Annotated in this window: 55 protein-coding genes, 2 tRNA genes, 3 pseudogenes and 1 riboswitch (2 of these 61 running past the window's edge); of the genes and pseudogenes, 18 read left to right on the top strand and 42 right to left on the bottom strand. The window is 65.5% G+C overall.

The window, feature by feature from the left end; genetic code table 11:
- The 7 genes from QM707_RS07475 to QM707_RS07445 all read right to left on the bottom strand — a co-directional run.
- Window positions 1-245, bottom strand: the start of a protein-coding gene (locus QM707_RS07475) for a tyrosine-type recombinase/integrase (RefSeq protein WP_415001222.1). The gene continues 868 nt to the left of window position 1, outside the view; the window shows 245 of its 1113 coding nt (coding positions 1-245); its start codon is at window positions 243-245; the stop codon falls past the left edge of the window.
- The gene (locus tag QM707_RS07470) at window positions 242-727 is read right to left on the bottom strand and encodes a helix-turn-helix domain-containing protein (RefSeq protein WP_415001221.1); all 486 of its coding nucleotides are present in this window, start codon (window positions 725-727) and stop codon (window positions 242-244) included. Before QM707_RS07470 ends, QM707_RS07475 begins: the two co-directional genes overlap by 4 nt.
- Before the next feature lie 10 nt (window positions 728-737).
- Entirely contained in the window at window positions 738-962 is a 225-nt protein-coding gene (locus QM707_RS07465) for a helix-turn-helix transcriptional regulator (protein WP_415001220.1), read from the bottom strand.
- Between the two features lie 91 nt (window positions 963-1053).
- Window positions 1054-1596, bottom strand: coding sequence for a hypothetical protein (locus QM707_RS07460; protein ID WP_415001219.1), 543 nt, complete (start codon window positions 1594-1596; stop codon window positions 1054-1056).
- Between the two features lie 32 nt (window positions 1597-1628).
- Window positions 1629-2141, bottom strand: coding sequence for a putative molybdenum carrier protein (locus tag QM707_RS07455; protein ID WP_415001218.1), 513 nt, complete (start codon window positions 2139-2141; stop codon window positions 1629-1631).
- A 132-nt stretch (window positions 2142-2273) separates the two neighbouring features.
- Complete coding sequence (locus tag QM707_RS07450) at window positions 2274-3596, bottom strand: tyrosine-type recombinase/integrase (RefSeq protein WP_415001217.1); 1323 nt, start codon at window positions 3594-3596, stop codon at window positions 2274-2276.
- Window positions 3597-3665: 69 nt separating this feature from the next.
- Window positions 3666-3750, bottom strand: a tRNA-Leu gene (locus tag QM707_RS07445).
- A 123-nt stretch (window positions 3751-3873) separates the two neighbouring features.
- Here QM707_RS07445 and rnr point away from each other — a divergent pair.
- The 3 genes from rnr (at window position 3874) to QM707_RS07430 (ending at window position 7356) form a co-directional block, all read left to right on the top strand.
- Window positions 3874-6267 carry a ribonuclease R gene (rnr, locus tag QM707_RS07440; RefSeq protein ID WP_415001216.1) on the top strand — a complete coding sequence of 798 codons (2394 nt, stop codon included), beginning with the start codon at window positions 3874-3876 and terminating at the stop codon, window positions 6265-6267.
- 4 nt (window positions 6268-6271) lie between these two features.
- Window positions 6272-7018: a 23S rRNA (guanosine(2251)-2'-O)-methyltransferase RlmB gene (rlmB, locus tag QM707_RS07435; RefSeq protein WP_415001215.1), complete on the top strand. Its 747-nt coding sequence runs from the start codon at window positions 6272-6274 to the stop codon at window positions 7016-7018.
- A 65-nt stretch (window positions 7019-7083) separates the two neighbouring features.
- Window positions 7084-7356, top strand: a complete 273-nt coding sequence (locus QM707_RS07430; protein ID WP_415001214.1) for a CBU_0592 family membrane protein — start codon at window positions 7084-7086, stop codon at window positions 7354-7356.
- 254 nt (window positions 7357-7610) lie between these two features.
- On the opposite strand, the gene cysK is transcribed toward QM707_RS07430, so the two are convergent.
- From cysK to QM707_RS07355, 15 genes are all read right to left on the bottom strand, one after another.
- Window positions 7611-8567, bottom strand: a complete 957-nt coding sequence (cysK, locus tag QM707_RS07425) for a cysteine synthase A (protein WP_415001213.1) — start codon at window positions 8565-8567, stop codon at window positions 7611-7613.
- A gap of 101 nt (window positions 8568-8668) precedes the next feature.
- Entirely contained in the window at window positions 8669-9265 is a 597-nt protein-coding gene (gene rnt, locus QM707_RS07420; RefSeq protein ID WP_415001212.1) for a ribonuclease T, read from the bottom strand.
- Window positions 9266-9349: 84 nt separating this feature from the next.
- The gene (locus QM707_RS07415; protein WP_415001211.1) at window positions 9350-9997 is read right to left on the bottom strand and encodes a DoxX family protein; all 648 of its coding nucleotides are present in this window, start codon (window positions 9995-9997) and stop codon (window positions 9350-9352) included.
- A 72-nt stretch (window positions 9998-10069) separates the two neighbouring features.
- Complete coding sequence (locus QM707_RS07410) at window positions 10070-10828, bottom strand: DUF2063 domain-containing protein (protein ID WP_415001210.1); 759 nt, start codon at window positions 10826-10828, stop codon at window positions 10070-10072.
- Complete coding sequence (locus QM707_RS07405; RefSeq protein ID WP_415001209.1) at window positions 10815-11672, bottom strand: DUF692 domain-containing protein; 858 nt, start codon at window positions 11670-11672, stop codon at window positions 10815-10817. Before QM707_RS07405 ends, QM707_RS07410 begins: the two co-directional genes overlap by 14 nt.
- Window positions 11673-11679: 7 nt before the next feature.
- Window positions 11680-12165 (bottom strand): hypothetical protein, encoded by a 486-nt coding sequence (locus QM707_RS07400; RefSeq protein ID WP_415001208.1) that lies wholly within the window; start codon window positions 12163-12165, stop codon window positions 11680-11682.
- Window positions 12166-12225: 60 nt separating this feature from the next.
- The gene (locus tag QM707_RS07395; protein ID WP_415001207.1) at window positions 12226-12744 is read right to left on the bottom strand and encodes an RNA polymerase sigma factor; all 519 of its coding nucleotides are present in this window, start codon (window positions 12742-12744) and stop codon (window positions 12226-12228) included.
- A gap of 206 nt (window positions 12745-12950) precedes the next feature.
- Window positions 12951-15839 (bottom strand): aminomethyl-transferring glycine dehydrogenase, encoded by a 2889-nt coding sequence (gene gcvP / locus QM707_RS07390; protein WP_415001206.1) that lies wholly within the window; start codon window positions 15837-15839, stop codon window positions 12951-12953.
- Between the two features lie 42 nt (window positions 15840-15881).
- A riboswitch (glycine riboswitch) is annotated at window positions 15882-15977 on the bottom strand.
- 122 nt (window positions 15978-16099) lie between these two features.
- Entirely contained in the window at window positions 16100-16600 is a 501-nt protein-coding gene (locus tag QM707_RS07385; RefSeq protein ID WP_415001205.1) for a GFA family protein, read from the bottom strand.
- Window positions 16601-16705: 105 nt separating this feature from the next.
- Window positions 16706-17404 carry a phosphate signaling complex protein PhoU gene (gene phoU / locus QM707_RS07380; protein WP_415001204.1) on the bottom strand — a complete coding sequence of 233 codons (699 nt, stop codon included), beginning with the start codon at window positions 17402-17404 and terminating at the stop codon, window positions 16706-16708.
- Between the two features lie 46 nt (window positions 17405-17450).
- Window positions 17451-18272, bottom strand: coding sequence for a phosphate ABC transporter ATP-binding protein PstB (pstB, locus tag QM707_RS07375; protein ID WP_415001203.1), 822 nt, complete (start codon window positions 18270-18272; stop codon window positions 17451-17453).
- Entirely contained in the window at window positions 18265-19131 is an 867-nt protein-coding gene (pstA, locus tag QM707_RS07370; protein WP_415001824.1) for a phosphate ABC transporter permease PstA, read from the bottom strand. The genes pstB and pstA overlap by 8 nt, the downstream gene beginning before the upstream one ends.
- Window positions 19128-20102 carry a phosphate ABC transporter permease subunit PstC gene (gene pstC / locus QM707_RS07365; RefSeq protein WP_415001202.1) on the bottom strand — a complete coding sequence of 325 codons (975 nt, stop codon included), beginning with the start codon at window positions 20100-20102 and terminating at the stop codon, window positions 19128-19130. The genes pstA and pstC overlap by 4 nt, the downstream gene beginning before the upstream one ends.
- Before the next feature lie 123 nt (window positions 20103-20225).
- A complete protein-coding gene (pstS, locus tag QM707_RS07360; RefSeq protein WP_415001823.1) occupies window positions 20226-21236 on the bottom strand; it encodes a phosphate ABC transporter substrate-binding protein PstS in 1011 nt (336 codons plus the stop codon).
- 303 nt (window positions 21237-21539) lie between these two features.
- On the bottom strand, window positions 21540-22709 hold the full coding sequence (locus QM707_RS07355; RefSeq protein WP_415001201.1) for an OprO/OprP family phosphate-selective porin: 1170 nt from the start codon (window positions 22707-22709) through the stop codon (window positions 21540-21542).
- 191 nt (window positions 22710-22900) lie between these two features.
- Between QM707_RS07355 and QM707_RS07350 the strand changes: the two genes are divergently transcribed.
- Window positions 22901-23710 (top strand): glycosyltransferase family 2 protein, encoded by an 810-nt coding sequence (locus QM707_RS07350; protein WP_415001200.1) that lies wholly within the window; start codon window positions 22901-22903, stop codon window positions 23708-23710.
- 16 nt (window positions 23711-23726) lie between these two features.
- On the opposite strand, the gene nth is transcribed toward QM707_RS07350, so the two are convergent.
- The 6 genes from nth to QM707_RS07320 are packed head-to-tail and all read right to left on the bottom strand — an operon-like array spanning window position 23727 to window position 29016.
- Window positions 23727-24395, bottom strand: coding sequence for an endonuclease III (gene nth / locus QM707_RS07345; protein ID WP_415001822.1), 669 nt, complete (start codon window positions 24393-24395; stop codon window positions 23727-23729).
- Complete coding sequence (rsxE, locus tag QM707_RS07340) at window positions 24365-25006, bottom strand: electron transport complex subunit RsxE (RefSeq protein ID WP_415001199.1); 642 nt, start codon at window positions 25004-25006, stop codon at window positions 24365-24367. The genes nth and rsxE overlap by 31 nt, the downstream gene beginning before the upstream one ends.
- Entirely contained in the window at window positions 25003-25692 is a 690-nt protein-coding gene (rsxG, locus tag QM707_RS07335; RefSeq protein ID WP_415001198.1) for an electron transport complex subunit RsxG, read from the bottom strand. The genes rsxE and rsxG overlap by 4 nt, the downstream gene beginning before the upstream one ends.
- Window positions 25689-26735, bottom strand: coding sequence for an RnfABCDGE type electron transport complex subunit D (locus QM707_RS07330; protein ID WP_415001197.1), 1047 nt, complete (start codon window positions 26733-26735; stop codon window positions 25689-25691). The genes rsxG and QM707_RS07330 overlap by 4 nt, the downstream gene beginning before the upstream one ends.
- Window positions 26732-28228 (bottom strand): electron transport complex subunit RsxC, encoded by a 1497-nt coding sequence (rsxC, locus tag QM707_RS07325; RefSeq protein ID WP_415001196.1) that lies wholly within the window; start codon window positions 28226-28228, stop codon window positions 26732-26734. Before rsxC ends, QM707_RS07330 begins: the two co-directional genes overlap by 4 nt.
- Before the next feature lie 5 nt (window positions 28229-28233).
- Window positions 28234-29016, bottom strand: coding sequence for an enoyl-CoA hydratase/isomerase family protein (locus QM707_RS07320; protein WP_415001195.1), 783 nt, complete (start codon window positions 29014-29016; stop codon window positions 28234-28236).
- A 134-nt stretch (window positions 29017-29150) separates the two neighbouring features.
- Here QM707_RS07320 and QM707_RS07315 point away from each other — a divergent pair, with 134 nt between their 5' ends.
- The 3 genes and pseudogenes from QM707_RS07315 (at window position 29151) to QM707_RS07305 (ending at window position 31583) form a co-directional block, all read left to right on the top strand.
- Entirely contained in the window at window positions 29151-29879 is a 729-nt protein-coding gene (locus QM707_RS07315) for an FKBP-type peptidyl-prolyl cis-trans isomerase N-terminal domain-containing protein (protein WP_415001194.1), read from the top strand.
- 50 nt (window positions 29880-29929) lie between these two features.
- Window positions 29930-30735: pseudogene (locus QM707_RS07310) on the top strand (CoA pyrophosphatase).
- A complete protein-coding gene (locus QM707_RS07305; RefSeq protein WP_415001193.1) occupies window positions 30732-31583 on the top strand; it encodes a sulfurtransferase in 852 nt (283 codons plus the stop codon). Before QM707_RS07310 ends, QM707_RS07305 begins: the two are co-directional and overlap by 4 nt.
- Before the next feature lie 6 nt (window positions 31584-31589).
- On the opposite strand, the gene QM707_RS07300 is transcribed toward QM707_RS07305, so the two are convergent.
- From QM707_RS07300 to QM707_RS07290, 3 genes are read right to left on the bottom strand one after another with little or no spacing between them, the layout of a single operon-like run.
- A complete protein-coding gene (locus QM707_RS07300; protein WP_415001192.1) occupies window positions 31590-31961 on the bottom strand; it encodes a hypothetical protein in 372 nt (123 codons plus the stop codon).
- Window positions 31958-32707: an enoyl-CoA hydratase/isomerase family protein gene (locus QM707_RS07295; RefSeq protein ID WP_415001191.1), complete on the bottom strand. Its 750-nt coding sequence runs from the start codon at window positions 32705-32707 to the stop codon at window positions 31958-31960. The genes QM707_RS07300 and QM707_RS07295 overlap by 4 nt, the downstream gene beginning before the upstream one ends.
- A 10-nt stretch (window positions 32708-32717) precedes the next feature.
- Entirely contained in the window at window positions 32718-34202 is a 1485-nt protein-coding gene (locus QM707_RS07290; RefSeq protein WP_415001190.1) for a DUF4139 domain-containing protein, read from the bottom strand.
- A 38-nt stretch (window positions 34203-34240) separates the two neighbouring features.
- Between QM707_RS07290 and QM707_RS07285 the strand changes: the two genes are divergently transcribed.
- Window positions 34241-34690, top strand: coding sequence for a copper chaperone PCu(A)C (locus tag QM707_RS07285; RefSeq protein ID WP_415001189.1), 450 nt, complete (start codon window positions 34241-34243; stop codon window positions 34688-34690).
- A gap of 10 nt (window positions 34691-34700) precedes the next feature.
- On the opposite strand, the gene QM707_RS07280 is transcribed toward QM707_RS07285, so the two are convergent.
- The 4 genes and pseudogenes from QM707_RS07280 to QM707_RS07265 form a co-directional block, all read right to left on the bottom strand.
- Window positions 34701-36359: a hypothetical protein gene (locus tag QM707_RS07280; protein ID WP_415001188.1), complete on the bottom strand. Its 1659-nt coding sequence runs from the start codon at window positions 36357-36359 to the stop codon at window positions 34701-34703.
- Between the two features lie 100 nt (window positions 36360-36459).
- Window positions 36460-36858 carry an acyl-CoA thioesterase gene (locus QM707_RS07275; RefSeq protein WP_415001187.1) on the bottom strand — a complete coding sequence of 133 codons (399 nt, stop codon included), beginning with the start codon at window positions 36856-36858 and terminating at the stop codon, window positions 36460-36462.
- A pseudogene (gene uvrA / locus QM707_RS07270) lies at window positions 36858-39710 on the bottom strand (excinuclease ABC subunit UvrA); the annotation flags it as partial. The gene QM707_RS07275 and the pseudogene uvrA, both read right to left, overlap by 1 nt.
- Before the next feature lie 97 nt (window positions 39711-39807).
- A complete protein-coding gene (locus QM707_RS07265; RefSeq protein ID WP_415001186.1) occupies window positions 39808-40560 on the bottom strand; it encodes a DUF2987 domain-containing protein in 753 nt (250 codons plus the stop codon).
- Window positions 40561-40625: 65 nt separating this feature from the next.
- On the opposite strand from QM707_RS07265, the gene rplU reads away from it, so the two are divergent.
- From rplU to cgtA, 3 genes are all read left to right on the top strand, one after another.
- Window positions 40626-40937, top strand: a complete 312-nt coding sequence (gene rplU / locus QM707_RS07260; RefSeq protein WP_415001185.1) for a 50S ribosomal protein L21 — start codon at window positions 40626-40628, stop codon at window positions 40935-40937.
- An 18-nt stretch (window positions 40938-40955) separates the two neighbouring features.
- Window positions 40956-41216 carry a 50S ribosomal protein L27 gene (rpmA, locus tag QM707_RS07255; RefSeq protein ID WP_415001184.1) on the top strand — a complete coding sequence of 87 codons (261 nt, stop codon included), beginning with the start codon at window positions 40956-40958 and terminating at the stop codon, window positions 41214-41216.
- Between the two features lie 174 nt (window positions 41217-41390).
- A complete protein-coding gene (cgtA, locus tag QM707_RS07250) occupies window positions 41391-42467 on the top strand; it encodes an Obg family GTPase CgtA (protein WP_415001183.1) in 1077 nt (358 codons plus the stop codon).
- Window positions 42468-42525: 58 nt separating this feature from the next.
- Here the strand turns inward: cgtA and rpsT are convergent, their stop codons facing one another.
- Window positions 42526-42795 (bottom strand): 30S ribosomal protein S20, encoded by a 270-nt coding sequence (gene rpsT, locus QM707_RS07245; RefSeq protein WP_415001182.1) that lies wholly within the window; start codon window positions 42793-42795, stop codon window positions 42526-42528.
- 119 nt (window positions 42796-42914) lie between these two features.
- Between rpsT and murJ the strand changes: the two genes are divergently transcribed.
- The 5 genes and pseudogenes from murJ to ispH all read left to right on the top strand — a co-directional run bounded on the left by murJ (window position 42915) and on the right by ispH (window position 49818).
- Entirely contained in the window at window positions 42915-44492 is a 1578-nt protein-coding gene (gene murJ, locus QM707_RS07240; RefSeq protein WP_415001181.1) for a murein biosynthesis integral membrane protein MurJ, read from the top strand.
- Between the two features lie 68 nt (window positions 44493-44560).
- Window positions 44561-45517 carry a bifunctional riboflavin kinase/FAD synthetase gene (locus tag QM707_RS07235; RefSeq protein WP_415001180.1) on the top strand — a complete coding sequence of 319 codons (957 nt, stop codon included), beginning with the start codon at window positions 44561-44563 and terminating at the stop codon, window positions 45515-45517.
- A pseudogene (gene ileS, locus QM707_RS07230) lies at window positions 45514-48365 on the top strand (isoleucine--tRNA ligase). The gene QM707_RS07235 and the pseudogene ileS overlap by 4 nt, the downstream one beginning before the upstream one ends.
- Window positions 48365-48859 carry a signal peptidase II gene (gene lspA / locus QM707_RS07225; RefSeq protein WP_415001179.1) on the top strand — a complete coding sequence of 165 codons (495 nt, stop codon included), beginning with the start codon at window positions 48365-48367 and terminating at the stop codon, window positions 48857-48859. Before ileS ends, lspA begins: the two are co-directional and overlap by 1 nt.
- Before the next feature lie 8 nt (window positions 48860-48867).
- Window positions 48868-49818, top strand: a complete 951-nt coding sequence (ispH, locus tag QM707_RS07220) for a 4-hydroxy-3-methylbut-2-enyl diphosphate reductase (RefSeq protein ID WP_415001821.1) — start codon at window positions 48868-48870, stop codon at window positions 49816-49818.
- A gap of 17 nt (window positions 49819-49835) precedes the next feature.
- Here the strand turns inward: ispH and QM707_RS07215 are convergent, their stop codons facing one another.
- Window positions 49836-51905, bottom strand: coding sequence for a glycosyltransferase (locus QM707_RS07215; RefSeq protein ID WP_415001178.1), 2070 nt, complete (start codon window positions 51903-51905; stop codon window positions 49836-49838).
- Between the two features lie 85 nt (window positions 51906-51990).
- Here QM707_RS07215 and QM707_RS07210 point away from each other — a divergent pair.
- Window positions 51991-52066: transfer RNA gene (locus QM707_RS07210), tRNA-Thr, on the top strand.
- A 91-nt stretch (window positions 52067-52157) separates the two neighbouring features.
- Here the strand turns inward: QM707_RS07210 and QM707_RS07205 are convergent.
- The gene (locus QM707_RS07205) at window positions 52158-53141 is read right to left on the bottom strand and encodes a LysR family transcriptional regulator (RefSeq protein ID WP_415001177.1); all 984 of its coding nucleotides are present in this window, start codon (window positions 53139-53141) and stop codon (window positions 52158-52160) included.
- Between the two features lie 103 nt (window positions 53142-53244).
- Here QM707_RS07205 and QM707_RS07200 point away from each other — a divergent pair, with 103 nt between their 5' ends.
- Complete coding sequence (locus tag QM707_RS07200; RefSeq protein ID WP_415001176.1) at window positions 53245-53790, top strand: YybH family protein; 546 nt, start codon at window positions 53245-53247, stop codon at window positions 53788-53790.
- Between the two features lie 264 nt (window positions 53791-54054).
- On the opposite strand, the gene QM707_RS07195 is transcribed toward QM707_RS07200, so the two are convergent.
- The 4 genes from QM707_RS07195 to QM707_RS07180 form a co-directional block, all read right to left on the bottom strand.
- Window positions 54055-54294, bottom strand: coding sequence for a hypothetical protein (locus tag QM707_RS07195; protein ID WP_415001175.1), 240 nt, complete (start codon window positions 54292-54294; stop codon window positions 54055-54057).
- Window positions 54295-54408: 114 nt separating this feature from the next.
- On the bottom strand, window positions 54409-54597 hold the full coding sequence (locus QM707_RS07190) for a hypothetical protein (protein WP_415001174.1): 189 nt from the start codon (window positions 54595-54597) through the stop codon (window positions 54409-54411).
- Window positions 54598-54710: 113 nt separating this feature from the next.
- On the bottom strand, window positions 54711-54950 hold the full coding sequence (locus tag QM707_RS07185) for a hypothetical protein (RefSeq protein ID WP_415001173.1): 240 nt from the start codon (window positions 54948-54950) through the stop codon (window positions 54711-54713).
- Window positions 54951-54963: 13 nt separating this feature from the next.
- Window positions 54964-55068, bottom strand: partial view of a cupin domain-containing protein gene (locus QM707_RS07180; protein WP_415001172.1) — the 3' end only. Its footprint extends 291 nt past the window's final position; only the last 105 of its 396 coding nucleotides appear in the window; its start codon lies off the right edge, out of view; it ends in the stop codon at window positions 54964-54966.

Raw genomic sequence — 55068 nt, 5'->3', positions numbered from 1 at the left:
TGGACGGTGGCTTTCGTGAGCCGTTTGCCGGTTATCGGGCTGATTTCCTCGGCGAGGTGCTTCTTGAAGGCGATCGCCTGTTGATGGTGGAAGGCCATGAAATCCTTGTGCCGGTTGAAGGCCTCGAATCGGGCAATGGCCATGGCGGCGGCATCCACGGCGGCTTCGCCCTGGCGTCGCGCTTCCTTGAGGTAGACAAAATATTCGCGTTTGATGCGCTGGTTGTTGGCGTTGTGCTGAGTCATGGCGGGTCACCTGGGTTGAAGTCACATTTCACGGAGGGCTGAGCGCGCAGGCTTATGTGCTGCTGCCCCTCCGGAACTGCGATCCGCAAATCGCCCGTCGCCTGACCAAGTTTTTCCAGGGATACCCGCCTGTACAGGCCGATTCCGCAATCCGGACACTCCCCGATGAGGTTTCCCTGGGAATTCGACAGCGGGCGGTATATGACTCGATTGCCGAGTGGAATGCGAGGCAACCGGCAACGAAGGCAGTAGATTTCTCCAGGGTGGCAGGGGCGTTTGTTCTTCGCGCGCCTTGCCTTGAGAAAGTCCACCAGGGCATCTCCCGCGATCAACAGTGGGCGCCTCTGGTCGATGGTGGGCAATCCCTCCGCCAGCCAGTGGCGCACTGTGTTCTTGTGCACGCCGAGCAATAGCGCCACATCACCGACCGAATAGGTGAAGTGGATCTTGACCAGCCGGTGGTTCGGGCGGCGCGCGCTCATGGCCGACCGGCTACGGGGTCGCCTTGCGGCTTTCGGCGATCTGCTGGGCCAGCCAGTCCTCGATCTCGGCTTCAAGCCATCCGACGGCACGACCACCGAGGTTGATCGGCGTCGGGAACGTTTTTTGAGCGACGCGCAGATAAATGGTGCTGCGGGACAACCCGGTACGGGCCTTGACGTCAGGCAGGCGCAGGATCGAGTGGCGGGTCGGAGGCTGCGGGAGGGTGCTGGCCATGTTTGGCGCTCCTTAGGGCGCTTGGGAACATGGCTACTCCATTGTGGGTAGAGAAAATTTCTTAGCAACGCTAGCCGTTTTCTCTACAGTCTCACCAAGGCGACCTTCTAGGCCGTGATGCGGCTAGGCGGTTCTTCCTGCGTATGTTCTCGTAGCGTTCGGCGAGCGGTCGCAAGCGGTCGACTTCTTCGCGGGCGGCTTTCAGCTCTTTCATCAGGTGCTTGTTGAGATCCTCTGCCTCGTCGATTTTCTGGAATGCGTTTTTCAGCTCTTGCTTGCAGCGATCTAGGTCGCCCGGTACAAGCCGCATATCAGCGCTAACGGATATAGCCAGTCGTTCCACGATTCTTATGATTTCAACACGTGGAACATCCGAAAACTCGCTCGGCCATTTGTTTTTTGCCCAAGCCTCGACCTCCGGAACATAGAACGTCAATGACTTTGGTGCGGGATGCAGGGCGCCGATTTTGACGGCATGTGCGATCCGCTTTCGGACCTTGTCGATGGTCTTACGAATGGGCTCGCCAGGTGGCTTTACTCTCTCAGCAATCCACAAAGCTAGTTCCGCCAACGGTTTGATCAGGGTGGTCTCGTCGTGGGGCGTGTCCACACTTTCATCTAGTGGTTCGGTCATTGAAGAGCCTCCAATAGTCGGTTGCCCGTAACCTACACCCCGTCCTGGCTCTGGGCACCGGTTATGAGCCCAGCCAGAAACCTTGTTGCCTGCCCATGGATCCCAGGCCGCTTGCTTTCCTTGGGGCCTGCCATGTTCAGGACCCGGATGTCGTGGAGGCGCAGCCATCCACGGGTCGCCGCGATAGTCTCCTCCCAGGAGGCGGCATCGAGCGCGACCAGACGAACCGGCTTGCTGGCACGCTCGGCAATGCGCAGCGTTTCCAACGTGCCGCCATCAAGGGCGCCCACGTTGAGAATCAGGGTGCCGTCGCTCTCCAGAACATTGCGCTTGGTGCGCTGGCGATACCCGCTCGATTCGGTTTCGGTGAGCTGGTATCGGAGCGGGATAGCTCCATCCTCGGCCTTACGCCCGGCCGGGCACCAGCCGCCATGCTTGCACCCGTGAATGATCGCCACATCAAGAGCAGCGCGGTCGACGCCGGTTTGGCCACCAGAAATCACCGTGTCTACAGATTCGCAAAGGATGGAATGGGTGGTCGGCATGTCTCAAAGAGTCATCAAGTCCGATCTGGATGTCTACGATGCTGCTCTTGCCAACCCTGAAATCATGAAGCTCACGGTTGAGCGGTTGTGCAAGGCGTGGCCGGGTGCCGTAGTCATCCGATCGCGCCGCTTTTACCGGCGCGTGCCGGATTTCTTCTCCCGGAACGGCGCGACAGTGCCAGGTAGCGCGAGTCCATCCAGGTAGTCCGCCCACTTTTGCATCGCCTTGCGGCGCGCGTCGGTGAACGATGTTCGGTCGTAGGCTTTCTGTACTTCGCCCCTCTTGGCGTGGGCGAGCTGGGCTTCCAGTACGTCGGAATCGATACTCAGTCGTTCGCGGCCGGCCGTGCGCAACATGCCTCGGAAGCCGTGCGTCGCATGCTTGCCCTGAAATCCCATTGTGCGCAGCGCCTTGCTCAGAGCATCGCGATGCAGGTGCGGCGATTTCTGTCTGGCCAGGGGCGGGAACACGTATTCACGGCCGGCGGTGTAGGCCTGCATGGCCTCGAGCAAGGCCTGTGCCTGGCGCGGCAGTGGCACGATGTGCGCGTGACGCATCTTCATTTTTGCCGCCGGGATGCGCCACTCGGCGCCACGGATCTCGTCCCATTGCATCGTCGCGACGACGCCGGGGCGCTGCGCTGTGTAGGCGCAGATCAGCAGGGCGGTCCGAGTGACTTCGGTGGGGTAGTCGCGCACGGCTTTGAGGACCGCGGCAATCTCGTCGGGGTGGGTGAGGGCAGGGATATGGCCCTTGTCCGCCTTTGGCAGCGTGTCGCGCAGGTCAAGCAGGCGGTCTTCGTCGCGCAGGCCTTCGTGCACGGCGAAGCGAACGATGCCCTGGGCATACTGGCGCGCTTTCCGGGCGATATCCGGCGCGTGGTCGGCGATCTTCCGCAAGACATCGATGACATCCTTGGAGGACAGGGTATCGATCCTGCGACGTTTCAGCGGCGGCAGCAGGTAGGTGGCGGTGACGTACGTCGCTTTCCTAGTACTCTCAGGCGCCCAGGTCTTGCTCTTCATCGCAAGCCAGTCGGTTGCCACGGCGCCGAACGTGCCGCGCGCTGCGCGCTTCTCCGCTTCCTGATCGAGTCGCCGCTGTTCTGCAGGGTCGATGCCGTCGCGGAGCTGTTCGCGCGCCTTGTCGCGCCGTCTGCGTGCTTCAGCGATCGACACTTCCGGGAACACGCCAAGCGCGAGACGTTTCTCCTTGCCGGCGAAGCGATACTTCCACCGCCAGTAGCGCCCGCCTTCGGTCGTCACTTCGAGATAGAGACCGAGCCCATCCCAGTGCCGACCAGGTTGGGGCCTCTTGAGTGAAACGGCACTGAGCTTGTCCGTGGTCTTGCCCACCGGAAAGGTCCCGTTATGCCCCCGACGGGGTTTGTGCCCCCAATAGTGCCCCCAGCTAGGGCGAGATGCAACGGGACGGCATGGAACGAACTGAAACAAAAAACCCCGCAAATTTGCGGGGTTTTAGGCTGTTTCTGGTACGTCTTTGGACGTCCTGAAACTGTATCGTGGTGCCCAGGAGAGGACTCGAACCTCCACGGTTTTACCCGCTAGTACCTGAAACTAGTGCGTCTACCAATTCCGCCACCTGGGCCAATCTTCCGCCATGGGCGAAAGAGCCGCGTAATCTAAAGATCGGCGCGGCGTTTGTCAATTTCGGTTCGCCGGATGCCGGCCCGAGGCGGGTCCGTTCAGGTCGGCGGTGTACCATGCGCGCATGAAGAAAACCCCGAAGAAAAAGGCCGGCGCCGGTTCCCGGCCGCCCTGGCTACCCGATTCCATCCAGCTCAGCGCCGGCCGCGATGAAAAACCCGCCCGCAAAGGGCCGCGTAAAGACGACAAGCCCGGAGGCAAGCCGGCCGGCCCGCGCGGCAAGCCGGGCAAGTCCAGCAAGCCCGGACCCGCCCGCAAGCCCGGCCATCGCGCCGACCCGCACGCCGCGCGCGAAGCGCAGCGCTACGAGAACCCCATCGTCAGCCGCGAGGCCCTGATCGCGTTCCTGTCCGACGCGCCCGGTCCGTTGGCGGTCGAGGACATCGCACGCGCCTTGAAGCTGACGGCGCCGGACCGGCTGGACGCCCTGTCGCGGCGGCTCAATGCGATGCTGCGCGACGGCCAGTTGATCATGAACCGACGCGGCGGTTTCGCCGTGGCCGAACAGCTCGACCTGATCGCCGGCGTGGTGATCGCCAACCCGGAAGGCTTCGGTTTCCTGAAGCCCGAGAAGGGCGGCGACGACCTGTTCCTGCCGCCGGGCGAGATGCGCAAGGCCCTGCACGGCGACCGCGTGCTGGTCAGCGTGACCGGCGTGGACCATCGCGGCCGGCGCGAAGCCGGGATCGTCGAAGTGCTCGAACGCCGCTTGACGCGTGTGGTCGGCCGTTACGGCGAACGCGCCGGCATCGGTACCGTGGTGCCGGATGATCGCCGCGTGCTGGCCGAATTGCTGATCCCGCCGGATGCGCGCAATGGCGCGCGCGAGGGGCAGCTGGTGGTTTGCGAGATCGTCGAGGCGCCGACCAAGGGCCGGCCGCCGATCGGCAAGGTACTGGTCGTGCTGGGCGACAAGCTCACGCCTTCGCGCGTGGTCGAGATGGCGATCCACGGCCACGATCTGCCGCACGAGTTCCCGAAGGCGGCGCTGGCCGAAGCCGCTGCCGTGCCGGTGGAAGTGCCGGCCGAGGTCGCGCGCGGCCGCGTGGACCTGCGCCAGATGCCGCTGGTGACCATCGATGGCGAAGATGCCAAGGATTTCGACGATGCGGTTTATTGCGAGACCGACAGCAAGGGCTTCCGCCTGATCGTCGCGATCGCCGACGTCTCCCATTACGTGCGGCCCGGCACGGCGCTGGACGACGAGGCGGTCCTGCGCGGTACCTCGGTCTATTTCCCGGGCTTCGTCGTACCGATGTTGCCGGAGACCTTGTCGAACGGCATCTGCTCGCTGAATCCGAAGGTGGACCGGCTCTGCTTCGTCTGCGACATGCACGTCGATTTCGAAGGCCAGGTGACGCGTTCGAAGTTCTACGAGGCGGTGATGCGCTCGCACGCGCGTCTGACCTATACCCAGGTCTGGAAGGCGGTGGGCGAGAACGACGAGGAGGCGCGCACGCAGATCGGTGCGGTGTTGCCGCACGTCGAACGCCTGCACCAGCTCTACCAGGTGCTGGCGAAGGCGCGGACGAAACGCGGTGCGATCGAATTCGAGTCCGGCGAAACACGCTTCGTGCTCGACTCCAAGGGCGAGGTCATCCAGGCCGGCATGCTCGAGCGCAACGATGCGCACAAGCTTATCGAGGAATGCATGATCGCCGCGAACGTGGAAGCGGCCAAGTTCGTGCTGAAGAAGAAGATCCCAGCGCCGTTCCGCGTGCACGACCGTCCGCCGGAATCCAAGTACGCCGACCTGCTCGAATACCTGTCCGAGTTCGGCCTGCGCCTGCCGTCCTACGCGGCGGTGACGCCGAAGGACTTCACCACGTTGTTGAAGAAGATCCGGGCGCGGCCGGATGCCGCGTTGCTGGAAACGGTGTTGCTGCGTTCGCAGAGCCTGGCGGTGTACGCCACCGACAACAAGGGTCACTTCGGTCTGGCGCTGGAAGCCTACGGGCATTTCACTTCGCCGATCCGCCGTTATCCCGATCTGCTGCTGCACCGATCCATCAAACATGCGCTCGCCAGCGGCAGCGAGGATGGTTTTTCCTATTCGGCCGAAGAAATGGCCGGGCTCTGCCTGCAATGTTCGGAAAAGGAGCGCCGCGCCGACGAAGCCGAGCGCGAGGTGGACGAACGCTACCGCAGCGCCTGGATGGAACAGCACGTCGGCAGCGAGTTCGATGGCGTGATCAGCGGCGTGACCTCGTTCGGCCTGTTCGTCGAGCTCAGCGAATCCAAGGTCAACGGCCTCGTGCACGTGACCCAGCTGCCGCACGACTATTATCATTTCGATCCGCTGCGCAAATCGCTGCGCGGCGAACGCAAGGGGCGTGTCTGGCGCCTGGGCGACCCGGTGCGCGTGCTGGTGCTGAAGGCCAGCGTCGAAGACAAGCGCATCGACTTCAAGCTGGTGGAGCCGGAAGCGCCGAAAAAGAAGAAGGCATGGGCGGAGTGAAACGATGAGCAAGCAGGGGCAATGGATCGCCGGCATCAATGCGGTCGCATCGGCGCTGGAGCACGATGTCGAGCACGTGCGCGAGGTATTGATCGAGGCCGGCGGCAAGAACGCGCGCCTGACCGAGATCGAGGAAACCGCGCGCCGTCGCGACGTTTCGGTGCGCCGCGTGAATACGCAGGCGCTGGAGGGTATCGCCGGCGGACTGCGCCACCAGGGCGTCATCGCGCGTTACGAAGCGGCCAAGCAGCTGGCGGAAAGCGAATTGCCGGCCCTGATCGAGGGCGCCGAAGGCAAGGCCTTGCTGCTCGTGCTCGACGGCGTGCAGGATCCGCACAATCTCGGCGCCTGCCTGCGTAGTGCCGCCGCTGCCGCCGTGACGGCGGTGATCATCCCGAAGGACAAGGCCGCGCCGATCAATGCGACGGTTCGCAAGACGTCGGCCGGCGCCGCCGATCGCATTCCGGTCATCAGCGTGACCAATCTGGCGCGCACGCTGCGCGCGATCAAGGAAGCCGGCGTCTGGGTTTACGGACTCGACGGCGAGGCGACGACGGGCATCCACGGCATCGACCTGCGCGGCAATGTCGCGCTGGTGCTCGGCGGCGAAGGCGAGGGCATGCGTCGGTTGACGCGCGAGCATTGCGACGGCCTGGTCCGCATCCCGATGCCGGGCGAGATGGAAAGCCTCAACGTCTCCGTCGCCACCGGCGTGGCCCTGTTCGAGGCCGTGCGGCAGCGATTGGGCTAGTACCTGCAGGCGATGCGCGAATCGCTACCGGTTCGCGCCAGGACAAGGAACTTCGGGGAGCGGCAATGCTGAATCTGCAGTGGTTCGATTTCGTCGGCTTCGTCGGCGTGTTGCTGGTGCTGGGCGCCTACGCCGGGCAGCAGATGCGCAAGATCAGCGGCGACGGCGTGATGTTCCCGTTGATCAACATGCTCGGCGCCGCCGGCATCCTGGTGCCGATCTGGTACGCCGAGCAGATGAACTGGTCGGTGTTGTTCATCGAAACGGCCTGGGTCGCGATCAGCGCCTATGGCATCTGGCAGGCGATGTCGCAGCGTTTCGCCAAGCCGAAGGCCTGAGCAAACAAATACGGTTGGTGGTTCGTCGTTGGTGATAAGTGGTGTTCTTACCACCAACCACTTACCACCAACCACTCACCACCAACCACTCACCACCAACCACTCACCACCAACCACTCACCACCAACCACTCACCACCAACCACTCACCACCAACCACCAACCACCAACCTGTCTTAGTGCGGTTGATGGTTCGTGGTTGGTGATAAGTGGTGTTCTTACCACCAACCACTCACCACCAACCACCAACCTGATTTACAGGCTCGCCAGCCACTCGTCGTCCGAACCCTCGTTGATGCCTTCGAACAGGAAGGTCGAGAGATAACGTTCGCCGGTGTCGGGCAGCATCGCCAGGATCGCATCGCCGGGCTTGGCCAGTTCGCGCGCAACCTGCAGAGCGCAGGCGAAGGTGCCGCCGGCGGAAATGCCGCAGAAAATGCCTTCCTGCTGCGCCAGGGCGCGTGCGGTATCGCGCGCGAGTTCGTCGGTGACGGGCAGGTTGTGGTCGTAAACGCTGCGATCGAGCACCGCCGGCACCAGGTTCGGCGTCCAGCCCTGAATCTTGTGCGGCGTCCAATCCTTGCCGGCAAGCATCGAAGCGCCGGCCGGTTCGGTCGTGACGATCTTCGTTTCGGGACGCGCGGCCTTGATCATCTGGCCGGCGCCGGTCAGCGTGCCGCCCGTGCCCCAGCCGGTGACGTACCAATCGAGTCGGCGACCGGCGAAATCCTGCAGGATCTCGGGGCCCGTCGTGCTGCGATGGAACGCCGGATTGGCCGGGTTCTCGAACTGTCGCGCGAGGAAAGCGCCGTGCTTCGCGGCGAACTCCTCGGCGCGCTTGATCATGCCGGTGGCGCGTTCGGCGGCCGGCGTCAGGATCACCTTGGCGCCGAGCGCGCGCATCAGCTTGCGGCGTTCGATCGAGAAGCTCTCGGCCATGAAGGCGACGAAGGGATAGCCGCGCGCCGCGCAGACCATCGCCAGCGCGATGCCGGTGTTGCCGGAGGTCGCTTCGACCACCATCTGTCCGGGCTTCAGGGCGCCGCTCTGTTCGGCATCGAGGATGATGGCCAGGGCAAGGCGGTCCTTCACCGACGACATCGGATTGAAGAATTCGCATTTGACGAACATGTCCACGCCCTTCGGCGCGAGGCGCTGGATGCGCACGATCGGCGTGCGGCCGATGGTGTCGAGGATGCTGTCGAGAATCATGAGGTCACTCCTTGGGACGGGCGGACGCGGGCAAGCCGCTGCGCCGGGACAGGATCAGATTACGCCAACTGGCCCCGGCACCGGCCACGCCCGGCCGCGGCTCAGGGCTGGACGGCGTCCTGCCAGCGGTTCATGACCTTGCAGAACAATTCGGCCGTACGTTCGACGTCGTAGACGGCCGAATGCGCCTCGTCGCCGTTCCAGGCGATGCCGGCCGCCTGTACCGCGCGGCTGAGCACGGTCTGGCCGTAGGCCAGGCCGCCAAGCGTGACCGTGTCGAAGACGCTGAAGGGGTGGAAGGGGTTGCGCTTGTGTTCGACCCGCGTTACCGCGGCGTTGAGGAAGCCGAGATCGAAATGCGCGTTGTGCCCGACCAGGATCGCTCGCTGGCAGCCGGCCGCGCGCACCGCCGCCCGCACCGGGACGAAGATGCGGTCGAGGGCCTCGCGTTCGGGCACGGCATCGCGGAAAGGGTGGTGCACGTCGATGCCGGTGACCTCGAGCGATTTCGGATCGATCTCCGAACCCTCGAACGGCATCACGTGGCTGCTGGCCATCGCGCCCGGCACGAGCCTGCCGTCCGCATCCATCAGGATGGGCATCGCGGCGATTTCCAGCAGCGCGTGTTTCGCGCAATCGAAGCCGCCGGTTTCCACGTCCACCACCACGGGCAGGAAACCGCGAAAACGCTCGGCCATTCGGGGCGATGCTGCAGGCAAGTCCATGCCTGCAGGATATCAGTTCGACGAAGGATCGGGCCCGACGTCGGGCCGGGTGCGCCCTTACGCGAACAGGAAAACCGATGCCAGGCCGAGCGCGACGCCGGCGATCACGAGCGCGATGCCGAACATCGGCACCAACAACGACAGCGGGATGCCGAGGACCAGCAGGCCCAGCGACCAGGCGCGCGCATCCACGTAGCCATGACGCACGCGCGCGTCGAACGCACGGGCGAACAGGTTGTCCAGGCTGAGCTTGCCGGCGCCGCGGAAGACCAGTGGCAACAGCATTGCGGCGAACAGCAACGGCAGTTTGAAATTGCCGAAGCCGCGGTCGGTGATGACATAGCCCATGGCCAGATCGCGCAGCGACTCCCAACTCATCGGCCAGTGCACCGAAGCGGTCGCGACCATCGTCAGCACCAGCAAGGTAAAGGCGAAGAAACGGGTGCCGAAGCCGAGCAGCAGTGCGATCGCGCCGCCGAGTTCGAACCAGGTCGCCATCGCCCAGCTCAGGTCCGGCGGCGCCAGGTTGAACGGGAAGGGGAATTGGTTCTGGATATCGGCGAACCAGTTTTCGCCGCGATACTTCTCGATGCCCGATTCCCAGAATTCCCAGGCCAGCAGCAGGCGCAGTCCGAGCGGAGCGAGCCAGTCGCCGATGCCATCCAGCCGTTCGGTGACGGCGAGCCAATGTTCCCTGTATTTCATGATCGTGTTCCTCAATCTTCGGTCAAAAGGAGCCCGTGCCGCGGGATGCGGCTTCCGGGCCTATCGGTGCTTTCAAGCCCGCGTGCCGATCAGGACGCGCGCTTGCCGCAGTTGTTCGAGCATGGCCGCGCCCTCGACGACGAAGGCTTGCGGATCGGGTGCGCCGGCCTCCCAGGCCAATGCGAAGAGTTGCTCGCGCCCGCTGATTTCAGGCGCTTCGTCGAGGCGTTGCAACAAACGGAACACCAACGCGGTGATCTGGTTGAAACGCACGCGCCCCTCGTCATCGCGTTGCACCAGCAGGAAGGTCGGTTCGGCCGGCGCGGCCATCGGCCGGTAGTCTTCGCTCAGCCGATGCACCGGCCAGGCGTAGGCGAGCGCCCAGGCAAGCGGAGAGGGTTGCGGTGCGCCTTCCAGCAGGTCGCCGAAAGGATCGCAAGCCAGTGCCAGCGGATCGCCCTCGGAAATGTCCAGGGCCAGCTCCACCCATTCGTAATGCGCCAGTTCGCGCAGCCACGGGGCATCGGGCGGCAGTTCGATGTCGTCGAGGTAGCGGATGAATTCGCGGGCGATCTCGGGGAACAGCGGCGTCTGGCAGCGGTATTCGCGATAGAAATCGCGGACCAGCAAGGACCATCGCTCTTCGCCGAACAAGCGCCTTATCACCGGGAAATTACCCGACAACAGATCGCGGATGCTGTTGAAGAACAGCTCGCGATAGACCGCCAGGCGACGTTCCTCGATCGCGGGCGGTGCCGGGTTCAGAACGGGGTCACGCAGGTGCGCCGCCAGTTCGAACTGCTGCGCGCGCAGGGCATCAGGCGCGTGCATGGAGCGGCTCCTTCGGCGTCGCTTCCGATACGACGCGGCGAATCGTCGCGACTTCCGCCAGCAACTCGTCGAACGGCGGAAAATTGAAATCGCGTTCGAGCAGGGCCGGGCGCGGACCGATGCGGCGCACGGCCGCTGCCAGCAGGTTCCAGACATCGGGCTTCACGGACGCGCCGTGCGTGTCGACCTTCAGGTCGTCGGCCTCGTCGTAATGGCCGGCGACATGGAAATAGGCCACGCGCTCGGCCGGCAGACGCTGCAGGAAATCATAGGGGTCGTAACGGTGGTTGATGCCGTTGACGAAGACGTTGTTGACGTCGAGCAGCAGATCGCAGTCGGCTTCGGCCAGTACGGCATTGACGAAATCGATCTCAGCCATCGCCTGGTGGGGCGCGGCGTAATAGGAAACGTTCTCTACGGCGATACGGCGACCCAGCGCGTCCTGCACTTGGCGGATGCGTCCGGCGACGTGATGCACGGCTTCCTCGGTGAACGGGATCGGCATCAGGTCGTAGAGCTGGCCGTCGTCCGCGCAATAGCTCAGGTGTTCGGAGAAGATCGGCACGCGGTGGGCATCGAGAAACCGGCGCAGGCGCAGCAGATGCGTATCGTCGAACGCCGCCACGCCGCCGATATTCAGCGACAAGCCGTGGCAGACCAGCGGGTATTTCGCGCTGAGTTCGGCGAGGGCGTCGCCGTAGCGGCCGCCCACGCCGATCCAGTTGTCCGGCGCGCATTCGAGGAAATCGAATCCGCCCGGCGCCGCGTCCCGCAACGGGCCCAGCAGGGCCCGCCGCAGGCCGAGGCCGGCGGAGGATGCATCGAGTTCGCGCCTGGACGTCATCGCCGCATCACTTCTTCTTGTCGTCGCCGCACTTGCCTTCGCCACATTTGCCTTCGCCGCACTTGCCTTCGGCCTTGCCCTTGTCGGCACCGCACTTGCCTTCGCCACACTTGCCTTCGCCGCACTTGCCCTCGGCCTTGCCCTTGCCGGAGGCGCCGCACTTGCCTTCACCACACTTGCCTTCGTGGCCGGCTTTCATCTCGTCGGCGCTGATCATGCCGTCCTTGTTCTTGTCCATGGCGTCGAAGCGCGCCTTGGCCATCGCGGCATGTTCGGCGGCGCTGACCTTGCCGTCCTTGTTGCTGTCGGCGTGCATGGCGCCGCACTTGCCTTCGCCGCAGGAGCCGTGTTTGCCCTTGTCGGCGCTGGCTTCGTGCGCGCTGAGCAGATAGCCCTGGGCGAGCGAGGTCATGGCGAAGCTCGACTGCGACAAGGCGAGACCGCCGACGATGACGGCACCGAGGGAAAGCGGCTTGAGGATGTTGTTGGACATGATGTTCTCTCTTGGTTGATTGCGGTCGGATCCGCGGGTTTGAAAGGTATCTACATCGATTCAGGCGGCGAGATACTCGCGCGCCAGGCTGCGGGCCCGATGCAGCCGCGCCTTGGCGGCCTGCAACGAAAGTCCGAGCTTGCTGCACAGTTCTTCCAGGCTCAATCCGTCCAGATCGCGCAGCAGGATGATCTCGCGGTAGTGGGCAGGAAGCGATTCCAGTGCCTTGGCGACATCGCGCGCCAGGCCTTTGCTTTCCGGGTAATGCGGTCCCTCGATGTCCTCCGTGATGGGCACCTGCAGCAAACTACGTTTGATGCGCTTGTAACGGTTGCACTCGCGCTTGACGATGCGGAACAGCCAGGACGCGAAACACTCGAGCTGGCGCAGATCCACGAGCTTGCGCGACACGGTGAACAAGGACTCCTGCACCGCGTCTTCGACATCGTTGATCGGGCAGTGGTACTCGGCGTAGCGGCGCAGGTCCTGGCGCGAACGGCTGAGCACGCGTTCGAGCGCGCGCGGGTCGCCCGAGCGTGCCGCCAGCAGATCGTCGTTGAGGGCCAGGGCCGCGTTCATCGTGTTTCCAAGCATGGCGCGCTCGTGGCGCCGTTGACAGCCCAAAAGAGCATCGTGCCGGGGCGGAGGATTCGCCGGTCAGCCGGATCCGTTCAACTTCCGTTCATTTTCGGGAAACCGCGCGCTCCCGCCAAAGCCAGCGTACGCGGGCCAAAAAGAAGAGCCCCGCGATGCGGGGCTCTATCGGGGGGACCGCCCGGTCCTGGTCAGGCCTCGGCTTCTTCCTTGTAGGCGTCCACCGGGATGCAGGCGCACATGACGTTCTTGTCGCCATAGACGTTGTCCACGCGCGCCACCGGCGGCCAGTACTTCTGTTGCTTCAGCACCGGCAGCGGGAAGGCGGCCAGCTCGCGCGGATAGGCATGCGTCCATTCACTGGCGCTGACGGCCGTCGCCGTATGCGGCGCGTTCTTCAGCGGATTGTCCTCGCGGTCGAGCTTGCCTTCCTCGACGGCGCGGATCTCGTCGCGTATCTGGATCATCGCGTCGATGAAGCGGTCGAGTTCGTGCTGCGATTCGCTTTCGGTCGGTTCGACCATCAGCGTGCCGGCGACCGGGAAGCTCAACGTAGGCGCGTGGAAGCCGAAATCGATCAGGCGCTTGGCCACGTCCTCGGCGCTGATGCCGGTGCTGTCCTTCAGCGGGCGCAGGTCGAGGATGCATTCATGCGCGACCAGGCCGTTGCGGCCCGTGTACAGCGTGTCGTAATGCGCGGCCAGGCGCTTGGCGATGTAGTTGGCGTTGAGCAGGGCGACCTGCGTGGCCTTGCGCAGGCCTTCGGCGCCCATCAGCGTCACGTACATCCAGCTGATCGGAAGAATGCTGGCGCTGCCGAAGCTCGCGGCCGAGACCATGCCGACATCGCCCATGCCGACGCCGTCGGTGCGCAGGCCGTCGTTGCCAAACGCGCGCGGCAGGAAGGGCGCCAGGTGCGATTTCACCGCGCAGGGACCGACGCCCGGACCGCCGCCGCCGTGCGGAATGCAGAAGGTCTTGTGCAGGTTCAGGTGCGAGACGTCCGAACCCCAACGCCCGGGCTTGGCGACGCCGACCAGCGCATTCATGTTCGCGCCGTCGGTATAGACCTGGCCGCCATGCTGGTGGATCAGTTCGCAGATCTCGACGACGTCTTCCTCGAACACGCCATGCGTGGATGGGTAGGTCATCATGATCGCCGCGAGGCGGTCGCTGTACTTTTCCGCCGCACGACGCAGGTCGGCGACATCGACGTTGCCGTTCGCATCGGTTTTCGTGACGACGACGGTCATGCCGCACATCTGCGCCGAAGCGGGGTTGGTGCCATGCGCGGAGTCGGGGATCAGGCAGATGTCGCGATGGCCTTCGCCGCGGCTGCGGTGATAGGCACGGATCGCCAACAGGCCGGCGTATTCGCCCTGCGCGCCGGAATTCGGCTGCAGGCTGACCGCATCGTAGCCGGTGCATTCGACCAGCATGGCTTCGAGGCCGTCGATCAGTTCCTTGTAGCCCCGCGTCTGCGCTGCCGGCGCCAGCGGATGGATCTGTCCGAACTCGGGCCAGGTGACAGGGATCATTTCGGCGGTCGCATTGAGCTTCATCGTGCACGAGCCCAGCGGGATCATCGTGCGATCCATGGCCAGGTCCTTGTCGGCCAACGCGCGCATGTATCGCAGCAGTTCGTGCTCGCTGTGGTGCGTGTTGAAGACAGGATGCTGCAGGAAGGCGCTGGATCGCCTTGCACTACTCGGGATCGCGTCGTTGGCCGCGGCATCGAGCGCGTCGATGTCTTTCACTTCGACACCGAACAGGCCGGCGAGGCGAATCACGTCTTCGCGCGTCGTCGTTTCGTCAAGGCTGATGCCGACGCTGCCGGCGTCGACCGGGCGCAGGTTGATGTGCGCGGCCTGGGCGCGTGCGTGGATCTCGCCGGCGGCCACTCCATGGACATGCAGCGTATCGAAGAAGCCGTCGCCGACCGACACGCCGCCGCTGCGCAGCGCGGTCGCCAGGATCGTGGCCAGGCGATGCGTGCGGCGTGCGATGCGGACCAGGCCTTCGGGGCCGTGATAGACCGCGTACATGCTCGCCATCACGGCCAGCAATACTTGTGCGGTGCAGATGTTCGACGTCGCCTTCTCGCGGCGGATGTGTTGCTCGCGCGTCTGCAACGTCAATCGATAGGCGGGCTTGCCTTCGGCGTCGATCGACACGCCGATCAGGCGGCCCGGCATCGAGCGCTTGTAGGCGTCGCGGCACGCCATGAAGGCGGCGTGCGGGCCGCCGAAACCGAAGGGCACGCCGAATCGCTGCGAATTGCCGACGACGATGTCGGCGCCCCATTCGCCGGGCGCGGCGATCAGGCTCAGGGCCAGCAGGTCGGTGGCGACCGAGACGAGGCCGCCGCGCGCATGCACGGCCTCGGCCAACGCACGGTAGTCGTTGATCGCACCGAAGGTGTCGGGGTACTGCAGCATCACGCCGAAGGCATCGACGCCGGCCGCATCGGCATCATCGCCGACGATGACCTCGATGCCCAGCGGTTCGGCGCGGGTACGGATGACTTCGATCGACTGCGGATGCACGCCGGACGAAACGAAGAATACGTTCGACTTCGACTTGCAGGAGCGCTTGGCCAGCGTCATCGCTTCGGCGCAGGCGGTAGCCTCGTCGAGCAGGGAGGCGTTCGCGATTTCCATGCCGGTGAGGTCGGCGCACATCGTCTGGAAGTTGATCAGCGCTTCCATGCGGCCCTGCGAGATTTCCGCCTGGTAGGGCGTGTACGCGGTGTACCAGGCCGGGTTCTCGAGGATGTTGCGCAGGATCACGTTCGGCGTATGCGTGCCGTAATAGCCCTGGCCAATGAAGCTGCGGAAGACCTGGTTGCGATCGGCGATCGCGCGGATCTTGGCGATCGCCTCCACTTCGCTGATGGGCGCCGGCAGGGCGAGCGGTGCGGCGGACTTGATGCTGCCCGGCACGATGGCATCGGTGAACGCATCGAGCGAGTCGTAGCCGACCGCGCGCAGCATGTGCGCGATCTCGCCGTCGTTCGGGCCGATATGGCGTTCGAGGAAGGCGTCGTGGTGCTCGAGCTGGCGCAGGGATTCGCGGGTCATGGCGGGTCCGGACAAGGGCAGTGGCCGTGCGCACGGCACGGTTCTCGCCCCTCTGTCCTTTTGCCTGAGAGTTTTGGGGAGTTGCCACCCCATGCCCCTTCGGCGCCGGTCGGTTCCGGTCTCTCCAGAGTCGCTCGCGCGGTACGGTTCTGGTTCCTGAGCGATTACGGGCGTTACGCCTTCGGCGGTGGCTCGGGGCCACGCTCTCCCATACCGCGCATCGAGCCCGCCCAGTTTACCCGATCGGGGCGGTCACGGCCTCAGGCCGATGCGGCGGCCTTCTGGGCGGCGACGTAGCGGTCACGGCATTCCTGGGGCCAGACGACCCGAGGGTCGTAGAACTCGTCGAAGACCGGTGCGCCATCGGCAGGGAGAACGAGCCAGGGCTGTTTCGTCGAGGCGTAGATATGCGCGTCCGGCAGGAAGGCGCCGGGCTCGTCCAGGCTACCGACGCGGACGAAACGGATGCCGGGGCCACCGGTGGGGTAGTTGCTCCACAGCGCGACACGGCACTGCGGGCAACGGGCGATCTTCTGGCCCCTGCCGCTCGCCGATGGCGTATCGATCACTTCGACTTCGCCCTGCAGCAGTGCGACGCGATCGGCTTCGATGATGGCATTGAGCGCGAAGGCCGTCCCGGTCTCGCGCTGGCACCAGCTGCAGTGGCAGGCGTGCACGATCATCGGCGTGCCCTGGATGCGATAGCGGACAGTGCGGCAGGTGCAGCCGCCCTCGGCAAAGGATTCGTTGCCTGCGTTCATCGGCGCCTCCTTCCGGAATGCGCCGAGTATGTGAGCGGTCGCAGGGCGGAGCAATGGCCGGATGCGACGAGACCGGGCGATTCTCGCCCGGCGCCGCAAACACGATTACTGGCTGGTCAGATCGCCCTTGGCGCGCGATTCGGTCAGCGGTGCGCCATGCACGAGGAACCAGGTGTTCTCGGCGATATTGGTGGCATGGTCGCCGATGCGTTCGATGTTCTTGGCCATGAACAGCAGGTGCGTGCAGGCGGTGATCTGCTTGGGATCTTCGGCCATGTAGGTCAGCAGCTCGCGGAACAGCGAGGTGTACTGCGCATCGACCTCGACGTCGCGGTTGCGCACGAGCAGGGCGCGATCGGCATCGCGGTCGCGATAGGCCTGCACGGCGTCGCGTACGAGTTCGTTGGCGAGCTTGGCCAGGGCCGGCAGGCTGCGCACCGGTCCGACCGGCGCGACCTGGTTCAGCACCATCGAACGCTTGGCGACGTTCGCGGCGTAATCGCCGATGCGTTCTATATCGGCCGAAATGCGCAGCGCGGCATAGACTTCGCGCAGGTCGCGGGCCATCGGCTGGCGCAGCGCGAGCAGGCGCAGGACGTCGTTGCTGACTTCGTGCTCGAGCGTATCGATGGCATCGTCGTTGGCGACCACGCGCTCGGCGGCCTTGCTGTCGCGGCGCATCAGCACGTCGACGGCGGCGTCGAGCTGGGCCACGGCGATGTCGCCCATGCGGGTGATTTCGCCGTATAGGCGCTGCAGCTCGTTGTCGAAGCTCTTGACGATGTGGTCGTGGGTCGTCGCCATGGTCTTTCTCTGAAGGGTTCCGGTGTCGGTCAGCAGCCTCGGCGTTTCAGCCGAAGCGCCCCGTAATATAGTCTTCGGTCTGCTGCTTGGTCGGTTTCGTGAAGATGGTTTCGGTCACGCCGTGTTCGACCAGTTCGCCCAGGTACATGAAGGCGGTGTAGTCGGACACGCGCGCGGCCTGCTGCATGTTGTGGGTCACGATCAGGATCGTGTACTGCTGCTTCAGCTCCGAGATGAGCTGCTCGATCTTGCCGGTGGCGATCGGATCGAGCGCCGAGGTCGGTTCGTCGAACAGGATCACCTGCGGGCGCAATGCGATCGCGCGGGCAATGCACAGGCGCTGCTGCTGGCCGCCGGACAGGCCGAGCGCGCTCTGCTTGAGCTTGTCCTTGACCTCGTCCCAGAGCGCGCCCTGGCGCAGGGCGGCTTCGACGCGGGCGTCCATGTCCGCACGCGAGAGCTTCTCGTAGTGGCCGATGCCGTAGGCGATGTTGTCGTAGATCGACATCGGGAAGGGCACCGGCTTCTGGAACACCATGCCGATCTTCGAGCGTAGTTTGTTGAGTTGGTACTTCGGATCGAGCACGTTCTCGCCGTCGAGCAGGACCTGGCCTTCGGCGCGCAGCTTGGGATAGATCGAATAGATGCGGTTGAAGATGCGCAGCAGGGTCGACTTGCCGCAGCCGGAAGGGCCGATCAGCGCGGTGACGCGCTTTTCCGGGACATCCAGGTCGATGTCGCGCAGGGCCTTGAACTGGTCGTAGTAGAACGACAGTCCGCGTGCGGACAACTTCACCGGGGAGGCGGCGAGCGTGCTGGACGCGCCGGACGGCAGCGAGGTGGCGAGGGAGATTTGCACGTCAGTCATTGCTCATCTTGTTGCGCAGGAGGACGACGCGGGCGATCAGGCCCAGCGTCAGGACGAATAGCGTCATGCAGAAGGCGGCAGCCCAGGCCAGGCCGTTCCAGTTCTCGAACGGACTCATCGCGAAGCTGAGCATCACCGTCGGCACGCTGGCCATCGGCTGCATCAGGTCCGTGCTCCAGTACTGGTTGCTCAGCGAGGTGAACAGCAGCGGTGCGGTCTCGCCGCTGATTCGGGCGAAAGCCAGCAGCACGCCGGTGATGATGCCGGGCAGGGCGGCGCGATAGAGCACCTGGGTGGTGACCTTCCACTGCGGGATGCCGAGCGACAGCGCCGCCTCGCGCATCTGCGTCGGCACCAGGCGCAGCATCTCGTCGGTCGTGCGCACGATCACCGGCAGGGCGATGAAGGCGAGAGCGATCGCGCCCGCGAAGGCCGACGCATGGCCCATCTGAACGACGACGACGGTGTAGACGAACATGCCGAGCACGATCGACGGCGCCGACATCAGGATGTCGTTGACGAAGCGGATGGCTGCGCCGATGCGCCGGTTGTTAGCGTATTCGGCGAGATACGTGCCGGCGGCGATGCCGATCGGCGTGCCGATGCCGATGGCCAGCGTGCCGATGATCAGGCTGCCGGCGAACGCGTTGAGCATGCCGCCGTCTTCGCCGGCGGCCGGCGTCATCTGCGTGAACAGCGCGGGCGTCAGGTACTTCAGGCCGCGACTCAGCGTGGTCCAGAGGATCCAGATCAGCCAGAACAGGCCGAACAGCGCGGCGGCACCGGACAGCACCAGGCTCAGCCCATTGATCAGGCGGCGACGGAAGTACAAGCGGTCGGCGAAGGAGGTGGCCATCAGTTGCCCTCCCGCTTCTGCAGGCGCATCAGCATCCATTTGGCGAAGGCCAGTACGACGAAGGTCAGCACGAAGAGAACGAGGCCGAGCGCGAGCAGCGAGGACTTGTGCAGGGGGTCGACCGATTCGCCGAACTCGTTCGCGATCGTGGACGCGATCGACGTACCCGGATTGAGCAGGCCGGCGCTGATCTCGTAGGCGTTGCCGATGACGAAGGTGACCGCCATCGTTTCGCCGAGCGCGCGGCCGAGGCCGAGGAAGACGCCGCCGATGACGGCCGAACGCGTATAGGGCAGCACGACGTCCCAGACCACTTCCCAGGTCGTCGAACCGAGCGCATAGGCCGATTCCTTCAGGCGCGTCGGCACGGTCAGGAAGACTTCGCGCATCACCGAGCTGATGAAGGGAATCACCATGATCGCCAGCACGATGCCGGCGGTGAGCATGCCGATGCCCAGCGGCGGGCCTTCGAAGATTTTTCCGACCACCGGCACGGTGGCCAGGTTCGCTTCCATCCAGGGATAGACGTGCTCGCTGAGGTAGGGCACGAGCACGAACAAGCCCCACATGCCGTAGATGATCGACGGGATGCCGGCCAACAGTTCCAGCGCCGAGGCCAGCGGCGTACGCAGCCAGGCCGGCGCGACTTCGGTCAGGAACAGGGCGATGCCGAAGCTCACCGGTACCGCGATGATCATCGCGATCAAGGAAGTGATCACCGTGCCGAACACCGGCACCAGGGCGCCGAACTTGCGCGCACCGACGTCCCATTCGCTCGAAGTGAAGAAGGCCCAGCCGAATTCGCTGAAGGCTTCGCGACCACCCCACAACATCGCGGCGGCGGCGCCGAGCAGCGCGACCAGAACGGTCACGCCGGCGCAGGCGACGAGGAACCGGAACATGCCGTCGAGACGGCCGTCGGTGCGCGCGCGCTGGTCCAGCGTCGACAGGGCAAGGGAAGGCTGTGCAGTCATCGTTGTTTTTCTTTCGGACGGGAAGCCCGGAATTGCGCGCGAGGCGTGGTGCGCAATTCCCGGATCCCCGATGCGAACGCAGCCTTCGTCCGAAGGCTGCGTCGCGGGCGGGATCCTTCCGGATCAGTACTTCATGTTCTGCGTCCAGTAGGCCTGGATCTGCGCGACCAGTGCCGGCGGCAGCGGCACGTAGTCGAGCTTCTTGGCCGCGTCGTCGCCATTGGCGTACACCCAGGTGAAGAATTCCTTGGCGGCCTTGGCGGACGCCGCGTTCTTCGGCTGGCGATACATCAGGATGAAATTGGTCGCGGTGATCGGCCACGAGGCTTCGCCCGGCGCATTGGTCATGACCAGGTAGAAATCCTTGGCCTTGGCCCAATCGGCGTTGGCGGCGGCGGCGGCGAAGCTCTCGTCGCTCGGCAGTACGAACTTGCCGGCGGCGTTCTGCATCGCGGTGTAGGCCATCTTGTTCTGCAGCGCGTACGACAGTTCGACGTAGCCGATGCCGCCCTTGAGCTGCTTGACGAACGCGGCGACGCCTTCGTTGCCCTTGCTGCCGATGCCGGTCGGCCATTTCACAGCCGTGCCTTCGCCGACTTTGCTCTTCCATTCCGGGCTGACCTTGGAAAGGAAGTTGACGAAGTTGAAGGTGGTGCCGGAGGCATCGGCGCGGTGCACGACGCGGATCGGCAGGGCCGGCAGCTTGGCGCCCGGGTTCAGCGCGGCGATGGCCGGATCGTTCCAGGTCTTGACCTGGCCGAGGAAGATGTCGGCGAGCACGGCGCCATTGAGACGGATCTGGCCGGCGGTGAAGCCCGGCACGTTGACGACCGGCACGACGCCGCCGATCACCGACGGGAACTGCACGAGGCCGGAGGCGGCGAGATCATCGGGCTTCAGCGGGGCGTCGGACGAACCGAAATCGACAGTGCCGGCCTTGATCTGGGCGATGCCGCCGCCCGAACCGATGGACTGGTAGTTGACCTTGCGGCCGGTGGCCTTGTTGTAGTCGGCCGACCACTTCGACATGACCGGGTAGACGAAGGAAGCGCCGGCGCCGGTGACGTTCTGGGCGCTGGCGAAGGGGCTCGCCAGGGCCGCCGCGAGGGCGAGGATGGCGAAGCGGGATTTCATGGACTTGAACACGTGAGGCTCCTGGAAGGGTCCGCGGGATCACCGGGATCGGTCGCCGGTCTTCCCGGCGCGCACAGGATCGCGGAGGTTTGTGACAGGGGTGTGACGGTTGTAACAATCGCCACGAAAGCAGGGGGGATGGTTCGTGGTTGATGGTCGGTGGTAGCCGATGAGCGGACTGAAGCCGAACCTGCTTCGCGCGGTCCGGCGCACAACGCTCCGCTGGATTCGGGGATGCACGCTGTTCGTTCATCCCTGGAAAGCAAAAGGGCGCGGCCGGAGCCGCGTCCTTCGTGTCCGCGCTTACCAGTAGATCTGGGCGCGGAACTCGATGATGCTCGGATCGTCGTTGATCGGGATCAGGCCGCGCTCGCTGTTCACCTTGACGTAGTTCAGCGCGAACTTGAAGTTCGAATGCCAGTAGTAGTTCGCGCCGACGATCAAGTTGTGCTCGGTGCCGCCGTAGACGAGGCCATCGTTCAGGTCGACGCGGTCGTAGCGCAGGCCCAGCTGCCACATGCCCTTGGACGGATCGTTCGGCAGCGGAGTGGCGATGGTGCCGTTCTTCCAGGTCCAGGTTTCGCCCGTCACGTTCCACACGCCCGAGACATACCAGCCATTGCCGCTGAAATTGTCGTGCGCCGTGCGGCTGATGCGCGTGCCCATGTATTCGCCCTGGATCTTGAGCGGGCCATGCACCCATGAAGCTTCCGCGCCCCAGGTACGGATGCGGTCGGCGTCGGTGAAGGTGCCGGTATCGACCAGGCGCACGCCGGTGATGTCGGCGTCCGGGCGCACGCGCAGGCGCGCCTTGTTGTCGCGATTGGCGTTGATCGCTTGCGTGTAATCGGCCGCTTCGAAATCGACGTAGGACAGGCCGAGGTGCAGGAAGCCGCCCTCGTTCAGGATCGGCGCCCAGGCGCCGCGCACGCCGAAGCCGTCGCCGCCGGCGCGGTTGCGGGTCATTTCGCGGGTGAACCAGGAACCGGTGACCGTCCAGTCGTCGCCACCGGTGGTCACGCCCACGCCCATGCGGCGGGCGATGCCCTGCATGTTCGTGTTCATGGCTTTCGAAATGAAGTCGTTGTGGCGCGTGCTGCTCAGTTCTTCCAGGCTGTTGGGCTGCTTGAACTGGCCGACGGTGACCGAGGTGAAGCCGGTGAACTTGTACTGGATATTGGCGTCGAGGAACTTCTTGTCCTTGGCGTCGTAGCCCACGACCCAATTCCACTGGCCCGGGCCCTTGCCCTTGAAGATCAGCTCGGCGCGACGGAAGTCGAAGTCTTCCTCGCCGTCGCCGGTGGCGGCATTGAGGTTGGCCACGTCGCTGTTGTACCAGTAGGTGTCGGCCTGCAGCAGGCCCTCGAACGTCACTTCGGAACCGCCGATGACGTCGAACGAGATTTCGGCGAAGGCCGGGGTGGACAGCGCCGCGAGGACGGCGGCGGCGAGCAGTTTCTGCATCAGTTTCATGACGGTTCCCTGCGAGGGCGAGTGGAAAGACCGGCGCAGCTTAGGTCGTGAAGGTTTCGTTATTGTGACAAGCGAGACATATGACGGCGACAAGTCGGAAGCATGACGGACATCAAGGATTCAGCCGGATTCAGCGTCCAGCCGGCACAATCCGGCGCTTCATCATGGGCCTCGGCCTGGAGCTTCCTGTCTTGAGCGTTACCGTTTCCCGCCTTTCGGTCGTCATTCCCTCCCGCCTGGCGCCGATGCTGCCCTCCGATTCCGAGGATCGATGGTATGTCGAGCGGGCCCTCGCGAACGTGCGCGGCCAGTCCGCCGCGCGCGATGGCCTTGAACTGGAACTGATCGTCGGCGTCGACGCGGGCCAGGGCGAACGAGCGCGCGAACGACTCGGTCCGGAGGTCTTGATCGTCGAAGCGCCCCGGCGCTCGCAGGCGTCCGCGCTCAACGCGGCGATGGCCAAGGCGACGGGCGAAGCGATCGCCTTCCTCGAAGACGACGACCTGTGGTCGCCGGAGCACCTCGGGACCGCATTGCAACAGCTGGCGGATTGCGACTTCGTTTCGTCGACGCAGCTGGAGGTAACGCCCGAAGGCGCGGTGCTGCGCATCTTCGATTACGCGACGCCTTCGGGTTGGGTCATGCCGCGCGCGACGCTGAACCGCGTGGGCCTGTTCGACGAAGAATACCGCTGGCACCTGGATACCGAATGGCTCGGACGCCTGGGGCAGAGCAAACTTCGCCGCGTGCATCTGGTGGAAGCGACGGCGCCGATATCCTGGGACGAAATCGTCGGCACGCGCGTCGGGTTGCCGGACATCCTGCGTAGCGGCGGCGGGAACGTTCGCCTCGTCCGGCACGAATCGCCCTGGCCGCTGGTGCGCCGTACCTGCCATCCGGGCTCGGGCATGGCGCAGATCGCGAAGGATCCGGTGAAGGCCGCGGCGAGCAAGGCCGAATACGATCGCATGTGGAAACGCTTCAAGTGCATCCCGTGGTGATGCGCGTGAATTCGCTTCAATCCGGCGACGACGTCTTGTCCTTGTAACGGCACAGGTCGCGGATCACGCATTGCGGGCAATCGGGCTTGCGCGCCTTGCAGACGTAGCGGCCGTGCAGGATCAGCCAATGGTGAGCGTCTAACCGGTACTCCGGGGGAACGACTTTCATCAACTTGTCTTCCACCTCGCGTACCGTCTTGCCGGGCGCGAGGCCCGTGCGGTTGGCGACGCGGAAGATATGCGTGTCGACCGCGATCGTCGCTTCGCCGAACGCGGTATTGAGCACGACGTTCGCCGTTTTCCGACCGACGCCGGGAAGCGCCTCCAGCGCGTCGCGCGACCGCGGCACCTCGCCGCCGTGTTCTTCGATGAGCTGACGGCAGGTCGCGATGATGTTGGCCGCCTTGGCGTTGAACAGGCCGATGCTGTTGATGTAACGCTTCAGTCCGGCTTCGCCGAGCTCCAGGATGGCTTCGGGGGTGTTCGCGACCGGAAAGAGTTTTTTGGTCGCCTTGTTCACGCCGACGTCGGTGGCCTGCGCGGAAAGGATCACCGCCAGCAACAACTCGAACGGCGTCGAATAGACCAGTTCGGTCGTCGGTTTTGGGTTGAGTTCGGCCAGCCGGGCGAACAGCTCGCGGCGCGCTTCCGGTTTCACGAATCCACGCTCCTTCGTTGCCGCCAGGCTTGCCGCATGGCGATCAGGCACGCGAGCGCAAGAAAGGCGCCGATGGGCAAGGTGGCCAGCAACAGGCCTTCGTAACCGGGCAGGGGGTGCCATTCCAGCCAGGGTGCGTGCAGCAGGCGACCGGCCTCGGCGAACAATCGGCCGCTGCCGATCAGTTCGCGGATCGCTCCGACGGCGAGCAAGACCCAGAGGAAACCGAGGCCGGCGGCGAAACCATCGATCGCCGCGCGCGCCGGCGACTGCCGCGACGCAAACGCCTCGGCCCGACCCAGCAGTGCGCAGTTGCTGGCGATCAGCGGCACGAACAGGCCGATCACCGCATGCAGTTCCGGCAGCCAGGCGCGCATCGCCAATTCGATGGCGGTGACGACGGCCGCGATCACCGTCGCGAAGATCGGAATGCGCACGTCGCGATGCGTCAGACGGCGTATCGATGCGACGGCAAGATTGGTCAGGACCAATGCCAACAGCGTGGCGAGGCCAAGCCCGAGCGCATTGAGCGTGTTGTGGCTGACGGCGAGCAAGGGGCAAAGGCCGAGGAGCTGCACCAGGCCGACATTGCCGCTGGACACGCCATATTCGAGGATGCGGCGGGGCGTCGTGTTCATCGTGGCGCTCCCGTCGCCGGCGTTGGCGATTCCGGCGCGTCGTCGAAACGCAATGACGTTCCCGAAGGCGCGGCGTAGATGCGGTCGCCATGCCGGCGAACGAATTCGAGGACGCGATGCACCGCTTTCACGACGGTACGCGGCGTCGACGTGGCGCCGGCGAGCTGATCGAAGTCGCCTCCGTCGCGTTTAACCGCCCAGCCGGCGTCGGGCGGATTGCCGAGCGCGCGGCCATCGAAGCCGCGGATCCAGCCGCTGCGGCGGATGTCGATGGCATCGCCCAGGCCTGGCGTTTCCTTGTGCGCGGTTACTCGCACGCCGGTGATGCGGCCCGTACGGTCCACGCCGATGAGCAGGGAAATCGGTCCGCCGTATCCTTCCCGGGCGACGGCTTCGAGCACCAATGCTGTCGGGCTGCCGCCGCGCCTGGCGCGATGCACGCTCACGTCCTCTTCGGTACCGAGCCAGGCGGGCGCCGTGATCCGGACCTCATCCAACAGCGGGGCGTTGTCGTACAGCGCGGACGGCAGGACGATGGCCAATGCCTGCTTCTGCGCCGTTCTTTTCGCCGCATCGATCCGTTCGCGCGTCAATGCATGCATGCCGGCCAGCAAGCCCGTCGCCAGCACGGCCACTCCCGCAAGACCAGCGATGGCGCGCAAGGCCGGAGCGGGCATCGCCGTCATGGCGACGCCTTTTCGCCGTAGACGCGCGGACGCGTGTGCAGGTCGATCCAAGGCGCCGCGCAGTTCATCAACAGCACCGCGAAAGCCAGGCCATCGGGATAGGCGCCCCAACGCCGGATCACCAGCGTCAGCACGGCGACGCCGGCGCCGAAAATCAGTCGGCCGCGCGGCGAACTGCAGCCGGTGACCGGATCGGCGGCAATGAAAAAGGCGCCCAGCATCAACGCGCCGGAGAACACGTGCTGCAGCGGAAACGGATGGATGTCCGGATCGTAGGCCCATACCGGCAGGCTGAGCGCAACGACGGTACCGAGCACGGCGACCGGCGTATGCCAGCTGATGACGCGCTTCCACAAGAGGAACAGACCGCCGATGGCGTAGAGATTGGCGATCCATTCCCAACCGCGACCGCCGAAATCGCCGAACACGGGGTCGTGCCGGATCTCGCCGATCGTCTCGCCGCGTTGGCTCAGTTCGCGCACGGTGTCGAGCGGCGTCGCCTGCGCCAGCGCGTCCCAACCCCAGGGCGCCGGTAGTCGACCGGTGAAGATCGCACGCAGCGAATCGACGAAGCCGGGAACGTCGGGATTCGTCGTCAGTCCGCTCGGCGGCAGCCAATGGCCGAGTTCGCGCGGGAAGCACACTAGGACGACGGCGAAACCGACCATCGCGGGATTGAACACGTTGGAACCGAGTCCGCCGTACAGATGTTTGGCCAGGCCGATCGCCGCCAACATGCCGAGCGCGGCGATCCACCACGGTGCCAGCGGCGGCAGGCACAACGCGAAGAGCACCGCCGTCACCGGCGCGCTGAGATCGCCGAGGAAGGGCCGCAGGGGCCGGTCGCGCAGCTTCAGCATGCCGGCTTCGATCGCCAGCGCGAACGCGATGGCCAGTGCGATCTGGATCAGGATGCCCGGTCCGAAGAACCACAGATGGCCAAGGGCGCCGGGCAGCAGCGCCAGCAACACCAGGCCCATCGTGCGCCGCACGCTGTTGGGCGCCGGGACATGCGGCGCGGCGCCGACCGCGAAGGTCTTCATGGCCGATCGTCCTTCGGCGCCTGGCGCTTGGCTTTCGCGCGCTCGATGGCGGCCGCGACGGCGTCCGCCGACGCGCCGCGCTTGCTGCGATCGGCATCGCGCTGCGCGCGCTCGGCGGCATCGCGTGCCAGGCGGGCGTTGCGCGCTTCGAATCGCCGCCGCGAATCGTCGGCGCGTTGCGTGCGGGCGCGCTGCGCCGATATCTCCTGCTTGGCTTCGCGGAAGCGCTGCGTCAGCGGGATATGGCTGGGGCAGACAAGGTCACAGCAGCCGCATTCAATGCAGTCGAACAAGCCATCGTTCCCGGCGCGGTCCAGGTTGTTCGCCCGCCAATGCCGGAACAGCTCTTGCGGTTGAAGCTGCGCGGGGCAGTCGCGCGCGCAGTCGCCGCAGCGGATGCAGGGCAGCTGTTGCGTTTCGTCGCGCAGGTCCGCTGCACCGAGCACCAGCACGCAGCCATGCTGCTTTTCGATCGGTACGCTGTCGTCCGCCTGCGCTTCGCCCATCAGCGGGCCGCCGAGCAACAGACGGGCGGCCGCCGGCGTGTAACCGCCGGCCTGTGCGATCAGGTGTTCCACCGGCGTGCCGACCGGCACGCGGTAGTTGCCGGGTTTCGCGACGCCCGGGCCGGTGACGGTGACGATGCGATGCGTCAGCACTTCGCCATGCGCGACCGCGCGCCAAGCCGCGAAAGCGGTGCCGACGTTGTGCACCGTCACGCCGATGTCGCTGGGCCATCCGCCGCTCGGCACCTGCCTGCCGGTCAAGACTTCGATCAGCTGGCGTTCGCCTCCGGTCGGATACACGGTAGGCACGGGGACCATTGCGATCGACGGGAACGCGCCGGTCGCAAGCGCATCGCGAACCGCCGTCCAGGCTTCGACCATCTGGTCTTCGACCGCGATCAGTGCGCGACCCGCTCCGAGCGCCTGCGCAAGCAAGGCGGTGCCGCGCACGACATCCGCCGCCTGTTCGCGCAGCAGGGCGTCGTCGCAGGCGATCCAGGGTTCGCATTCGGCGCCGTTGACGATCAGCAGCGGGGCCGATGCCGCGCTCGCGAGCTTTTCCGCGGCGGGAAAACCGGCGCCGCCGAGCCCGACGATGCCGGCCTCGGCGATGCGCGCGCGCAGCGATTCGGCATCGGCCGTGGCGACATCCATCGACGGCAAGCGCAATGCCGCATCGTTTTCGCCATCGGCGACGACGCGGATGCGGATCAGGTCGTCGGTAACCGCGATCACTTCGCCCGAGGCCGGTGCATGCAATGCCGCTGCCCGGCCTGTCGCATCGGCGATTCTTTCGCCCGCCCGTACCCGTTGGCCGACAAGGACGCAGGCGGTCAGGCTGCCGCCATACGGCGCTCGCAAACGCAGGCTCAGCACAGGCGGCGAAGGGCAGGCGCGGATCGACGCCGGAACCGATTCGGCCTTGTGCCCGGCCAGCGCCGATCCGCCATGGAACCGATGCAATCGCAGCGGTGCGCCGGCGTCCAAGCCGTTCAGCGACCGATGAATTCCGGCTTGCGCCGTTCCAGGAATGCGCCGGTGCCTTCCTTCATGTCGTCGGTGGAAAAAGTGACCGCGAACGCCTGGCTCTCGTAGTCGAGTGCGGTCGACAACGGTGCTTCGCCTGCGAGCACGATCGCGCCGATCATCGCCGTCATCGCCTGCGGCGCGGCCGCCGCGAGCTGCATGGCGATCTTCATGGTTTCGGTTTCGAGCTCGGCCGCCGGTACGACACGGGTCACGAGATTCATCGCCAGTGCGCGGCCGGCGTCGATCGGCTGGCCGAGCAGGCACAGCTCCAGGGCGGGGCCGCGCCCGGCCAGGCGAAGCAAGCGTTGCGTGCCGCCGAAGCCGGGAATGAGCCCCAGGTTGACTTCCGGCTGGCCCAGCTTCGCCGCATCGGACGCGATGCGCAGATGGCAGGCCATTGCCAGTTCCATGCCACCGCCGAGCGCGAAGCCGTTCACCATGGCCACGACCGGCTTGCCCAGTTCCTCGATCCGGCTCATCAGACGCTGGCCGTGACGGGAGAAATCGCGCGCCTGGACCGGGCTCAGGCCATTCATCTCGGCGATGTCGGCCCCGGCCACGAAGGCCTTGGGTCCCGCACCCGTCAGCACGATGGCCCGCACGCCGGGGGCGGCTTCGGCTCGTGCGAAGGCGTCGTGGAGTTCGCCGATCGTCTCGTGGTTGAGGGCATTCAGCTTGTCCGGGCGGTTGATGGTGATGCGCCGGACGGCGCCCTGGTCTTCGATCAACAGGTTGCGATAGCTCATGTTCGGGAACTTTGGAGGGGGTTGGGGGTCGGATCCGGGACGTCGGCTTAGTGGCGGTTAAGCCTGCGGGCCGTTATCCTATCGCGTCCACTCGGGGCGCGATGCCGCCCCGTCTTCCACTGGAGGTTTCGCTGATGAAGTTGCGTTCCCTGGCCGTTGCCCTGGCCGCCCTTACCCTGAGCTCGGCCTCGGCCCTGGCCCAGACCGCGCCTGCTGCGGCGCCGGCCGCTGCTCCGGTCGCCGACAAGGCCACGCTGAGCTACGCGCTCGGTTACGACTTCGGCGATGGCCTGTCGGCCACCGGTACCGACATCGATGTCAACACCGTCGTCCGCGCGCTGCAGGACGCTTACGCCAAGCGCCCGGCCACCGTGTCGAAGGACAAGATGGAAGCGGCCCTGCGCCAGTTCCAGGACAAGATCGTCGGCCAGCAGAAGGCGGCTTACGACAAGGCTCTGCGCGAGAACAAGCAGAAGTCCGATGTTTACCTGGCTTCCAATCGCTCCAAGCCGGGCGTGACCACGCTGGGCGGCAACATCCAGTACCGCGTGATCGACGCCGGTACCGGCGCCAAGCCGACCGCTGCGAGCCAGGTCGAGGTCCAGCTGCGCGGCACGCTGATCTCGGGCGAAATGTTCATGAACACCTACAACAGCCCCGACGGCAAGCCGGCCGGCTTCAAGATGAGCGAGTTCCCGCCGATCCTGCCGGCTGGTCTCAAGGAAGCCCTGATGCAGATGCAGAACGGCGCGCGCTGGGAAATCACCCTGCCGCCGGAAAAGGCTTATGGCAACGATCCGCGCGCACCGGGCGGCCCGGGCCAGGCGGTCGTGTTCGACGTCAAGCTCATCAGCGTCAAGTAATCGATCCGATCGCGCCGGCGCAAGCCGGCGCGATTTTTTTTGCCGCTCCGATGAATCATTCTTTCCGCGCCGTTCTCAGCCCCTGCGTGGGCATCTGCTCGCTGGACGGCAACGGCTTGTGCGAGGGCTGCCATCGCAGCTCGGCGGAAATCGCCCGCTGGTCGCAAATGAACGACGACGAGCGACTGCACCTGATGGAAGACGTATTGCCGTTGCGCGAGGCGCAGCGCGCGTGAGCGCAGCAGGCAAGGAATTCGCCCGCATCGCCGGTGCACTGCACCCTCTCGATTCGCCGCCGCCCGCACCGGGCTGGAATCTCGCCGAACTGATCGATCTGCTTCCCGACCAGGGACGTTCGCTGCGTCCGGCTGCCGTGCTGGTGGGAATCGTTGAACGCACGGACACCTGGCAGATCCTGCTTACGCGCCGCACCGATTCCCTGCGCCATCACGCCGGCCAGGTCAGTTTTCCCGGCGGACGGATCGAGGACAGCGACGCCGATCCCGTCGCTGCCGCGTTGCGCGAAGCGCGGGAGGAAGTCGGGCTGCAGGCGGAATCCGTGCAGGCACTGGGCTATCTCGATCCGTTCGTGACCATCACCGGGTTCCATGTGTTTCCGGTGGTTGCGCGCATCGACGCCGGTTTCGTCGCACGGATCGATCCTTCTGAAGTCGCCGAAGCCTTCGAGGTGCCTTTCGACTTCCTGATGGACGCGGCCAATGCGAAAGAGCTGGAAGTCGAATATCGTGGCGGACGACGCGCCCTGGTCGAATTCCGCTACGCCGACTACAGCATCTGGGGTGCGACGGCGGCGATGTTGGTGAACTTCCGACAGCGGCTGGAGGCAAGAGCATGAGCTGGACGACCCTGGTATCCGCGCTGGAACTCGCCTCCGCACTCGGCCAGTCGAATCTCGCGATCGTGGATTGCCGCTTCGTGCTGGCGGGCGCCGATCCCGAGGCCGGCGAAATCGCCTGGCGCGAATCGCATCTCCCGGGCGCGGGTTATGCGCATCTCGATCGAGACCTGAGCGACCATCGCAAGCCGCCCACGGCAGGGCGTCATCCGGTGCCCGACGACGGCGACTTCTGCGCCCTGCTCGAGCGCCTCGGCATCACGCCGCAATCGCAAGTGGTGGCCTACGACGCCGGCGATGGCGCGATGGCCGCGGCGCGGTTCTGGTGGCTGATGAAACGCATCGGCCATGAGGCCGTTGCGGTGCTGGACGGCGGTTTCGCGCGCTGGACCGCGCTGGGTCTGCCGGTCGAAAGCAAAGCGCCCGAGATCGTTCCCGGGCACTACCAGGCGCGCTATCGCGATCGCGAGGCGGCCAGCGTGGACGAGATCGGTCGCGCCGTTGCCGACGGCGCCTTTCTGCTGATCGATGCGCGCGCGGCCGAGCGCTATCGCGGCGAGGTCGAGCCGCTGGACAAGGCTGCCGGGCATATCCCGGGCGCGGTCAATCGGCACTACGCACTCAATCTTCGCGACGGCGGCTTCAAGCCCGCGATCGAGTTGCGCGAGGAGTTCAATGCGCTGCTCGGCGATCGTGCGCCGCAGGAAGTGGTGCTGTACTGCGGTTCCGGAGTAACGGCCTGCCACAACCTGCTGGCCATGGAACACGCCGGCCTGCGCGGCGCCCGCATCTTTCCGCCGTCGTGGAGCGGCTGGATCGCCGACTCCGCGCATCCGGTCGCGAAATAGTCGCGCCTACTGCTTCTCGGTGTTGCCGGCGAAACCGCCGGAATCGTTGCGCGTCAGTTCGACGCCATCGACCGTCATTTTCCACACGCCTTCGACCTGGTGCGGCGCCTGGCCTACCTTGAATTCGGTCTTCAGTGGGCCGAGGCCGGCGCTGAAACCGGATGCGGTGAACTCCTGGATCGGCGCATTGATCGACGTGCTGCCGCCGCCTTGCACGCGCTTGTAGTCGAGCGTGCCGTCGGCGGTGATCAGCAGGCGCATCTCGTTCGCTTCCCACAGGCCGACATAGTCCTTCTGCGCCTCCGGCACGGGTTTGGAGCAGGCGGTAAGCAGGGCGAGCAGCAGCATCGCCAGGAAAGCGCGCAACGTCGTTTTCATTTCTTCAGCCTCGCCATCAGGATTTTCAGTGCGGCCTGCGTATCGGGGGAATCCCAGCCGGAGATGAACCATTCGAGTTCGGGCTCGGCGAAACCCTCCAGCGCGGCGATGACATCGGCCCGCGCCAGCGCGCGCGTCGCGAGCATCGGACCGGACGGGAGCGCCAACAGCTCTTCCAGCCAACGAACGGCGCGCGTGACGACTTCACCCGCGTCGGTGAGCTCGTCGACCATGCCGTACTGCAAGGCCTGCTCCGACTCCACCATCGCGCCGGCGACCACCAGGCGCTCGGCGCGATGCGGCCCGACGACGCGACGCAGCAGGAACTGGATCGCATCCGGCACCGCGAGCCCGACCTGCGTTTCGTTGAGGCCGATGCGGAACGGCCCGCGCGCCATGATGCGATAGTCGCAGCAAAGCGCCAGCACGCAGCCGCCGGCCGGGTTGTGCCCGGCGATGGCGGCGACGACCGGGATCGGCGATCGTGCCAGCGCACGTCCCGCGCCGAAGAAACGCGACCAGCAGGCCTTCAGGCCGGCGCGATCGAGCGTCAGCAGGTAGGGCACGTCCATGCCGCCGGAGAACACCTTCTCGCCACCGGACAGGATCAGGCCGCGCGCGCCATGCGCCGGCGCCGCTTCTATCGCTTCGATCAGTGCGCCCAACAGGTCGTCGTTGAGCGCATTGACCGGCGGTCGCGCCATCCGCAACTCGTGGATGTAGCCATGGCGGATCACTTCGATCATTGCGGTCGCCTCAGGGTAGCTTCACGTCGGGAGCCCAACGATAGCGCACCGTGTAGCGCAATTCGACTTCGCCGTCGGCCGGCACCGCCACGTCGAAGCTGATGCGCTGGGCGCTGCGTTTCTCGTGCGGCAGCGAGCTGGAAACGATCTCCCAGTCGGTCCAGCGCGGCAGCTGCTCGTTCACGCGCACCGTCGCCGCGCCGGGCTTGGAGTTGCGCAGCACCAGCTTCACCGTTTCGGTCATCGTGCGGCCGTTGCGATCGAGCTGGAAATTCTCGCGCGTGCGTTGCGCCTTCAGATCGAAGACGTCGCCGATCTGCAGCGCGACATCCTGGTTCGCCGCGGTATGCCCGATCTGGGCCTCGCCGAGGAAGTCGTTGCCGTCGAACATGCGCACGCGGCCGGCCGGCAGCGGAATGCCCAGACCGACGGCCTTGCTGTTCTTGAAGCGCAGCGTCGCCAGCACGGGTTGTTCCTGTCCTTCGCCAGCGCCGTAGTTCTCGTCGACGATCGGGTAGGGCGGGCGCCAGTCGCCCATCTGCGAACTGGTTTCGTAGCGCCGTTCGCAGGCGATGCCGCTGGCCGGATTCACCAGCGGCAGGCGCTGCACGCTGCCCTGCGGCAGCGAACCGGCATTCGGCAACTTGTAGGCCTGATACTCGCCCGAGGCCTGCGGGGCCACGGCCGAATCGGCCGCCATCGGCGCGGCCGCAGCGCGCGCGTACATCATCGCCTTCGGCGAAGACTCCGGCGCACGGCGCGGTTCGCCGGCGACGAGAGTCAGCATCACGTCGTTGAAGTCGGCGCCGGAGCGGTTCACCACCATCGCCGCGCCTTCCAGCGACATCTTGCAGTCCTTGCCGATGCCGTTGGCATTGACGTTGTATTCGGCGCGCCAGGCCAGGCCGGCGGTCGAATAATTCAGGCCGAAATCCTGCATGCCGGCACGATCGCTGGCGATCGACCAGTTCATCGTCGGCTCGTTGACAACGCCATCGGGCAGGCGCGGCAGTTCGAAGCTCGAATAACCGGAAAGCACCTTGATGCGTCCATCGGCCAGGCGCAGCGTCAGGCCGTTGCCGGCCGAGATCAGCATGCCGGTAAAGGTCTGGCGCGCATCGCCGACGGCCTGTTCGACGCTGACCGTCTGGCCGAGGGCACGACGCAGCAATTCGTCCTGTCCGGCGACGGCGAAATCGAATCGCTGGCCACGCACGCGCGTGCCGGCGCTGGATGGCTTGAGCATCACCGAGCTGGCATCGAGCGCTTGCGGCAGGCCGCCGAGACTGACCTGGTTGTCGCCACTCTTGAGGTTGAAGGCGATGCGGCTCTCGACCAAGGCGAAGCCGGGGCCACCGGACTGCGCTTCGGACTGCGAGACCGAGTCGAAGTCGCCGCTGTAGATGGTGAGTTGGCGGTCGGCGGCGGAAGTAGGCGTGGTCATGGCGGCAGCGAGGATGGTGGCGATGGAAGAAGCGATCAGGTTGCGGGTCATGCGGAGCTCCGTTGAGGGGCGCGGGTTATCATAGGCCCATGAACGCAAAACACGGATTGACGGGGTTGCTCCTGCTCCTCGCCGCTTCAGCTGCCGTTGCATCGCCGGAGGCCTGCGCGCCGAAGATCGAGCGTGCCTGGGTACGCGCCGCGCCGCCGGGCACGGCGATGATGGCGGGTTACCTGACGCTGCGGAACGACTGCGCCAAGCCCGTTGCGATCGCCGGCGTCGAGAGCATGGACTTCGGCGACGCGATGATCCACGAGACGATCGTGGAAAACGGCGTCAGCAAGATGCGGCATACGAGCGAGTTGGTCATGCCGGCGAAGTCGAAACTGATTTTCGAGCCCGGCGGGCGCCATCTGATGCTGATGCGGCCGTTGCGCGCGCTACCGGCCGGCAGTCGCGTGCGTATCCGATTGATCCTCGGCGACGGGCGCAAGCTGTTCGCCGAGTACGAGGTCAGGCGCGAAGCGCCGGCGCGCTGACCTCGCGCCTCTACTGGCCTTCGCCGGATTCGTCGACCGGCGCATTCGGGTCGAAGCCGGGCGGATAGACCCGCGTCCCGTCATCCAGCGTCCAGGTCGATGTCGTCCAGTCGCGCAGCAAGGTTCCCGGCTGCGTCGCGTCCGTGGGGCAATGTGGGCAGTTCGCCAGGGCTGGATAGGTTTCCTGGATGAACCCGACCGCGCTGTTGCGCTTGACCGGCGTGGTGATTTCGTTGCCGGTGTAGTGCGCGGCGCCGTTGAACAGCTTGCAGACGTTTTCCTCGTTGAACACGCCGCCCCAGACCAGCGGGCTTTCGAGATGGGCGATGTTGCGGCCGATCGCGTAGGCCGCACGCGACTGCGGCGGATCCCAGCTCGAATACGCCGTGTTGAGTTGCGCCCAGTGTCCGCCGGCGTTCTGGATATCGGTCGGCACGCCCAGCAGGTAACCGACGAAGCCGTACATGATGTCGTTGCCGACGTGCTTGGGCAGGCAGACGCCGCAGATGCTCAACGTGCCAGAGCCGGCGCCGGGCAAGTCGCCGCAGGGTCCGGAAGGGCAAAGCATGTTGGCGCCCGCATCGCCTTCCTCGTTCGATTTGCCGGGGAGCGGCACGCCGCGCGCGATTTCGTCCATCGAGCCGGCGTTGCGCGACAGGAACCACGCGCCATCCCAGGGGCCGGTTTCGGAATCCGGCAGGGCCTTGATGCGATCGTGCGCGCGTTTGAGCGCGACGATGTAGGCGGCGGTGACGTCGGGACCGCAGAAGCAGGGCTCGGGCGCCTTGTTGGACACGCTCGAATTCACCGGCGTCGGCGCCACCGACATCGCCTGTCCGGGCTTGGCCGGTGGCGGATCCGCTTTGTTTTCGGCGGTCTGCGTGCCGAGATAATTGCCGGTGACGACGTGGTACGTCCCCGGATTCTCGTCGCGGGCGTCGCCGTTGCGCGGCCGACCGTATTCATCGAAGGCCTCGTCCGATTCCTGCGGCGCCGTGCCGGTAGTCACCGTGATCGCGACGCCGTTCACGACGATGGTGCCATCGCCGTCGGTGGCCCTGATCTCGGTACGCGTATCGGGAGGCGACGTGTCCTCACCGCGCCTCTCGTCGTTCCGATCCTTGGCGGTACCGAGGAGCAACTGGTAGCCCGAGGGATTTTCGTCGCGGGGTTCGTCCTTCGGCCGGCCGTAGTTGTCCTCATGACCGGAGGACTCCTGGTGTTCTTCATGTTCTTCGTGTTCTTCGTGGTCCTCGTGGTCCCGGTTGTCGCCATCCTTCTTCCTGCTTCCCCCGGTTTTCGCCAAAGCCAGGCCCAGGCCAAGCAGCGCGCGGCGATTGTTCTTCCCGTCGTCCTTGGGCTCGCCGCCTTTTTCAGCGAGCTCGGCGCGCTTCACGTCGCTGCGCCGGATGACGGTCGCGAACAGCGCCGACAGATCCGGCAAGCGCATGTTGTCGCCGCCGCCGGGCGGCAACTTGCTAGCGCGCATGAAAGGCGTGTTCGCGGAGGGTCGCGACAACACCACGATGGCGTCGTCGGAACCGCGGTTGTCGATGGCGAGCTCCCGGATCACCGGCTGGAGTTCAGGCGAGCCTTGCCTGTCCTGGCCGTAGGCGCTCGCGCCGGGGGCGAGCAGGGAAAACGCGACGAGTCCGGTGACGATCCGCATGATCCTTCCCCTGGTTCGAGGCGGATCGAAGGGCCGGCCGGCCGCTTCCCCTGCCTGCTGGGCAGAGCATACGCCTAAGCGGGAACGAGGGCGGGGAAGCTCAGGTTGCCGTGCAGGCGGCGCGCACGGCTTGCGGCAAGGCGACGCTCTGGCCGGCGCGATCGACCCAAACCAGCACCGTGTTGCCGTCGGCGTACAGGGTGTCGGGCGCGTCGGCGGCGAAGATGCGATGCGCCAGCGTTACCGACTTCGTGCCGAGTCGTTCGGCCAACAGCTGCACGCGCAGGCTCTCCGGCCAACCGATCGGCTGCCGGTAGTTCATCGCGATCGCCGCGAGGATCGGCGCCGAGGTTTCGTTCGCCCAATCGCTGCTCAGTGACTTGAACCAGCGCACGCGCGCCTCCTCGACGTAACCGAGGAAGTTCTGGTTGTTGACGTGGTTGAAGGCGTCGAGATCGCGCCAGCGGACTTCGATCGGCAGGTCGAACAGGAGTTTCATGCTGCCGACTTCTTCCGTGAGGGCTTTTCCTGTTCGAGCAGGCGTGCCAGGAAACGGCCGGTATGCGAGGCTTCGTTGCGTGCCAGCTGTTCCGGCGTGCCTTCGGCGACGATCTGGCCGCCGCGATGGCCGCCTTCGGGACCGAGGTCGATCACCCAGTCCGCGGTCTTGATGACGTCGAGATTGTGCTCGATAACGACGATGGTGTTGCCGTCGTCGCGCAGTTTGTGCAGCACGGTCAGCAAGTGCTCGATGTCGGCGAAATGCAGGCCGGTGGTCGGTTCGTCGAGGATATACAGCGTGCGGCCGGTGTCGCGCCGGCTCAGCTCCTTCGACAGTTTCACGCGTTGCGCTTCGCCACCCGACAGCGTCGTCGCACTCTGGCCGAGCTTGATGTAACTGAGGCCGACATCGACCAGGGTTTCGAGCTTGCGCGCCAGGGTCGGCACGGGTTCGAACAGTTTCAGCGCATCCTCGACCGTCATCTCGAGCACGTCGTGGATGCTGTGCCCCTTGTAGAGGATCTCCAGCGTTTCGCGGTTGTAGCGTTTGCCGTGGCAGACGTCGCAGGGAACGTAGACATCGGGCAGGAAGTGCATCTCGACCTTGATCAGGCCGTCGCCCTGGCAGGCCTCGCAGCGGCCACCGCGCACATTGAAGCTGAAACGGCCGGGGGAGTAGCCGCGCGCGCGCGCTTCCGGCACCTGGGCGAACAGTTCGCGCAGCGGCGTGAACAGGCCGGTGTATGTCGCCGGATTCGAACGCGGCGTACGACCGATCGGCGACTGGTCGATGTCGACGACCTTGTCGAACAGGTCGACGCCGTCGACTTCGCGATACGACGCGACCGTATGCGAGGCGCCATTGAGTTCGTTGGCGGCGATATGGAAGAGGGTGTCGTTGATCAGGGTGGACTTGCCCGAACCCGATACGCCGGTGATGCAGGTGAACAGCCCGGCCGGGATCGACAGATCGACGTCCTTCAGATTGTTGCCGGTGGCGCCCTGCAGGTGAAGCATCATCTTGGGATTAGCGGCGTGGCGCTTCGCCGGTACTTCGATCTTGCGGCGGCCCGACAGGAAAGCGCCGGTCAGCGAGCGCGGCGATTTCAGGATGTCGTCGAGCGTTCCCTGCGCGACGATCTCGCCGCCGTGCACGCCGGCACCGGGGCCGATATCGAGCACGTGGTCGGCCAGGCGGATCGCGTCCTCGTCGTGTTCGACGACGATGACGGTATTGCCCATGTCGCGCAGGCGCGTCAGCGTGCCGAGCAGGCGTTCGTTGTCGCGCTGGTGCAGGCCGATCGACGGCTCGTCCAGCACGTACATCACGCCGACGAGCCCGGCGCCGATCTGCGAGGCGAGGCGGATGCGCTGCGCTTCGCCACCGGACAGCGTGTCGGCCTTGCGCTCCAGCGTCAGGTAGTCGAGGCCGACATCGACCAGGAAACGCAGGCGTTCGCGGATCTCCTTGACGATTTTCACGGCGATCTCGCCGCGCCAGCCCACCAGGCTGAGCTTGGAGAAGAATTCGAGCGCGTCGTCGACCGGCCGCTGGGTGATCTGCGACAGGTTCTGTTCGGCGACGAAGACATTGCGCGCCGCCTTGTTGAGGCGTGCGCCGCCGCAATCCGGACAGGGGCGGTCGCTGATGAACTTCGCCAGTTCCTCCTTGACCGCTTGCGATTCGGTCTCGCGGTAACGACGCTCGAGGTTCGGGATGATGCCTTCGAACTTGTGCTTGCGCTGCGTCCGACCGCCCGCTTCGGTGAGATAGGTGAAGCTGATGACTTCGTCGCCGCTGCCGTACAGTACGGCCTGGCGGATCTTTTCGCCGAGATCGCTCCAGGGCGTATCGACGTCGAAGCCGTAGTGTTTGGCCAGCGAGGCGATGAGTTGGAAGTAGTAGGCGTTGCGGCGATCCCAGCCGCGCACCGCGCCGGCAGCCAGGCTCAGCTCGGGATGCACGACGATGCGCGAGGGGTCGAAGAAATCGGTGATGCCGAGGCCGTCGCAGCTCGGGCAGGCACCGACCGGCGAATTGAACGAGAACAGGCGTGGCTCGAGCTCCGGCAGCGAGTAGTCGCAGACCGGGCAGCTGAATTTCGACGAGAACAGCAGCGGCGGCGCTTTCTCATCATCCATATTCATGACCGAGACCAGGCCGTCGCCGAGCTTCAACGCGGTCTCGAAGCTCTCCGCCAGTCGCTGCTTGTGGTCGGGGCGCGGTTTGAAGCGATCGATCACCGCTTCGATGCTGTGCTTGTTGCGCAGGCCCAGCGCCGGCACCTGGTCGATCTCGTAGAGCTGGCCGTTGACGCGCACGCGCACATATCCCTGGGCGCGCAATTGCTCGAACACCTGCACGTGTTCGCCCTTGCGCTCGCGCACGACCGGCGCCAGCAGCATGTAGCGTTGCTCCGGGTCGAGGGCCAGCACCTGGTCCACCATCTGGCTGACGGTCTGCGCCTCCAACGGGAAGCCATGGTCCGGGCAGCGCGGCGTGCCGACGCGGGCGAACAGCAGGCGCAGGTAGTCGTAGATCTCGGTGATCGTGCCGACGGTCGAACGCGGGTTGTGCGAAGTGGATTTCTGCTCGATCGATATCGCCGGCGACAGGCCTTCGATGTGGTCGACGTCGGGCTTTTCCATCACCGACAGGAACTGCCGCGCGTAGGCCGACAGCGACTCGACATAGCGGCGCTGGCCCTCGGCGTAGATCGTATCGAAGGCGAGCGAACTCTTGCCCGAGCCGGACAGGCCGGTGATGACGATCAGCCGGTCGCGCGGCAGGTCGAGATCGAGGTTCTTGAGGTTGTGCGTACGCGCGCCGCGGATGCGGATCGTGTCCATGCGGGATCTGCAGGGGTCGGAACAGGGCAGTTTAGCAGGACGTGGAGGTCCTCCCGACCCCTCGCAAGCGCCGGACGCGAGCGGGTTGCGCCGCCGTTTACTTGAGCTGCGGACCGAGCTCCTTCAGCGGCGCGCTCAGTTCCACCTGCACATTGCGCCAGTCGGGCTTCCACGGCAGGTTGATCTGGTGCTTGCCGTCGGTTTTCCATGATTTTTTCTTGCCGTCGGGCCAGATCAAGGTGGCGGTCTGGCCCGCTCCGGCTTCGAATTCGAGCGTGAAGGCCTTCACCTTGGGCGCGAACAGGCTGAGCATGCCGGCCATCTGCTTGATGCCGCGTTCCATCACCGCAGCCGATTCCGTCAGCGTCGCATAGCTCATCCGGGTGCCGGGCGGGACGCGGGCCTTCATGCTGAAGCTCATCCGGAACGAACCCTTGGGCTGGTTCACCTGGACCTGGGCGTCGGCATCCGACCAGTCCTGCCTGAATGGCATATCCACCTTGCCGTCCGGGCCGATAGGCACCGGGACCAGTTGATTGCCGACCTTGATCCGCATCTGCAGGTCGGGCGGCAGGGTGGTCTTGCCTTCGGCCGGCTTGGCGGTGAAATGGAAGCTGTAAATGCCTTGGGGGTCGGCTTTTTTCAGGCCCAGCGGCATCTTGGCGACATCCTCATAGGGGATGTCCCGCCACTCGGCCGAGGCGGGGCCGGCCATCAGGAGGCCCAGCAGGACCAGGGCGCGGGGCAGGAAGGGGAAGCGGGCGGGCAAGGTGCTCAGGCTCATCGGGGCAGGGGTCCGGATTGGGGGGCGAAGAGATAGTTTGTTGACTACAAAGGAGTTTTCCCGCAAAATTCCGCTTCTGTCCCGTGACCGCGGGTCAGGTTGTCCAAAATAACTACAGAGGAATTCCGGTCATGTACGCAGTAATTGTCACCGGCGGTAAACAGTACCGCGTGATGAAGGGCGAAACGCTTCGCGTCGAGAAGCTCGAAGCCGAAGTGGGCAGCAATGTCGACATCGACAAGGTGCTGCTCATCGGCGACGGCGACAAGATCAGCGTCGGCGCTCCCAACATCGCAGGCGCCCTGGTCAAGGCCACCGTGAAATCCCACGGTCGTCTGGACAAGGTTCGCATCGTGAAGTTCCGTCGACGCAAGCACCATCGCAAGCAGATGGGCCATCGCCAGTACTTCACTGAACTCGAAATCACCGGCATCACGGCCTAAGGTCAAGGAGAAAACGTCATGGCATCAAAAAAGGGCGTAGGCTCGACCCGTAACGGCCGCGATTCCAACCCGAAGTATCTCGGCGTGAAGATCTTCGGCGGCCAGGCCGTCGAAGCCGGCAACATCATCGTCCGTCAGCGCGGCACCGAGTTCCATCGCGGCGCCAACGTCGGCATGGGCCGCGACCACACCTTGTTCGCCCTCGCGGACGGCACGGTGGAGTTCTCGGTCAAGGGCCCGAGCAAGCGGCGCACCGTCAGCGTGGTTCCGGCCGAGTAATTCGGACGACCAGGTTGAGGCGAAGCCCCGCTCCGGCGGGGCTTCGTGTTTTTGGGACGGGCGGTTGAACTTTCCGCTCACCGTCGGCCCAAACAGTTCCGTCCGTCGTAGCCTTAGAATACGCCGGCCGATCGCAGTCATCGCGGCCACGCCGCAACACGGAAATCGCTTCCCATGAAATTCGTCGATGAAGCCGTCATCACCGTGTTCGCTGGCGCCGGCGGCAATGGCTGCGTCAGTTTCCGGCGCGAGAAATTCATCCCGCTCGGCGGCCCGGACGGCGGCGACGGCGGCGATGGCGGCAGCGTCTGGGTCGAAGCCGACGAGAACCTCAACACGCTGATCGATTTCCGCCACGAGCGCCAGTTCCGCGCGCAGCGTGGCGAGAACGGCATGGGCCGCCAGATGTACGGCAAAGCCGGCGACGACGTGACGATCCGCGTGCCGATCGGCACCGAGATCATCAATGTCGCCACCGACGAGATCATCGGCGACCTGACCGAACACGGGCAGCGACTGAAGGTCGCGCAGGGCGGCGAAGGCGGCAAGGGCAATGTGCATTTCAAGAGTTCGGTGAACCGCGCGCCGCGCAAGGCGACCTCGGGTTCGCCGGGCGAAGAGCGCGACATCCGTCTCGAACTCAAGCTGCTGGCCGACGTCGGCCTGCTCGGCTTCCCGAACGCCGGCAAGAGCACCTTCATCCGCGCCGTTTCGGCGGCGACGCCCAAGGTGGCCGATTATCCGTTCACGACGCTCTATCCGAACCTCGGCGTCGTCAGCGTCGAGGCTTACCGCAGTTTCGTCATTGCCGACATTCCCGGGCTGATCGAAGGCGCCGCCGACGGTGCCGGCCTCGGCAGCCTGTTCTTGCGCCACGTGCAGCGCACGCGCCTGCTGCTGCACCTGGTGGACATGGCGCCGTTCGACGAGAACATCGACCCGGCGCAGCAGGTCCGTGCCATCGAGGCCGAGCTGCGCAAGTACGATCCGGGCATGCTGGAGAAGCCGCGCTGGCTGGTGCTCAACAAGGGCGACCTGCTGTCGGACGAGGAACGCGACGAGCGCGCACGAGCCATCGTGAAGGCCTTGGAATGGGACCAGCCCTGGTTCATCGTTTCGGCGATCGGTCGCGACGGCACCTGGCCGATCATGCTCAAGATCCAGCAGTTCTTCGACGACCAGAAGCATGCGGCGCTGGAAGCGGCGGAAGACGCCGCGGCGCGCAGCGCCATGGCCGCGCGCGATGACTGAAATCCAGGCAACAAAAAAGCCGGCTTGCGCCGGCTTTTTCAATGCCGCGATCCGGGGATCAAGCGGCTTTCAGCGCCTTGATGCGGGCGTTGATGCGGCTCTTGTGGCGAGCAGCCTTGTTCCGGTGGATCAAGCCACGCGCGGAGTAACGATCGAGGATCGGCACGGCGGTCTTGAACGCGGCTTCGGCGCCGGCGGCGTCGTTGGCGTCGAGCGCCTTGAGCACGCGCTTGACGGCGGTACGCAGCATGGAACGCTGGCTGGCGTTGCGGGCATTGCGGACCAGGGTCTGCTTGGCGCGCTTCTTGGCGGACTTGATGTTGGCCACTGGAAATTCCTGGGAAACGGTTCGGTGAAGGTGAAAGTGGTGCGTAAGACTGGAAAGTATGGCCGATTCAATGGCTTGAGTCAAATAGGTCCGGTCCGAACCCGAGCGGGGTGGGCGGCATGAGCCAGGCCGCGCCCGACCGCCGCCCGGGCTTGCTGCGCTCGACCGCCGTGTTCAGCGCGATGACCATGCTCTCGCGCGTGGCCGGGTTCGTGCGCGACCAGCTCCAGGCTAGCCTGTTCGGCACCGGGCCGGCGGTCAGCGCCTTCGTGGTCGCCTACCGCATTCCAAACTACCTGCGCCGCATTTTTGCGGAGGGCTCCTTCTCCTCGGCCTTCGTGCCGGTGCTGTCCGAACTGCGGGAGAAGGGCGACGAGGCCGCCCTGCAGGACTTCCTGAACCACGTGGCCGGCGCCCTGCTGGCCGTCGTCTTGGCGATCACCGGTCTGGGCATGCTGCTGGCGCCCTGGATAGCGAGGGTCTTCCTGCTTTTCGCCGGCAAGGACTCGCATCAGGTCGCCCTGACGGCCGACATGCTGCGGATCACCTTTCCCTACCTGGCTTTCATTTCGATGACGGCGCTGTCCGGTGCGGTGCTCAACAGCTTCCGCCGCTTCGGATTGCCGGCCTTCACGCCGGTGCTGCACAACCTGGGCGTGATCCTGGCCATGCTGCTGCTGGCCCGCTATTTCGAGATCCGCGAATACGCCCTGGCTTGGGGCGTATTCCTGGCCGGTCTGCTGCAGTTGCTCTTGCTCTGGCCGGCCTTGGGTCGCCTCGGCCTGCGACCGCGACTGCGCTTCGACTTCCGCCATCCCGGCGTGCGCAAGGTGTTCGGCCTGATGCTGCCGACGATCTTTTCGTCGTCGGTGGCGCAGCTGAACCTGCTGGTCGGCACGATGTTCGCGTCCCTGCTGGTCGCGAATGCGCAGAGCTGGCTGTACTACTCCGATCGCCTGGTCGAATTTCCGCTCGGCCTGTTTGGCGTGGCCATCGGTACGGTGATCCTCCCGCATCTCTCGCGCCGGCACGCGGCGACGGACGCCGCCGGCTACTCGCATGCGCTCGATTGGGGCCTGCGCATGGTCAGCCTCGTCAGCATCCCGGCGGGCCTGGGCCTGGCCCTGTTGGCCGAACCGCTGTGCGCCAGCCTGTTCCAGTACGGCCAGTTCACGCCGCACGATTCGGCGATGGTCGCCGTCAGCCTGACCGCGATGAGCCTGGGCGTTCCGGCCTTCATGCTCAGCAAGGTCCTGTTGCCGGCATTCTACGCACGCCAGGACACGCGCACACCGATGCGCGCGGCGGTGATCACCGTCTTCCTCAACATCGGGCTGACGATCGCGCTCGTCACGCCGTTGTGGCGCCAGGGCGTGGAGGCGGCGCACGGCGGCATCGCAGCGGCCACGGCGCTCGCGGGCATGGGCAATGCATGGCTGCTTTGGCGCTACTTGCGCCGCGACGGCCTGTACCGACCGGAGCGCGGTTGGTGGCGCCTGGCCCTGCAGATCGTCCTGGGCTGTGCCCTGATGACTGCGGCAGTGCTCCTGGTCCGCCAACACGTCGGCGATTGGGGAACTTTGTCGGCGACGCATCGCATCGCCTGGCTTCTGGCGGCCGTGGCGGCGGGTGCCGTGGCCTATGCGATCGGCCTGCTGATCGCCGGATTGCGGCCGCGGCATCTGCGCGAAGCCTGAGTCCGGTTGCACGCACGGCGGCACCGGAACCGGGCTTGGGCGGGCGTCGGACGGCTATACTTGAGCCCATGAGTCGGCTGTTCCGTGACGTCGAGGGCAAATCGCTTTGCCCGCAGGGCAGCGTGGTTTGCATCGGTGCCTTCGACGGCCTGCATCGCGGGCATCAGGCATTGGTCGACCACGCGCGGTCGCGTGCCCGCGCGTTGGGTTTGCCCACGGTCGCACTGAGTTTCGAACCCCTGCCGCGCGAGTTCTTCTCGAAGGACTTGCCGCCGCCGCGCCTGTTGTTGCCGCGCGCCAAGTTCGAAGGCTTGCGCGACCTGGGTATAGAGGCGGTCGGACTGCTGCGTTTCGACCGCAAGCTGTCCTCGTTCAGCGCCGAGGAATTCGTCGAACGGGTGCTCGTGCAACGCTTGTCGGCGCGGGAAGTCTGGGTCGGTCCGGAATTCCGTTTCGGCAAGGGCCGTAGCGGCGACATCGCGTTGCTGCAACGCATGGGCGCGGAACTCGGTTTCGACGCGGGCGAGATCGCGCCGGTCATCGTCGGCGACGAGCGCGTGTCGAGCACGCGATTGCGCCTGCAGCTGGCCGCTGGCGACCTCGACGGCGCGGCCCAGGCCCTGGGGCGGCGTTACGCGATCTCGGGCAAGGTGGTGCGCGGCAAGCAACTCGGCCGCAAGCTCGGATACCCGACGGCGAATTTGCGCCTGGCGGGCAAACGGCCGGCGCTGACCGGCATTTACGCGACCTGGGTGCATGGCGTCGGCGCGCAGCGCCTGCCCGGCGTTTCGAGCTTGGGTACGCGACCGACGGTGTTCGGCACCGAGCCATTGCTCGAAGCACATCTGTTCGACTTCGATGGCGACCTGTATGGGCAGCGCATCGAAGTGGAGTTCGTCGCGAAGCTGCGCGACGAGCTGAAGTTCGACGACCTGCCGGCCCTGGTCCGGCAGATGGACCTTGACGCGCAGCAGGCGCGGAAGATTTTGCGGCACGACACGGAAGCACTCGGAGCGAACGCGTGAGCAAGGACTACAAGAGCACCATCTCCCTGCCGGAGACGGAATTCCCGATGCGCGGCGACCTGCCCAAGCGCGAGCCCGGCATGCTCGCGGCCTGGCAGCAGGCCGACCTGTATGCGCAGGTGCGCGAGAAATCGAAAGGTCGCCCCAGCTTCGTGCTGCACGATGGACCGCCGTACGCCAACGGCGCCATCCATATCGGTCATGCGGTCAACAAGATCCTGAAGGACATGGTGGTGAAGTCGAAGCTCGTCGCCGGCTTCGATTCGCCCTACGTGCCGGGTTGGGATTGCCACGGCCTGCCGATCGAACTGGTGGTGGAGAAGAAGCACGGCAAGGTCGGCGACAAGCTCGATGCCGCGGCGTTCCGCGCCGAAGTGCCGCGAGTACGCCAGCGAGCAGATCGTGGGGCAGAGCAAGGATTTCCAGCGACTCGGCGTGCTGGGCGACTGGAAGCGGCCGTATCGCACGATGGATTTCGCCTTCGAGGCGGACATGCTGCGCTCGTTGGCCAAGATCATCGAGCGCGGGCACCTCGCGCGCGGCGTGAAGCCGGTGCACTGGTGCTTCGATTGCGGCTCGGCCCTGGCCGAAGCGGAAATCGAATATGCCGACAAGACCTCGCCGGCGGTGGATGTCGCTTATGAAGCGCGCGATCCGCAAAAGCTCGCGGCGCATTTCGGCATGGACGCTGGCGATGCGCTGGTTGCCGTGCCGATCTGGACGACGACCCCCTGGACCTTGCCCGCGTCGCTGGCGGTGACGCTGGGCGCCGAATCTCGACTACGTACTGGTCGAGGGACCGGCGCGCAATGGCCGCCGCCAGTTGCTGGTGCTGGCCGAAGCCTTGGCCGATGCGGCGGTGAAGCGCTATGGCCTGGACGCGACGGTCCTGCACGGGCATGCGAAGGTGCGGCGCTCCAGAACGAGGTGCTGGTGCATCCCTTCTACGACGCGCGTCATCCCGATCATGCTCGGCGACCACGTCACCACCGACGCCGGCACCGGCGCCGTACATACGGCGCCCGGCCACGGCCAGGAAGACTTTGTCGTCGGCCAGTAGTACGGCCTCGTCGATTGAACCAACTCAATCCGATCGACGGCAACGGCCGTTTACCTGCCGGACACGCCGATTTGTTGCTGGGCAATACATCTGGCAAGGCGAACGATACGATCGTCGATCTGCTGCGCGAGAACGGCAGCCTGCTGGCGGATGCGAAACTGCAGCACAGCTATCCGCATTGCTGGCGGCACAAACGCCCGTCATTTCCGCGCCACGCCGCAGTGGTTCATTTCGATGGACCAGGCCGGCCTGCGCCGTGACGCGCTCGAAGCGATTCGAAGATCGGGAGAGTGGCTGGGTCCCGGACTGGGGCGAGGCCCGCATCCGGGCGATGATCGAGAACCGCCCCGACTGGTGCATTTCGCGCCAGCGCACCTGGGGCGTGCCGATCGCGCTGTTCATCCATCGCGTCAGCGGCGAGCTGCATCCCGCAGCGTCGAGCTGATGCGCGCCGTCGCCGATCGCGTCGAACGAAGCGGCGCCGACGCCTGGTACGCAATCGATGCGGACGAACTAATCGGCGCCGAGGCGGCAGACTACGAAAAGGTCACCGATATCCTCGACGTCTGGTTCGATTCCGGCGTGACCCATGAGGGCGTGCTGGCCGCGCGTGGGACGAAGGCCTACGCAAGCCGGCCGACATGTACCTCGAAGGTTCAGACCAGCATCGCGGCTGGTTCCAGAGTTCGCTGTTGACCGGCATCGCGATGGACGGCGTCGCGCCCTACAGCAATGCCTGACGCATGGCTTCACGGTAGATGCGCAGGGTCGCAAGATGTCGAAGTCGATCGGCAACGTCGTCGAGCCGCAGAAGGTCATCGATCAGCTGGGCGCCGACGTGTTGCGCCTGTGGGTCGCTTCGGCCGACTATCGCAACGAGATGTCGGTCTCCGACGACATCCTCAAGCGCAGCGCCGACGCCTACCGCCGCATCCGCAACACCGCGCGCTTCCTGCTCGGCAACCTGCATGGGTTCGATCCGGCGACGCATCTGGTCGCGCACGGCGATTGCCTGCTGCTCGACCAGTGGGCGATGGCGAAAGCGCGCGATCTCAACGACGAGATCTGGAAGGCCTACGAGCAGTACGACTTCGCCCGCGTCGTGTCGCTGGTGCAGAACTACTGCACGAACGACCTGGGTGCGTTGTATCTGGACGTCACCAAGGATCGTTTGTACACGATGCAAGTCGACAGCCGTGGCCGGCGTTCGGCGCAGAGCGCGATGTTCCGCATCGCCGAAGCCCTGGTTCGCTGGATCGCGCCGATCCTGAGCTTCACGGCGCAGGAGGTCTGGCAATACTGCCCGGCGGTCGAGAAAAGGAAGTGCTGTTCGTGACCAAGGCTGACATCGATGTTGCGTTGCCGTCGGACGGCCAGTATCGCGCCGCGTCGTTGAAGCTTAATGGGTCCGGCGTGTTGGCGCTGCGCGAGGCGGTCAGCAAAGTGCTCGAGCCGATGCGCGCGGACGGCAAGATCGGCGCCTCGCTGCAGGCCGAGGTGGACATCTACGGCGATTTCGACGCATTCGATTCTGCGGGTCGCGAAGAGCTGCGATTCCTGTTCATCACCTCGACGCTCGAACTGCGTCCGAGCGGCGAAAAGCCCGCGGATGCCATCAAGGGCGAGGGCGTGGATGCCTGGATCGTGGCCAGGCCTTCGGCGCATGGCAAATGCGTGCGCTGCTGGCACTACCGCGCCGATGTGGGCGCGCATGGCGACGATCCGGAGCTCTGCGGCCGCTGCGTCGAGAACGTCAACGGCGGCGGCGAAGTCCGCAGGTATTTCTGATGCGCGCTGCCGTCAAACCCAACGCCGTGGCCTGGCTGGCGCTTTCGCTGGCGTTGATAGCACTGGACCAGTGGACCAAGCACATCGCTCTGTCCGCCCTGCAGTGGGAAGGCAACAGCATCGTCTTCATCGACGGCTTCTGGAACTGGAGACTGGCTTACAACCGCGGTGCTGCCTTCAGCTTCCTGGCAAGCGCGGATGGGTGGCAGCACTGGTTCTTCATCGGATTGGCCTTGGTCATCAGTGTGATTCTGGTCGTGATGCTCAGCCGGACGCGTCGCGCCGACTGGCGCAGCGCCCTGCCGTTCGCCCTGATCGTCGCCGGCGCGCTAGGCAATGTCATCGACCGCCTGCGCATCGGCCATGTGATCGATTTCGTCGACTGGTACATCGGGAACCACCACTGGCCAGTATTCAACATCGCCGACTCCTGCATCGTGGTCGGGGCCGTCGGGCTGGTGCTGTTCAGCTTCGGGGCGAAGAAGGGCGGATAATGACCGACATGGACATCGTGCTCGCCAATCCTCGGGGTTTCTGCGCCGGCGTCGACCGCGCCATCGAAATCGTCAAGCGCGCGATCGAAACGCTGGGGGCGCCGATCTACGTGCGCCACGAGGTCGTGCACAACCGCTTCGTGGTCGAGGACCTGCGCCAGCGCGGCGCCGTCTTCGTCGAGGAACTCGATGAAGTGCCCACCGGCGCCACCGTGATTTTCAGCGCGCACGGCGTTTCGCAAACCGTCCGGCGCGATGCCGCGACGCGCGGCCTGAAAGTCTTCGATGCGACCTGTCCGCTGGTGACGAAAGTGCATATGGAAGTGGTGCGGCATTGCCGCGCCGGTCGCGACGTCGTATTGATCGGCCACGAGGGCCATCCGGAAGTCGAAGGCACGATGGGTCAATGGCAGGCCGAAGCGGGCCCCGGCAGCATCTACCTGGTCGAAGACGTCGCCGATGTCGCCGCCCTGCAGGTGACGCAACCGGAAAACTTCGCTTACACGACGCAGACGACGCTGTCGGTGGACGAGACGCGCGACGTGATCGCGGCGTTGCAAGCGCGCTTCCCGAAGATCCAGGGGCCGCGTCACGACGATATCTGTTATGCCACGCAGAATCGCCAGGATGCCGTGCGCGAACTGGCGGCCGAATGCGATCTCGTGCTGGTCGTCGGTTCGGTCAACAGTTCGAACTCCAACCGCTTGCGCGAGCTGGCGGAGAAGCAGGGCGCCGCCGCCTACCTGATCGACGGAGCGGAGCACATCGAACCGGCTTGGTTGCAGGGGCGACGCCGCATCGGCGTGACCGCGGGCGCGTCGGCGCCGGAAGTGTTGGTGCAGGGCGTGATCGCCCGTCTGCAATCGCTCGGCGGCGGGTCGGTACGCGAACTGCATGGCGAGCCGGAAGACATGGTCTTCGCCCTGCCCAAGGAACTGCGCCTCACGCTCGTCGACTAGCGAGCCCCTCTTCGCGCTCAGCCCCGGCGTTCGGCCAGCGCGCACCAGTCCAGGTAGATCGGCCGCAGCACCTGCATGTCGGCATGATGCAGATAGGCGCGGTCGATGGCGCGCAATCGTCGCGCCTTCCATTCGGCCGCGCTCCAACCTTCGCTGGCCTGTACGAGGCGCGTCGCATCGGCGGCATCGGCATAGGCGTCGCCGGCATCGCCCACGTAGGCGATCAACTCCGGCTGGTTTCGTACCAGCGGATAGCAGCCGGTGGACATCGCTTCGGCGATGGAGATCGGCATGCCGATGGGCGCGCCGTGAGGTGCGGAAGGCGGATGGATGGTGTGCAGGTAGATGCCGGCGCGTCCGATCAGCGCGGCGGTCTCTTCCCGCGGCACGTCGAAGCGCAGTTCGACCGGCGACTGCATCTGCTCGCGCAGCCGGCGCAGCTCGTCGACATATGGTTCCCATTCGTTGCAGGTGACGCCGGCGAAGACGAAACGATGGCGCGGGCAGCGTTTTGCGACGTCGAAGAACAGGCCGATGTCCTTGCTCGGCAGGCAGGCGCCAGCGCGTACGACCAGATGCGGATCCTTGTCGGCGGCGGGCGAGAAATAGCTCGTGTCGAATGCCGAGCGCACCGGGCGCATGCGCGGATCGTCGCCGCCGGGCAACTGCAATTGCGCCGGGAAGGCATAAACGCGATGCAGGCAGGGCATCGCCAACAACCGGGCGAGCTGGTCGGGCGTGACGTCGAAGCCGTGCATGCGCAAGGTCAGCGGCAGGCCGATGCGTTCGAGCATCTCGCGTTGCGCCACGGCGTAGCCGAGCCAGTGCACATGGATGGCGTCGGGGCGAACGCGCGCGACCACGTCCGCGAGATCGCCTTCGTGCACCGGGACCGAGGCGGGGTAGGGCGAGGCCGGACCCACTTCGCGCCAAAGTTCGATATCGACGCCCATGCGCAACATGCAGCGGATTTCGCCTTCCAGGTAGCTCTCGCTGAGCTGCGGGTAGTGCCAGACCACATAGAGGATCTTCGGGCGACGCGTCGGCACGGGCAGCGGGTCGTTCTTCTCGCGCAGCTTCAGCCAGTTCGGGCCCGCCGGCTCGTTGTCGGTGATGCGCTGTGCATCGGCCCGCCGGTAGCGGGCGGCGAAGGCCGGCAATGCGTACGCGGCGCGCTCTTTCGTGTAGCGCAGCAGCAGGTCCCAGTCGATCAGGCGCGTCAGGCCTTCGTCGAAACCGCCGAGGCGCTCGTACAGTCCGCGCCGGTGCACGACCGTGTTGAGGTCGATGTAGTTCGCCTGCAACAGCCGCTCGCGATCGAATTCCTCGAACAACACCGGACCGCCGGATAGATCGTGCTCGTTCGACAGCAACACGCCGTAGAGCAGGGCGGTCGATGCATCCGCATCCAATGCCGCGACCGCCGCGTCGAGGAAGCCCGGGTACCAGAGGTTGTCGCTGTCGAGATAGGCGATGAACTCGCCGCGGGACAGGCGCAGGCCATGATTGCGCGCCGCCGCCGCGCCTGCGGACGCGATGCGCTCGAGCCGGATGCGCGTATCCTTCAGGTAGGCCGAAACCGCAGCCGCCGTGTCGTCCTCGCTGCCGTCGTCGACGACGATCAGTTCCCAATGCGGATAACGCTGCGCGACGACGCTGTCGATCGCTTCGCCGACCAGGCTGGCGCGATTGCGCACCGGCAGCACGATACTGACGAGCGTTTCCGCGGTCGATCGTTTCGGACTCGTCGCGTCGGCGAGGCTGGCCAGCAGCGACTCCATCCGCTCGATGCGGCGAAGCTGCTCGGTTGCTGCTTCGCGGCTCTCGTTCAGTTGCGCATCCAGCCTGGCGAGTCGTGCCTGCAATTCGGCTTGCCCCGCGTCCATGCGGGCGACCCGTTCGCGCAGTCCGGCGAGTTCGGGCGGCAGGCTGGAGAAGTCGCGTCGCAGGTCGGCGAGCTCGTGCCGGGCCGGGCGCAGCATCAGGTTGCGTACGCGCTGGAACAGAGGGCGCGGGTCCAGGCCGAGCGCGGCCAGGCGCAGCGCGAGCCTGCGAGCGAGCGAGGGCGTTCCCTCCGTTCCCGGCATGACTACCCCCATGAATTGCCCCGATGTTACACCGGGGGAGGTCAAATTGACCCGATTATGCCCGGCCCTTACAATAGGCGGCTTCGCCGGAATAGCTCAGTTGGTAGAGCGGCGCATTCGTAATGCGTAGGTCGCAGGTTCGACTCCTGTTTCCGGCACCAGCGTCGCAAAAGGCCGCCCATGGGCGGCCTTTTTTCTGCGCGGGCGTTTCGTCGCGATCGGCGCGATGATCGCCGATGAAAGACGGTGCGGTCAGGCCGTACGCTTTCCGCGCTTTCCGCTTCGACGCGCGGGCTCGGGTTGCAGTGCGACTTCCAGCCTGTCGAGTATCCAGGCCACGCCGTCGTCGTGCAGCGCCGCCTGCGGCGCAACGGCGTGGAGCTGGAAGCGGCCGAGCGGCAGCGGCGCCTTGACCGCCGCGACGCCGAAGCGTTCGCCATGCATCTGCACCAACCGCCGCGGCAAGGCGGCGAGCAGGTCGCTCGTAGCGACGACCGCCATCGCGAACATGAAGTTCGGCACGGTCAGCGCCACGCGGCGGCTTGCCCCTTGCCGCGCAAGCAGCTCGTCGACGAAGCCGTGCGGGTCGCCGCCCATCGAAACCACCAGGTGTCGCGCGGCGCAATAGCGTTCCAGCGTCGGCGACTTCGCGTAGGGATGTCCCGTCCGCACCGCCACCACGAATTCCTCTTCGTACAGCAGCCGACTGTGGAAACGCGGCGGTATCGCGTCGGTGGGTACGACCGCGACGTCGATGGCCCGGGCTTCAAGTTCCGCGAAGGTGGAACGCCAGGCGCGCTCGATGCTGGTCTCGCCTTGCGCGGGTAGCAGTTGCCGGATGCCGACATCCACGCCAGGCGCCTGCGCCTGCAAGGCGGCGAGCAACGGATGCAGGAAGACCGCCGACACGCCATCCGGCGCGCCGATCGTAAAGCGACGCGAAGAAGTGGCCATTTCGAAGGGCTCGGCCGACGCGATGACGCGGCGCGCGCGCGCCAGGACGTCGGCGATCGGCGGAGCGAGTTCGTTCGCGCGTGCGGTCGCCACCATGCCGCGCGGCGTCTTCAGGAAGAGCGGGTCGTTGAGCAGTTGCCGCAGACGGCCCAGGCCATGGCTCACGGCCGACGGCGTCAGGTGCAAGCGCTCCGCGGCGCGTCCGACATGGCCGGTTTCGAAGACCGTCTCGAACAGCACGAGCAGGTTGAGGTCGAGCCGGGATAGATCAATCTTGTTCATCATATTGCAGAAATCATATCACTGGATTCATCAGGTGGCCGGGCGGAGCATTGCCAGCACGCGCCGGATTCGACCGGCGTACCCATGAATCCAGGAGTCACCGATGTCGCAAACCCGTCCTTCCCCCATCGCCACGGTCAGCGCCGTGCTCGCGTCCATGCTTGCCGGTCTGTTCGGCATGCCGTCCTCCGGCAAGTCCGAAACCCTCGACGCGCGGGCCGCGGTGTCCGAATTGACGCGCCGTTCCGAAGAAGCCAATGCCGCCCTGCTGCGCGGCGATGTCGCGCGCTGGCAGGAACTGCTTCCTCTATCCGACGACTTCACCCTGATGTCGCCTTTCGGCGGCGTGCCATCGCGTCGATCCGAGTACACGACGGATCGCATCGAATCGATGGGGCGCTTCTTCAAGGGCGGCACGCTGGAGCAGGAAGTGGTGCAAACCTATGCGGCCGACGACATGGTGGTGCTCGCCGTCATCGAGCGCGCCCGCGTCTCGGTCGGCGACACGCCGGTACAACCCTGGGCGCTGCGCGTGACGCTGGTGTATCGCCGCGTGGGCGAGACCTGGTTGCTGGCGCATCGGCACGCCGACCCGTTGGCGGCCGGCGTTTCGTTGGAGGAGGCCGCACGGCTGGCGCGCGGCGAATGAGGCATGGTCCGAGTCAATCCGGGTGATGCGTTACGCCCATCGGATCGCCTGGATCGCCGGGCCGCCGGATAACGACGGCGGAATCCGCAGAACCGGCGTCGGCGGTCCTGCTTTCGGGCCGATTGCCGCCGACGCAGCTGACCGTCGGAATCCGGTTCGCGACAAGGACAGGGCCCACGTCTTCGGCCGAAGCATGGCGATGATGTTGCGACATGGTTTCCTCTTTAGATTGTCGTGCCGCGATTCGCGTCCGAGAGCCGCGCTTCATCCGGTCATGCCCAGGAACAGGCAGATCGGGAACGCCAGCAGCGATCCGAACATGAAGCCCATGCCCGCGGTGTAAGGCCAGCGATCGGCATCGTTCAACGTCTGCCTGATCAGCTCGGGATCGACGCCGTGGAGCGTGAGCTTCTCTTCCAGGCGCGATTTCTCCGCCGCGATGAGCCGACGCGCGATGAACGTGCCGATGGCGTAGCAGATGACGAATATAAGGGCGTATCGCATGGTCGTCCTTGGCCGAAGCGTCGTGCGCATCGCAGGGCACGATCGCGCGGATCGTGCATGCCTTCGTGCAAAGCGAAGCCGCCCGAAGGCGGCTTGGCTCTGCGATGCGGCGGATCAGATGTCCTTGCCGCTCTTGTCGGCGGGCTTATTCATGCCGGTATCGTTCTTCGAGCCCGGCTGGCCCTGCTTGGTCGTGCCATCGTCGCTGCGGGGCTGGCCCTGCTGCTTCGTATTGGCATCATCGCGGCCCTTGCCTTCCTGGCGAGTGTTGTTGCCGTCCTTGCTGTTGTAGTTGTTAGCCATTCGTAACTCCTTGCATTGCGCCGACAGGAGTGCCGGCGAACAAGGAGGTGCAACATGCGTGCCTAACGAGGCTGAACGGTTCAGTGGGCGATCAGTTGCGCGCCATGCTGGGTTCAGGAGCGCCTGCCGCCAGGGTTGCGCGCGAGGAAACGCCCGAGCCGCGCCAGCAACCAGCAGACGATCACCGCACCGAGCGTCACCCAGGGAAGCACGAGGACTTCACGACCTTCCTTGCCGTCCGTGCCCAGATAGCCCATCAGGTACACGCCGCTGAAACTCAGGCCGACGAACCCGACCCAGGCGCCGAGCGCGTAACCGACGATCATCAGCGTTATCCCGATCGGCCTGCGCATTAGGCGTCTCCCTTCAAACGGGTCGATGTTCGGTACCCAGCCCAGGCGTCAGGAACAGCAGGCGCGTGGGGCGATCGGTATGCGCCGTGTGCCAGATACCTTTCGGGATGAGGATGTA

The organism is Arenimonas sp. (genome assembly GCF_047602345.1).
In the GTDB taxonomy this organism is placed as follows: Bacteria; Pseudomonadota; Gammaproteobacteria; order Xanthomonadales; family Xanthomonadaceae; genus Arenimonas.
This window is presented reverse-complemented; position numbering and strand designations above follow the sequence as displayed.

Bases quoted from the DNA above. Each gene is read 5' to 3' on its own strand.
- rlmB (WP_415001215.1), top strand. From the start codon at position 6,272: ATGAGCAAGCAGGGGCAATGGATCGCCGGCATCAATGCGGTCGCATCG.
- QM707_RS07215 (WP_415001178.1), bottom strand. From the start codon at position 51,905: ATGCCGGGAACGGAGGGAACGCCCTCGCTCGCTCGCAGGCTCGCGCTG.
- cgtA (WP_415001183.1), top strand. From the start codon at position 41,391: ATGAAATTCGTCGATGAAGCCGTCATCACCGTGTTCGCTGGCGCCGGC.
- rsxE (WP_415001199.1), bottom strand. From the start codon at position 25,006: ATGAACACGACGCCCCGCCGCATCCTCGAATATGGCGTGTCCAGCGGC.
- QM707_RS07385 (WP_415001205.1), bottom strand. From the start codon at position 16,600: ATGAACGCAGGCAACGAATCCTTTGCCGAGGGCGGCTGCACCTGCCGC.
- cysK (WP_415001213.1), bottom strand. From the start codon at position 8,567: ATGATTCTCGACAGCATCCTCGACACCATCGGCCGCACGCCGATCGTG.
- QM707_RS07430 (WP_415001214.1), top strand. From the start codon at position 7,084: ATGCTGAATCTGCAGTGGTTCGATTTCGTCGGCTTCGTCGGCGTGTTG.
- QM707_RS07395 (WP_415001207.1), bottom strand. From the start codon at position 12,744: ATGAACGCGGCCCTGGCCCTCAACGACGATCTGCTGGCGGCACGCTCG.
- pstS (WP_415001823.1), bottom strand. From the start codon at position 21,236: ATGAAATCCCGCTTCGCCATCCTCGCCCTCGCGGCGGCCCTGGCGAGC.
- lspA (WP_415001179.1), top strand. From the start codon at position 48,365: ATGCGCGCTGCCGTCAAACCCAACGCCGTGGCCTGGCTGGCGCTTTCG.
- QM707_RS07405 (WP_415001209.1), bottom strand. From the start codon at position 11,672: ATGACGTCCAGGCGCGAACTCGATGCATCCTCCGCCGGCCTCGGCCTG.
- gcvP (WP_415001206.1), bottom strand. From the start codon at position 15,839: ATGACCCGCGAATCCCTGCGCCAGCTCGAGCACCACGACGCCTTCCTC.
- rpmA (WP_415001184.1), top strand. From the start codon at position 40,956: ATGGCATCAAAAAAGGGCGTAGGCTCGACCCGTAACGGCCGCGATTCC.
- pstB (WP_415001203.1), bottom strand. From the start codon at position 18,272: ATGACTGACGTGCAAATCTCCCTCGCCACCTCGCTGCCGTCCGGCGCG.
- QM707_RS07320 (WP_415001195.1), bottom strand. From the start codon at position 29,016: ATGAGCTATCGCAACCTGTTGATCGAAGACCAGGGCGCCGTCCGGCGC.
- QM707_RS07305 (WP_415001193.1), top strand. From the start codon at position 30,732: ATGAGCTGGACGACCCTGGTATCCGCGCTGGAACTCGCCTCCGCACTC.
- pstC (WP_415001202.1), bottom strand. From the start codon at position 20,102: ATGACTGCACAGCCTTCCCTTGCCCTGTCGACGCTGGACCAGCGCGCG.
- murJ (WP_415001181.1), top strand. From the start codon at position 42,915: ATGAGCCAGGCCGCGCCCGACCGCCGCCCGGGCTTGCTGCGCTCGACC.
- QM707_RS07355 (WP_415001201.1), bottom strand. From the start codon at position 22,709: ATGAAACTGATGCAGAAACTGCTCGCCGCCGCCGTCCTCGCGGCGCTG.
- QM707_RS07460 (WP_415001219.1), bottom strand. From the start codon at position 1,596: ATGACCGAACCACTAGATGAAAGTGTGGACACGCCCCACGACGAGACC.
- QM707_RS07200 (WP_415001176.1), top strand. From the start codon at position 53,245: ATGTCGCAAACCCGTCCTTCCCCCATCGCCACGGTCAGCGCCGTGCTC.
- QM707_RS07285 (WP_415001189.1), top strand. From the start codon at position 34,241: ATGAACGCAAAACACGGATTGACGGGGTTGCTCCTGCTCCTCGCCGCT.
- QM707_RS07330 (WP_415001197.1), bottom strand. From the start codon at position 26,735: ATGAAGACCTTCGCGGTCGGCGCCGCGCCGCATGTCCCGGCGCCCAAC.
- QM707_RS07195 (WP_415001175.1), bottom strand. From the start codon at position 54,294: ATGCGATACGCCCTTATATTCGTCATCTGCTACGCCATCGGCACGTTC.
- QM707_RS07190 (WP_415001174.1), bottom strand. From the start codon at position 54,597: ATGGCTAACAACTACAACAGCAAGGACGGCAACAACACTCGCCAGGAA.
- phoU (WP_415001204.1), bottom strand. From the start codon at position 17,404: ATGGCGACGACCCACGACCACATCGTCAAGAGCTTCGACAACGAGCTG.
- QM707_RS07410 (WP_415001210.1), bottom strand. From the start codon at position 10,828: ATGCACGCGCCTGATGCCCTGCGCGCGCAGCAGTTCGAACTGGCGGCG.
- QM707_RS07295 (WP_415001191.1), bottom strand. From the start codon at position 32,707: ATGATCGAAGTGATCCGCCATGGCTACATCCACGAGTTGCGGATGGCG.
- QM707_RS07205 (WP_415001177.1), bottom strand. From the start codon at position 53,141: ATGAACAAGATTGATCTATCCCGGCTCGACCTCAACCTGCTCGTGCTG.
- QM707_RS07470 (WP_415001221.1), bottom strand. From the start codon at position 727: ATGAGCGCGCGCCGCCCGAACCACCGGCTGGTCAAGATCCACTTCACC.
- QM707_RS07415 (WP_415001211.1), bottom strand. From the start codon at position 9,997: ATGAAATACAGGGAACATTGGCTCGCCGTCACCGAACGGCTGGATGGC.
- QM707_RS07400 (WP_415001208.1), bottom strand. From the start codon at position 12,165: ATGTCCAACAACATCCTCAAGCCGCTTTCCCTCGGTGCCGTCATCGTC.
- QM707_RS07465 (WP_415001220.1), bottom strand. From the start codon at position 962: ATGGCCAGCACCCTCCCGCAGCCTCCGACCCGCCACTCGATCCTGCGC.
- ispH (WP_415001821.1), top strand. From the start codon at position 48,868: ATGGACATCGTGCTCGCCAATCCTCGGGGTTTCTGCGCCGGCGTCGAC.
- QM707_RS07280 (WP_415001188.1), bottom strand. From the start codon at position 36,359: ATGCGGATCGTCACCGGACTCGTCGCGTTTTCCCTGCTCGCCCCCGGC.
- QM707_RS07300 (WP_415001192.1), bottom strand. From the start codon at position 31,961: ATGAAAACGACGTTGCGCGCTTTCCTGGCGATGCTGCTGCTCGCCCTG.
- rplU (WP_415001185.1), top strand. From the start codon at position 40,626: ATGTACGCAGTAATTGTCACCGGCGGTAAACAGTACCGCGTGATGAAG.
- QM707_RS07455 (WP_415001218.1), bottom strand. From the start codon at position 2,141: ATGCCGACCACCCATTCCATCCTTTGCGAATCTGTAGACACGGTGATT.
- QM707_RS07290 (WP_415001190.1), bottom strand. From the start codon at position 34,202: ATGACCCGCAACCTGATCGCTTCTTCCATCGCCACCATCCTCGCTGCC.
- rnt (WP_415001212.1), bottom strand. From the start codon at position 9,265: ATGGCCGAGCGTTTTCGCGGTTTCCTGCCCGTGGTGGTGGACGTGGAA.
- QM707_RS07275 (WP_415001187.1), bottom strand. From the start codon at position 36,858: ATGAAACTCCTGTTCGACCTGCCGATCGAAGTCCGCTGGCGCGATCTC.
- QM707_RS07185 (WP_415001173.1), bottom strand. From the start codon at position 54,950: ATGCGCAGGCCGATCGGGATAACGCTGATGATCGTCGGTTACGCGCTC.
- QM707_RS07235 (WP_415001180.1), top strand. From the start codon at position 44,561: ATGAGTCGGCTGTTCCGTGACGTCGAGGGCAAATCGCTTTGCCCGCAG.
- rsxG (WP_415001198.1), bottom strand. From the start codon at position 25,692: ATGACGGCGATGCCCGCTCCGGCCTTGCGCGCCATCGCTGGTCTTGCG.
- rnr (WP_415001216.1), top strand. From the start codon at position 3,874: ATGAAGAAAACCCCGAAGAAAAAGGCCGGCGCCGGTTCCCGGCCGCCC.
- QM707_RS07315 (WP_415001194.1), top strand. From the start codon at position 29,151: ATGAAGTTGCGTTCCCTGGCCGTTGCCCTGGCCGCCCTTACCCTGAGC.